At 69.0% G+C, this 56171-nt stretch carries 48 protein-coding genes and 3 pseudogenes (1 of these 51 cut by a window edge); 31 read left to right on the top strand and 20 right to left on the bottom strand.

Features of this window, described 5'->3' with window-relative positions:
* Positions 1-53: 53 nt before the first annotated feature.
* The 4 genes from PV734_RS29475 to PV734_RS29460 form a co-directional block, all read right to left on the bottom strand.
* The gene (locus PV734_RS29475; protein ID WP_319292689.1) at positions 54-1277 is read right to left on the bottom strand and encodes a hypothetical protein; all 1224 of its coding nucleotides are present in this window, start codon (positions 1275-1277) and stop codon (positions 54-56) included.
* Positions 1270-2211, bottom strand: a complete 942-nt coding sequence (locus PV734_RS29470) for a hypothetical protein (protein ID WP_319095266.1) — start codon at positions 2209-2211, stop codon at positions 1270-1272. The genes PV734_RS29475 and PV734_RS29470 overlap by 8 nt, the downstream gene beginning before the upstream one ends.
* 333 nt (positions 2212-2544) lie before the next feature.
* On the bottom strand, positions 2545-3231 hold the full coding sequence (locus PV734_RS29465; RefSeq protein ID WP_319095265.1) for a hypothetical protein: 687 nt from the start codon (positions 3229-3231) through the stop codon (positions 2545-2547).
* Between the two features lie 296 nt (positions 3232-3527).
* Entirely contained in the window at positions 3528-4055 is a 528-nt protein-coding gene (locus tag PV734_RS29460; RefSeq protein ID WP_319095264.1) for a hypothetical protein, read from the bottom strand.
* Between the two features lie 460 nt (positions 4056-4515).
* Here PV734_RS29460 and PV734_RS29455 point away from each other — a divergent pair, with 460 nt between their 5' ends.
* The 6 genes from PV734_RS29455 to PV734_RS29430 all read left to right on the top strand — a co-directional run bounded on the left by PV734_RS29455 (position 4516) and on the right by PV734_RS29430 (position 9409).
* Positions 4516-4854 carry a helix-turn-helix transcriptional regulator gene (locus PV734_RS29455; protein ID WP_319095263.1) on the top strand — a complete coding sequence of 113 codons (339 nt, stop codon included), beginning with the start codon at positions 4516-4518 and terminating at the stop codon, positions 4852-4854.
* Positions 4855-5307: 453 nt separating this feature from the next.
* Positions 5308-5484, top strand: a complete 177-nt coding sequence (locus tag PV734_RS29450; RefSeq protein ID WP_319095262.1) for a hypothetical protein — start codon at positions 5308-5310, stop codon at positions 5482-5484.
* A gap of 397 nt (positions 5485-5881) precedes the next feature.
* Positions 5882-6256, top strand: coding sequence for a hypothetical protein (locus PV734_RS29445; protein ID WP_319095261.1), 375 nt, complete (start codon positions 5882-5884; stop codon positions 6254-6256).
* On the top strand, positions 6253-8268 hold the full coding sequence (locus PV734_RS29440) for a hypothetical protein (RefSeq protein WP_319095260.1): 2016 nt from the start codon (positions 6253-6255) through the stop codon (positions 8266-8268). The genes PV734_RS29445 and PV734_RS29440 overlap by 4 nt, the downstream gene beginning before the upstream one ends.
* Positions 8269-8471: 203 nt before the next feature.
* Complete coding sequence (locus PV734_RS29435; RefSeq protein ID WP_319095259.1) at positions 8472-9050, top strand: hypothetical protein; 579 nt, start codon at positions 8472-8474, stop codon at positions 9048-9050.
* Positions 9047-9409 (top strand): hypothetical protein, encoded by a 363-nt coding sequence (locus PV734_RS29430; RefSeq protein ID WP_319095258.1) that lies wholly within the window; start codon positions 9047-9049, stop codon positions 9407-9409. Before PV734_RS29435 ends, PV734_RS29430 begins: the two co-directional genes overlap by 4 nt.
* A 58-nt stretch (positions 9410-9467) precedes the next feature.
* On the opposite strand, the gene PV734_RS29425 is transcribed toward PV734_RS29430, so the two are convergent.
* Entirely contained in the window at positions 9468-9827 is a 360-nt protein-coding gene (locus PV734_RS29425; protein WP_319095257.1) for a hypothetical protein, read from the bottom strand.
* A 575-nt stretch (positions 9828-10402) separates the two neighbouring features.
* Between PV734_RS29425 and PV734_RS29420 the strand changes: the two genes are divergently transcribed.
* From PV734_RS29420 to PV734_RS29410, 3 genes are all read left to right on the top strand, one after another.
* The gene (locus tag PV734_RS29420; protein WP_319095256.1) at positions 10403-10933 is read left to right on the top strand and encodes a TerD family protein; all 531 of its coding nucleotides are present in this window, start codon (positions 10403-10405) and stop codon (positions 10931-10933) included.
* A gap of 469 nt (positions 10934-11402) precedes the next feature.
* A complete protein-coding gene (locus PV734_RS29415; protein WP_319095255.1) occupies positions 11403-11918 on the top strand; it encodes a hypothetical protein in 516 nt (171 codons plus the stop codon).
* 116 nt (positions 11919-12034) lie between these two features.
* Positions 12035-13468, top strand: coding sequence for a flotillin family protein (locus PV734_RS29410; RefSeq protein WP_319095254.1), 1434 nt, complete (start codon positions 12035-12037; stop codon positions 13466-13468).
* A 301-nt stretch (positions 13469-13769) separates the two neighbouring features.
* Here the strand turns inward: PV734_RS29410 and PV734_RS29405 are convergent, their stop codons facing one another.
* Positions 13770-14123: a hypothetical protein gene (locus PV734_RS29405; protein ID WP_319095253.1), complete on the bottom strand. Its 354-nt coding sequence runs from the start codon at positions 14121-14123 to the stop codon at positions 13770-13772.
* Positions 14124-14179: 56 nt separating this feature from the next.
* On the bottom strand, positions 14180-14374 hold the full coding sequence (locus tag PV734_RS29400) for a hypothetical protein (RefSeq protein ID WP_319095252.1): 195 nt from the start codon (positions 14372-14374) through the stop codon (positions 14180-14182).
* Between the two features lie 359 nt (positions 14375-14733).
* Here PV734_RS29400 and PV734_RS29395 point away from each other — a divergent pair, with 359 nt between their 5' ends.
* From PV734_RS29395 to PV734_RS29370, 6 genes and pseudogenes are all read left to right on the top strand, one after another.
* Entirely contained in the window at positions 14734-20973 is a 6240-nt protein-coding gene (locus PV734_RS29395; protein WP_319095251.1) for a DNRLRE domain-containing protein, read from the top strand.
* 158 nt (positions 20974-21131) lie between these two features.
* Positions 21132-21311, top strand: coding sequence for a hypothetical protein (locus tag PV734_RS29390; protein ID WP_107447401.1), 180 nt, complete (start codon positions 21132-21134; stop codon positions 21309-21311).
* Between the two features lie 412 nt (positions 21312-21723).
* Positions 21724-21960: pseudogene (locus PV734_RS29385) on the top strand (potassium transporter TrkA); the annotation flags it as partial.
* Between the two features lie 234 nt (positions 21961-22194).
* Entirely contained in the window at positions 22195-23826 is a 1632-nt protein-coding gene (locus tag PV734_RS29380; protein ID WP_319095250.1) for a hypothetical protein, read from the top strand.
* On the top strand, positions 23826-24212 hold the full coding sequence (locus tag PV734_RS29375; RefSeq protein WP_319095249.1) for a hypothetical protein: 387 nt from the start codon (positions 23826-23828) through the stop codon (positions 24210-24212). Before PV734_RS29380 ends, PV734_RS29375 begins: the two co-directional genes overlap by 1 nt.
* Positions 24213-24499: 287 nt before the next feature.
* Positions 24500-25561: a PucR family transcriptional regulator gene (locus tag PV734_RS29370; protein WP_319095248.1), complete on the top strand. Its 1062-nt coding sequence runs from the start codon at positions 24500-24502 to the stop codon at positions 25559-25561.
* Between the two features lie 299 nt (positions 25562-25860).
* Here the strand turns inward: PV734_RS29370 and PV734_RS29365 are convergent, their stop codons facing one another.
* The 3 genes and pseudogenes from PV734_RS29365 to PV734_RS29355 all read right to left on the bottom strand — a co-directional run.
* On the bottom strand, positions 25861-26142 hold the full coding sequence (locus PV734_RS29365; RefSeq protein ID WP_319095247.1) for a hypothetical protein: 282 nt from the start codon (positions 26140-26142) through the stop codon (positions 25861-25863).
* A 62-nt stretch (positions 26143-26204) separates the two neighbouring features.
* Positions 26205-26546 (bottom strand): annotated as a pseudogene (locus PV734_RS29360) (SLC13 family permease); the annotation flags it as partial.
* Positions 26546-27043 (bottom strand): annotated as a pseudogene (locus PV734_RS29355) (FAD-dependent oxidoreductase); the annotation flags it as partial. The pseudogenes PV734_RS29355 and PV734_RS29360, both read right to left, overlap by 1 nt.
* A gap of 480 nt (positions 27044-27523) precedes the next feature.
* Here PV734_RS29355 and PV734_RS29350 point away from each other — a divergent pair.
* Positions 27524-28354, top strand: coding sequence for a glycoside hydrolase domain-containing protein (locus tag PV734_RS29350; RefSeq protein WP_319095246.1), 831 nt, complete (start codon positions 27524-27526; stop codon positions 28352-28354).
* A gap of 1336 nt (positions 28355-29690) precedes the next feature.
* Here the strand turns inward: PV734_RS29350 and PV734_RS29345 are convergent.
* On the bottom strand, positions 29691-30155 hold the full coding sequence (locus PV734_RS29345; protein WP_319097790.1) for a hypothetical protein: 465 nt from the start codon (positions 30153-30155) through the stop codon (positions 29691-29693).
* A 607-nt stretch (positions 30156-30762) separates the two neighbouring features.
* On the opposite strand from PV734_RS29345, the gene PV734_RS29340 reads away from it, so the two are divergent.
* The 6 genes from PV734_RS29340 to PV734_RS29315 all read left to right on the top strand — a co-directional run bounded on the left by PV734_RS29340 (position 30763) and on the right by PV734_RS29315 (position 34403).
* On the top strand, positions 30763-30891 hold the full coding sequence (locus PV734_RS29340; RefSeq protein ID WP_319097834.1) for a hypothetical protein: 129 nt from the start codon (positions 30763-30765) through the stop codon (positions 30889-30891).
* 42 nt (positions 30892-30933) lie between these two features.
* Positions 30934-31671: a hypothetical protein gene (locus PV734_RS29335; RefSeq protein WP_319097836.1), complete on the top strand. Its 738-nt coding sequence runs from the start codon at positions 30934-30936 to the stop codon at positions 31669-31671.
* Positions 31672-32056: 385 nt separating this feature from the next.
* Positions 32057-32665 (top strand): DsbA family protein, encoded by a 609-nt coding sequence (locus tag PV734_RS29330; protein WP_319292687.1) that lies wholly within the window; start codon positions 32057-32059, stop codon positions 32663-32665.
* Between the two features lie 96 nt (positions 32666-32761).
* Positions 32762-33568, top strand: coding sequence for an MBL fold metallo-hydrolase (locus tag PV734_RS29325; RefSeq protein ID WP_319292685.1), 807 nt, complete (start codon positions 32762-32764; stop codon positions 33566-33568).
* Positions 33569-33570: 2 nt separating this feature from the next.
* A complete protein-coding gene (locus PV734_RS29320; RefSeq protein WP_319097839.1) occupies positions 33571-33987 on the top strand; it encodes a nuclear transport factor 2 family protein in 417 nt (138 codons plus the stop codon).
* A gap of 35 nt (positions 33988-34022) precedes the next feature.
* A complete protein-coding gene (locus tag PV734_RS29315) occupies positions 34023-34403 on the top strand; it encodes a nuclear transport factor 2 family protein (protein ID WP_319292683.1) in 381 nt (126 codons plus the stop codon).
* A 106-nt stretch (positions 34404-34509) separates the two neighbouring features.
* On the opposite strand, the gene PV734_RS29310 is transcribed toward PV734_RS29315, so the two are convergent.
* The 3 genes from PV734_RS29310 to PV734_RS29300 form a co-directional block, all read right to left on the bottom strand.
* The gene (locus PV734_RS29310; protein WP_319097841.1) at positions 34510-35844 is read right to left on the bottom strand and encodes an enolase C-terminal domain-like protein; all 1335 of its coding nucleotides are present in this window, start codon (positions 35842-35844) and stop codon (positions 34510-34512) included.
* 67 nt (positions 35845-35911) lie between these two features.
* Positions 35912-37249, bottom strand: coding sequence for a gluconate:H+ symporter (locus PV734_RS29305; protein WP_319097842.1), 1338 nt, complete (start codon positions 37247-37249; stop codon positions 35912-35914).
* Between the two features lie 84 nt (positions 37250-37333).
* Complete coding sequence (locus PV734_RS29300; protein ID WP_319097843.1) at positions 37334-38296, bottom strand: 5-dehydro-4-deoxyglucarate dehydratase; 963 nt, start codon at positions 38294-38296, stop codon at positions 37334-37336.
* A gap of 147 nt (positions 38297-38443) precedes the next feature.
* Between PV734_RS29300 and PV734_RS29295 the strand changes: the two genes are divergently transcribed.
* Positions 38444-39232: an IclR family transcriptional regulator gene (locus PV734_RS29295; RefSeq protein ID WP_319097844.1), complete on the top strand. Its 789-nt coding sequence runs from the start codon at positions 38444-38446 to the stop codon at positions 39230-39232.
* A 46-nt stretch (positions 39233-39278) separates the two neighbouring features.
* Here PV734_RS29295 and PV734_RS29290 read toward each other — a convergent pair whose 3' ends face one another.
* Positions 39279-41003, bottom strand: coding sequence for an IclR family transcriptional regulator domain-containing protein (locus PV734_RS29290; protein ID WP_319292681.1), 1725 nt, complete (start codon positions 41001-41003; stop codon positions 39279-39281).
* Between the two features lie 59 nt (positions 41004-41062).
* Entirely contained in the window at positions 41063-42373 is a 1311-nt protein-coding gene (locus PV734_RS29285) for a M6 family metalloprotease domain-containing protein (RefSeq protein WP_415924284.1), read from the bottom strand.
* Positions 42374-42673: 300 nt separating this feature from the next.
* On the opposite strand from PV734_RS29285, the gene PV734_RS29280 reads away from it, so the two are divergent.
* Both PV734_RS29280 and PV734_RS29275 read left to right on the top strand, forming a co-directional pair.
* Complete coding sequence (locus tag PV734_RS29280) at positions 42674-43315, top strand: helix-turn-helix domain-containing protein (protein WP_319097848.1); 642 nt, start codon at positions 42674-42676, stop codon at positions 43313-43315.
* Between the two features lie 120 nt (positions 43316-43435).
* A complete protein-coding gene (locus PV734_RS29275) occupies positions 43436-44968 on the top strand; it encodes an MFS transporter (protein ID WP_319097850.1) in 1533 nt (510 codons plus the stop codon).
* 124 nt (positions 44969-45092) lie between these two features.
* On the opposite strand, the gene PV734_RS29270 is transcribed toward PV734_RS29275, so the two are convergent.
* A complete protein-coding gene (locus PV734_RS29270) occupies positions 45093-45602 on the bottom strand; it encodes a MarR family winged helix-turn-helix transcriptional regulator (protein ID WP_319097851.1) in 510 nt (169 codons plus the stop codon).
* Positions 45603-45735: 133 nt separating this feature from the next.
* Here PV734_RS29270 and PV734_RS29265 point away from each other — a divergent pair, with 133 nt between their 5' ends.
* Positions 45736-46527 (top strand): class III extradiol ring-cleavage dioxygenase, encoded by a 792-nt coding sequence (locus PV734_RS29265; RefSeq protein ID WP_319097853.1) that lies wholly within the window; start codon positions 45736-45738, stop codon positions 46525-46527.
* A 113-nt stretch (positions 46528-46640) separates the two neighbouring features.
* On the opposite strand, the gene PV734_RS29260 is transcribed toward PV734_RS29265, so the two are convergent.
* Positions 46641-47159, bottom strand: a complete 519-nt coding sequence (locus tag PV734_RS29260; RefSeq protein WP_319292679.1) for a GNAT family N-acetyltransferase — start codon at positions 47157-47159, stop codon at positions 46641-46643.
* A 188-nt stretch (positions 47160-47347) separates the two neighbouring features.
* Between PV734_RS29260 and PV734_RS29255 the strand changes: the two genes are divergently transcribed.
* Positions 47348-48349, top strand: a complete 1002-nt coding sequence (locus PV734_RS29255; RefSeq protein WP_319097855.1) for an RNA polymerase sigma factor RpoD/SigA — start codon at positions 47348-47350, stop codon at positions 48347-48349.
* Between the two features lie 754 nt (positions 48350-49103).
* On the opposite strand, the gene PV734_RS29250 is transcribed toward PV734_RS29255, so the two are convergent.
* Positions 49104-50069 carry a YafY family protein gene (locus PV734_RS29250; protein ID WP_319097856.1) on the bottom strand — a complete coding sequence of 322 codons (966 nt, stop codon included), beginning with the start codon at positions 50067-50069 and terminating at the stop codon, positions 49104-49106.
* A 62-nt stretch (positions 50070-50131) separates the two neighbouring features.
* On the opposite strand from PV734_RS29250, the gene PV734_RS29245 reads away from it, so the two are divergent.
* From PV734_RS29245 to PV734_RS29230, 4 genes are all read left to right on the top strand, one after another.
* Entirely contained in the window at positions 50132-51718 is a 1587-nt protein-coding gene (locus PV734_RS29245) for an MFS transporter (protein ID WP_415924283.1), read from the top strand.
* Between the two features lie 227 nt (positions 51719-51945).
* Positions 51946-52707, top strand: coding sequence for a DeoR/GlpR family DNA-binding transcription regulator (locus PV734_RS29240; RefSeq protein WP_319097859.1), 762 nt, complete (start codon positions 51946-51948; stop codon positions 52705-52707).
* A gap of 12 nt (positions 52708-52719) precedes the next feature.
* The gene (pfkB, locus tag PV734_RS29235) at positions 52720-53667 is read left to right on the top strand and encodes a 1-phosphofructokinase (RefSeq protein WP_319097861.1); all 948 of its coding nucleotides are present in this window, start codon (positions 52720-52722) and stop codon (positions 53665-53667) included.
* Between the two features lie 184 nt (positions 53668-53851).
* Positions 53852-55912: a fructose-specific PTS transporter subunit EIIC gene (locus tag PV734_RS29230; RefSeq protein WP_319292677.1), complete on the top strand. Its 2061-nt coding sequence runs from the start codon at positions 53852-53854 to the stop codon at positions 55910-55912.
* An 82-nt stretch (positions 55913-55994) separates the two neighbouring features.
* Here the strand turns inward: PV734_RS29230 and PV734_RS29225 are convergent, their stop codons facing one another.
* On the bottom strand, positions 55995-56171 hold the end of the coding sequence (locus PV734_RS29225; protein ID WP_319292675.1) for a DUF6227 family protein. 570 nt of this gene lie beyond the right edge of the window; only the last 177 of its 747 coding nucleotides appear in the window; its start codon lies beyond the right edge, outside the window; its stop codon occupies positions 55995-55997.

Raw genomic sequence — 56171 nt, 5'->3', positions numbered from 1 at the left:
CTCCATGATCCACAGGTGCCGTGTTCATCTGCTTCCGGGGCCCGCCAGCATGATCAACCGGCCCAGGCCGGGGCGATCCGGGCAAACGCCGGGGCCCTGGGGTCGGTGCCGGTGCGGTCGTCGGGGGTGGTGGTGATGCCGACCTGGACGCGGTAGGGGTGGGCGCCGTGGCGGCAGGGGATGTGCAGCAGGTGGTACCAGCGTGACTTGGTGAGGCCCTGGCGGTGTTCGAGGCGGGTGATGGGGACCGGGAGCAGGGCGCTGGTGCCGTCGTCGAGGGGGACGCGTTCGGTGATGCGGCCCTGGTCGCACCACAGGTCGTGGCGGCACCGCCCGGGGCGCAGGAGTTCGTAGGCGCGGGGTTTGACCGAGCCGTGCTGACGGTTGATGACGAGCAGTCCGAGGCGGGCGAGGGCGTCGCGGTGGACGCCGCGGAAGGCTCCGTCGTAGATGACGCCCATGCAGCCGGGCAGCAGGCGGCTGAACTGGCTGAAGGCGCGTACGGCGACGGCGGCTTCGTCTTCGTAGTCGCCGCCGGCGACGTGGCGGACGGTGAGGATGACGCGCTGCCAGTAGCCGTTGTCGCGGGCCGAGGCGAAGAACCATTTCGTGCCGCGGGCGATGCGCTTTTCCTTCTCGCCGTTCTCGTAGTAGAGGCGGGCGGCGGGGTCGAAGCGGTGACTGCGCCTTTCTCCGGTGACGGGGTCGTCGGTGAAGGGCTGTTCGGCTTTCGAGGGCGCTTTGGGGACAGTGGCGTCGCCGACGAGGAGTCGGCGGCGCTCGGGTTTCGCCCAGTTGCGCGGGGTGTCGTCGGGAAACAGTCCCTGGTGCAGGGCCTGTTGGACGGCGTGCTGCTCGAAGAGGTCCTGGAGAAGTTCGAAGCTGGGGGCCAGAAGCTTCTCTTCGGCGTACAGGTACTGGAAGCGGGACGGTGCGGTGAGCGGCAGTGCGGCGGCTGCGGTGCGCCCGGTGTTCCGTCGTACAGAAGCGCGTACGGCCCTCCACTGTTTGTCGTCAAGGGTGCCGACGGCGGAGCGTTTGGATCCGGTGACGGCCATCAGGGCTGCGAGCATGAGGTAGACGGCGGCCGGGTACTGGCGGGGGCAGCCGCGGCTGGCCGGGGCGGGAAGGTGTTCGGCCATCTCGTAGATAAGGGGTTCGTCGAGGCAGTCCGCGATCCGCTGGGGTTGGGTGCGTTGGTCGGCGTCGCGCAGCTGGAGCTTCCTTTTGGGGCGCAGGTCCTGGGGGAGGGCGTCGCCGAAGATGTCGTCAGGCACTGATGTCCTCCTGCCCGTCCGCGGGGGCGCGCCAGGCGTGGCCGATGATGTTCGCGGTGCTGTCCAGGGAGCGCAGCCCGAGACGGCGGGCGGCGTCCTCGATGCGGCCGGTGCGTTCGAACTCCTCGACCGCGGCCCAGGCGGTGACCGAGGACGGTTTGACGTCCTCCTCGCCGCCCAGGCCGATGCGCTTGAGGAGGTCGCCCAGGGCGACGCAGGCGCGGGACTGGAGGTAGGCGTCGGAGGCGTGCCGGTCCGAGACGGCCAGGCGGGCGTTCGGCGCGGACTCGCGGCGCAGCTGGCGGGCGCTGACGAACTCGGCCCGGTGGGCCAGGACGTTGAGTCCCCAGTCGTCCAGCGGGCACCAGCGCGCGTCCGTTTTGGTGGCGCCATGCATCCACACGCGGCGGCGATCGAGGTCGAGGTCTTGCACCCGGATGTGCCCGATCTCTCCGCTGTGGCCGCCGGCCAGCGCGAGTGCGGCGGCGGCTCCGTGTCGGCTGGGCCTGGTGACGAAGGAGGCGCGGTGGCGCAGGTCGATGACCTCGCCCTCGACCAGCGGCCGGACTTGGCCGGCCGTGCGGGCGGGCAGGACGATGTCCCGGGCGGGATCGGCGTCGCTCAGGCCGAGTTCGCGCAGCGTGCGGAAAGCGATCCGCAGGACGGAGCGCCGTACCAGCATTGTGGCCGCCGCGGAGTCGGTGACGTGGCCGTGGCGGCTGCGGCCCCGGGCGGTCACGAAGTCCTCCGCCAGTTCGGCGCTCACGTCGTCCAGGACGACCGCGCCGCGCAGGTGCATGTAGCGCTCGCAGCGCCTGAGCAGCAGTCCGAATTTGTCCAGGGTCTGTTCGGTGAACTCGCCGCGGGCAGCCATGGTCTGCCAGGCGTCCCAGACATGGTCGAACGCGTGGGTGAGGGACAGGTCGCTTCCCACAATGAGGGCCCTTCGCCGGGGTGGCACCAGCACAACCGGCTCTGATCCCTGTGCGGCAGGAGACACAAACAGGGGGATCAAATAGGTTGAAGTGGTGATGTTCCGTACATGCGACACTTTGGGCATGGGTGATCTCCGCGGCAACAGGAGGAGTGTGAAGGGGTGAAAAATGCCGCGCGGGCAGCCGCGATCACGGCGCGTCGGCGGACCGGCGCACCGCGGTCGGGCGGGCGGCATGAGGTGGTGAACCGCGCGCCTGGAGGGGCAGGCGCGCAGGCGGGGGTACGGGCCGTCGGCAGCAGGCCGCGGCGCCCCTCATTCAGTGAGTGCTGGTCAGCTCCTGGGCCGCGGAATCTTCGGCGTGAGAGACGCGAAGACCGTCGTGTAGGCACTCATCAAGGCGATGAACTCGGCGTCGGGCAACGCGGAGAGCTGTTCGGCGGACGTGTTCATCAGGGGGTCCAGGACCCCCATCGGGCCCGAGGGCCCCGAGCCGGGGGCCGTGGCGGCCTGCTGTTCGGCAGGCAGGGCGAGGCGTCCCTGCTCATCACGCTCGATCAGTAGGGCGTACGTCATCCATTCCGTCAGATACAGGCCACGCTCGGGCGGCCCGGGCTGGTCGACGCTCAGGTGGGCGGCAAGTTCCGCCTCCTCGAGTGGGCCGGATGCCAGCCACCGCTGGGCGTGCTGCTGGAACCAGCTGTCCTGCCAGTGGTCGCGCAGCAGGAGCCGGGCGCGTGCCGAATCGGTGGACCGCAGGCGGGCCAGGGAGTACCCGAGTTCGGTCAGCGCCCATGCGCCCCGACCGGGATGAAGGATCCCGGTGTGGGTGAGGAATCCGGTCGCCCTGCTGATGGTCTTCGGCGTGATGCCGAGTCTGGCGGCAAGGTCCCTGGCGGTCACGGGGCGGCACTCGGGGCCGCCGAGGTCGGCGATGCCGTCGACCACCCCGAGCTGGCGGCGCGGAGTGAGGCGCTCGGTCGGGAGCGTGTTCGGGTGCGGGGATCCGGGGATGGTCACCGGCTGTCTCCCGCCGCAGATACGGATGGCGCGGGAACCGGTATGCCGAGACCGCCGTCAGGAGAAGGTAGGAAAAGAGTCATTTTGGGCCCTCAAATAGTGCGAGAATGCAGGGATTTCCTAGCGAGGGCCTGGCACGGACAACGTGGGCATGACGCTGCAACCATGAGCGGGCATGCCTTAAGGTGGGTCCGATGCGTGGGCCCTCAGCTGACGTGTCGCGGGCGCCGCTGGAAGACCTCCAAGTATTCCGGCGGCGCCTTTGTGCGCGTCACTAGGGTGATGCGTCGTGATCTCTATCCGTCCGCCTGGTAGTCCTCCGGATATTTCAGGAGACGGTAGACGCTCCGGGTGACGATCTCCACGGAGCCGTTCTTGTGCAGCTGCGACAGCGCTGAGCGGATCGCGCTGGTGGTGGTTCCGGGCCGGAGACGCTGCACGTCTCCGTAGATCCCGTGGAGCTGAGTGACCTTCCCCAGCTCCAGGATGTCCACGATCAGATGCATGACTGATCGGGGCTTGGAACCTGCCGACGCTGCCGGTCGCGTCGGGCGGGTGGGGTCGGGCTCGGGTTCGGCGTCGAGGTCGTGCTGCGTGTCGTCAAGCCCGAGTTCGGCCGCGTAGGCTTCGGCCGCTTCGACCGTTGCCAGGACCGCAGCGTGCCGCTCTGCCGCGACACGCTGAGCCGCACGCAATTCCTGCGAGATCCGTTCGGCTTCGACGGCTGCTGCTTCGGCCTGTTGCGACCGGGCTTGCTCGGCATCCGCGATCTGCCACAGCCGGGTGATGAGTGGCTGTGTGGGTCCACCGGCAGCCTTGCTCAACACACCCTCCCCATCCGCATCCGAAGCAACTTGCGGCACACCCTACCTGTCCTCGAAGCGGAGCGCAGCTTGTGCCCGAATCATCAGGAAGCTAGATGCATCTGAGGCACCGTCATGTGTCGGTGAGTGGCAGGTGGGCCCCCGTGCGGGGCTGCCGGATCTGCTCGTAAAGCTTGATTCTGTTTAGTTTTACGGGAGTTGGCATATCACCACAGTGATGCTGCTCCAACTGCCCTGTATGGCAAGGTAGTTGATGTAGTTCTTGGACGCCGGAGCGGAAGTCTGCGCCGGAGCACCTTGAGTCGGTCGCAGCTGACCGCAGAGCAACCGGAAAGCGGAATGGGACGCCGTGCGCCGCACGGGGTGCCCCGTCGAGCCCGGCGGCGCTGAGTGGGCTTGGCAGCCCGGGATGGCCTGCGGGCCCGCCGAAGTCCCCGCTGTCGCGTGGCACGATCGGAGCATGCCGCGCAGTAACAACGACAAGTACCCACTGTTCTATGTGGCGGACGGCACCTGGCCCGAGGTGATCCTCACTTCTGACGCTCCGCTGAGCGCACACTGCGGCCTGCTGCTCGCCCGCGATCTGAACCGGATAATGCGATCCCGGGGTCTGTCCCTGCGGAGCCTCGCCGAGACCGCCTGTGTCGCTCACTCCACCGTCGCCCGCGTTCTCAATGGTGACGTCCTGCCGGACATCGGCACCCTCACCCGCCTTGAGGACGCCCTCGACTTTCAGCTCTGGCCGGGACCGTCCGCTGTCCGAGCCGCCGCGGCTGAAGGAACGCGTCATGAGGGGTGACCGTGGGCGCGCACTCAGCTGTGGTTCCAGTGCCGCAGTGCGCAGACTCTCAGGAGAAGCGCCGCATTCGCGCCGGCTCGACGAGGATGGCCGTGTCGCCGTACGCGGTGTTGAGGTGGCGTCCAGAACGACGTCGGACACACTCTTCGCGCCGGCCGACTTCAGGACCGCGGGCGGGGACTGGGCATTGTTGCCGGTGGTACAGGTGTCGTCGAAGAGCAGGAAGCTTTCGCCCCGCAGCGCCGATGACGTGTAGCGCTCGGACGAGGCGGCGCGGCCGAGAGCGGCTGCGTCCGGCGCCGGGCTGAGCAGGTCGCGATAGCAGCTGCTGGTGATGCCGATCATGCCTGCGGCGATGTCATGCAGGGGATGGTTCGCGCGTGCGCTCGGGCTGGGCACCGTGGCGACCGTGTCGAACCCGGATGCCGCGTAGTGCGCTGCGACGCAGGCTTCGTGCCGGGCGAGACAACGCCGCAGTACGACTGTCAGCCGCAGACGGAGCGGGTGGTCCTGGTCCAGGAGCGTGACGAGCCGCAGGCCTTCGCGTTCCCAGGCAGCGATCTCGACGGCGACGTCGACGGCGTCCAGGTCTACGGCGGACGCGGTGTCGAAGAGGACTCCCCGGCCTGAGGCGTCGAGCGCGTTCTCCAGCACGTTGCGTGCGCTTCCGGCCGCCTTGAGCTGGCAGGTGAGCTCGGGCCAGGGGCGATCCCCGCGCCGCAGGTGTGCGACGAGTGCGGCTCGCTCCAGCTCCTGGTCCATGCGGCAGCTATAGGAGCGGCCGCCCCGGCGGGACGAGGAGCAGAGGGGCGGATTCGGAGTAGTGAAGTGATCGCATAGCGTAACGACTTTTCGGACGCGTAGCGCTGTAAATGCGCCTAGTTGTTCTCTCTGCTCATGAATACGGGATTGGGGAGGGAATGCTTCGGTCTCGTCACTGTCGTGAGTACGGGGAGGGACGGTCTTGGACGTGTCCGGGGAACTGGCGTCTGCTGGGACAGTCAGCGCGTTGGCGCTGGTCACAGCTATGACGACCGACACATGGCGTGGCGTCCGAACGTGGTTCGGGGGGTTGCTCGGACGAGGGCGGCCCGAAGCGGAGACGCATCACCTCACCCGTCTGGACCGGGATCGGGACGCGCTGCTGGCAGCGGCACCCGAGGGCGAGGATCAGCTTGCGCGCGACCTGGCCGCCGCGTGGGCGGTCCGGCTCCAGGACGTCGCTGACATGGACCAGGACGCGGGCCGAGAGCTGCTGGAGTGGGTGGCCCGATGGCGGGCGGAGAATCCGGAGGTCGAGCGGCCAGCGGCAGTGGTCAGGCAGAACGCCAAGGGGAGCGGGCGGTCGCGCATCACTCAGGTCGGTGGCAACCAGACCGTCATCCGCCCGGAGCGCTCATGACTACCAGGGACGACGCCGCTTCGGAGCGGCCGCAGATGGAGGCGGAGGCATCTGACCACGCCGTTGTCACACAGGTGGCCGGGGATTACGAGGAGCACCACCACACCTATGTGCGTGGCTGGGAGTACCTGAGTGACGTCGGCGTCAGCGAAGAAGAAATCACTCTCGTGGAAGAAATGTATGTCCATGAGACCAGGAACGGCGGGGTGGGGCAGCCGACTGTGCGCGCCGTCAACGCGTTCAAACGTCCTGCCGGGCAGCGCAACATCGTGATCCTCGTCGGGCCTGCGGGGACAGGTCGCCGCACCACGGCGCTGCGCGTACTGCGGGATGTGGGAGTGGCGGGCAAGGACATCCGCAGTCTCGTCTTGGACTGGGACCGGCCGCGTGCCGCCCAGATCCCTCGCACGCCCGGGCACGGCTTCATCCTGGACCTGTCCGTCTACAGGAGCCTGCCGAAGGACTTCTACCAAGGCCTGGCCGACTATCAGCGGGAGGCCGCCGACGGTGGTGTCTACCTGGTTGTCCTCGCAGCCCCGAAAGCTTGGAGTCCGGGCAGCCTGGTCACGGTACCGAGCATCGAATGCGCGGGTCCGCCGGCGGACAAGGTTTTGGAAGCACATGTCCACCGCATGGCATCGGACCGTGAGAAGTGGCTCGGCGACCTCAAGGGTCTGCTCGGTGAAGCGACTTCACCAGAAGACGCTGTTCGGCTCGCCAGGATCGTCGCCAATCCCGACATCGAGAACACGAGTGCGGCCAAGGACGAGTTCCTGAACTGGAACACCTACCTTCTCAACTGGTTCGAGACGCACAACAGCAGCGAACAGCTGCGTGACAGGGCACTGCTGATCGCGGCGGCACTGTTGGAGGGACTTCCCGCCGCTGTCGTCATGAACGCAGCCGACCGGCTGTTCCAGCGGGTGAAGGGGTCGCTGCCTGTCGGCGGTGCGTTGGCGGGCCTCGATCTCGACAAGAGACTGGAGGCCATCGGCGCGAGCCGTGTGGGCGACGACCGGATCTCGCTGAGCGACGAGCGGCACGCTCTGCACGGGGCGGTCCTCGCGCATGTGTGGCAGCAGCGTCCGCAGTTGCGACGCGTGTTGCTGGACTGGGCATCGGACCTCAGCTCTCCGGGTGGCATCGCTGTGAAGTACCTGGAACACATCGCCGAGAGCGTCACGCGGCTGGCCGCCGGCCCAAGCGGTGGCACCGTCCTCCAGATCGTCACCAAGTGGACGGCGACCGACAGCAAAACGCACCGGCAGTTCGCCGTTGGAGTCCTGGAGAGCATGGCGGTCCACCCCGTCATTGGTGCGGCTGTCCGCAAGTGCCTCTATGACTGGGCCGGGCAGAAAAAGATCAGCGAGGCACTTGCGCAGGCCATCGCCAAGGTCTGTGCCGGGGCGCTCGGCCGCGAGTACCCGCGGGTCGCACTCACCAGGCTCAGGCTCCTGGCCTCCAGGGACGACCGGCTGGGCGTCGGCGCGGTTGCTGAAGCTGTCCGCGTACTGGCTGGTGACCCCCGCCGCCGTGTCCTCGTCCTGGGTGAGATCGTGGAGTGGGCGCAGAGCGAGGACCCGGCCATGCGCCAGGCCGGAGCAACGGCATTCCTCGCCCTCACCGACCTGACCGGCGAGGACGCCATCGCGCTGTCACTGGCAGCCGAGCTGAGCGTCGGCACCAGCGCCGCGCTGGAAGACCAGCTCTTCGTACGAGGCTGGCGCGCGGCCTGGCGCCACGAGGCCACCGCCGTACAGGCCCAGGCGTCCCTGGCCGCCTGGCTGGACTCGGTCGACGTGCCTGATGAACAGGTCACCGACATCGCCGGGGCGGTGCTCACCGGGCACCTCGGAGACAAGGGTGTTGCCGACCTGCTGGTGGGCTCGGATGCCATCACCGCTGTGGGGCGCCGACGTCGCAAGGCGCTGTTCGACCGGCTCCTGAGCGCAGTTGCCGCACCTGCCGACGAACCCGAGGAGACGGAGGAACAGGCCGCAACCGCAGCGTGATGGGATTCGCCCGCCGGCATAGAGCGCCAGGTCCGCCGAGTGGCGACACCGCATCGGTTCCGAGGTCCGACAGCAGCGACCGCACCATCCAAGTACGAGGGGATCGGCTGCCCAGCCGCGTCCCCAGCGTCTTCTTCACGGTCCGCATCGACGGCACATGGCGCCCATGCACAAGCGAGCCGTCCGAGGAGGAAGACCTCGCCGTGCTCGCGCGCCACCAACTGCGCGAACGGGTGCGGCGAACGCTCGCGTTCTACTCGGTGCTCGACGCGGACGCGGCCCAGGACGCCGCCAACGCCGACATCACCAGGTGGCACAACACCGACCTCGGACTCGAGATCCGAGGTTCCGCACGGCTGGCCGTGGGGGCGCCGGAGAAGACGCAGGCCGAGGAACATCTCCGCAGGGAGCGGACCGGATCTTTCGAGCGGCAAGAGGCCCTGAGCCATCTCGCCTTCCTTCAGCACGTCATGTCCGACGCCGACCTGCGACTCGTGTGGTGGATCGACCGTCACCCCGACCGCATCGGCGATCTGGACGCCGTGAGAACGGCGTTGCAGGACCTCAAGCCGCCGCGTGACCCGTCTCATGACGTCCTGCGCGAGGAGGTCGTCCGATTCGTCGACCAACTGCTCGCCGATATCCACACGCCGCAGCAGCGGGAGGTCTTTCTCCGCGCGCTCGCCCAGACCCTGCAGGTCCTGGGCAGAACCGAACTTCAGGCCGCAGCCGCCCAATGGCTCGATGCCGCCGCAACGGACCCCGGGAGCGCTTCCGCATGAGTGTGCAGCAAAGGCGCTGGCTCCTTGCCCCCATACGCCAATGGCGGACCCGCCGCCTGATGGCTCAGCACGGCCCCTCCCTCACTTACGCGACTGCATTCGCATTGATCACGCTGGCCACCAGCCCGCGAGAAGTCTCCTTCGTACAGCAGTCGATACGGGAATCCGATGAACCCGTCGAAGCAGGCCTCTGCTTCGACGACTGGAGGGAACTGACTGGCCAGGAACGCGAACGCCGCGACCGCTGGCTGTTACGCCATGACCGTTCGCCCATACAGATGCTGGGGATAAACGGCGGACTCCTCAAGACGGCAGGCCTCCGTGTCGTCGACTGGGGCAAGCCCGATCATCGGACGTGAGCCCGTCGCCCCTGGGTGTATCCAGCGCCGGCATGGACCGGCGGAGCGTGGAACGGCATCAGACAGCGATCACGCCGCCACCGTTGCCGTGCACGACCGCCTGCCACTCCAGGACCGGGCAGTCGACGACCAGCAGAGTGTCCAGCCCGTCCGCACCGCCCGCCGCAGCGACGCACGCGAAGGCCTCCTCCTGCACAGGGAAGTTGCCCTGGAGGGCATCGCAATGCACGCATCCGTTGGTCAACTGCCACTCGCGCATCGTCCTGCTGAACCGGCGCTCCACCATTGCCGTCAGATCCGCCCGGCCATGACGTTCCAGGAGCCGCACGGCAAGAGACATCGTCCTGTCGTTCTCCGTGGTGAAGAGTCCGCAGTAGCCGCGGCTCGGGTGGGCCGGGTACAGGCCGACAAGGCACATGGTGTCCTTGCCGCATCTCCAGCACGCTCGGGTCATCGCGAGGATCCGGACCGGGACGGTCGGCGCACTCCCGGGAGGTGGCGCCGTGGGCAGTTCGATCTCATCCGGGGCGAATCCCTCGGACTGGGCGAACTCATCAATGTGCCGACACGTCGCGCACTGTACTTCCCAGGTGCCGCTCTCGTTCCGCTGAAGAAAGCCACCACGTGCCGTCACCCATACAGAACACGATGCGCACCCTCCTGCGAACCGGTTCTCCACAGCTCTCCCCTTTCACCGACGACTGTCCTACAGCCATCAGGTACAGGTCCGTGTGACCCAGCAGTCCGGCGAGAGCGTCATCATCGCCTACCTGACGTAGCCTCTCGTGGGCGTAGAACTCCGAAAGCGGCAGTTCCATGGGCCACGCGGGGTGACCGACTGTGGACACAGCTCTTGTCATCCACAGCATGTGGGCAAGTCCTGTCGAGAACCGAATCGGAGTTCTGCGAGGCTTCAACGGGGTGACCGCAAGCCATACTTGACATGCGGGGATTGTCCCGTGATGGCTTGAAAGCGGGAGGGGCAGCAATCCTGTGAGCAGCGGCAGCAAGGGTCTGGGGAAGGTCGAGGTGCGGCTCAAGTGGGACCCGAGTCCCTTGAATCGGCCGCCTCATCATCTCGACATCATCGCCGCGACCTATTCGGCCGACGCCCTCTACGGGCGGCCGGTATATATCGTCCACTTCGACAGCCGCTCGCCGGACGGCACCATCAACATGAGCCGACACAGCCAGACCGGCCAGGGTTTCGGCTACGTCGAAGCGATGACCCTGGAACTCGACCGCCTCGCCCCCTCCTTCGCACGCGTGGTCGTGGGGGTGGCGATCCAACAGAACACCGGCCCCAAGACCTTCGGCGACATCTCGAACGCCGGAGTACTGGTCGTCGAGGGGTACACGGAGCTGTTGAAGGACGACTTCGCGCAGATCGAGGGATCTACCGCCGGGACCGTCGCGGAGTTCATCCGGGACGCCGCCGGAACGTGGGATTTCCACGAGATGGTTCGGGGGTTCGACAGCGAACCGGTGGCCTTCAGTGCGGAGATGGGCGCCCCGCAGGCCTGACCGGGCAGCCGTGCGCAGAGCCTTGGCCGGTCGCCGCGCCGGTCGGATCATGCTGCGCCCTGCCATCCGGTGAAAGGGTGGCGGGGGCGGGGGACGGCTCCGCCCCGCGAGGGACTCGCGGGCATGAATGAAGCCGGATCGGCCTCGTCGACGGGGGACGAGGCCACGCGGAGCGCAGCGCACAACCCGATTTTTGTGCGGCTCTCGTGAAACTTACTTGCTTTGAAGGATGTGGCCCGCGTGACACTGTGGGGCTGTGGCGGGTTGCGTAGTCCTCCGGCAATCTCCCACGGCACCCCGTCGGCAAGCTTGAGGCTGATCGCCCGGATCGGGAGCGGGTCGGGCGGTGCAGAGTTCGGCATCAAAAACGCGTAAAGATTGCCGGGGTCAGGCAATGCCGGTGCCACCTCGAACATGTGAGCATGGCACCCAGCGGCATGGTGACGCGGACGAGAGGCGGTGGGGGCGGATGGCCTGGTTTCTGGGTCTCGGCATCGCGGGAATCGTGCTCCTCGCCCTGTCCCTCGTCTTCGACGGCGTACTCGAAGGGCTCTTCGACGGCGTCGGCGTGCTGGACGGTCTCTTCGACGGGCTGCTGTCGCTTCCGGTCATCGCCGGATTCGTGTCCATGCTCGGCTTCTCCGGTGCGATCGCCATGGGCACCGTGGGCGTGGGCGCGGTCGGTGCGGCCGCGATCGGCACGCCGGCCGGGCTGGCCACAGGCTGGCTCGCGTATCGCCTCAGCCGGGTGCTGCTGGGAGACCGGTCCGGTGCGGCTGTGCGCGACGACGATCTGCTCGGCGCATCCGGATCCGTGGTCACGGCGATTCCGGCCGACGGCTACGGCGAGGTGCTGGTCCAGTTGGCCGGGCAGCGCGTGAAGCTCGCCGCGAAGAGTCCGGCCCCGGTGGCCCGGGGGGCCGAGGTCTGGGTCGAGGGGACCCTGTCTCACACAGCGGTGTCAGTACGCCCCGTGGAGCGCTGACCGAACCGCACCGCTGCCGCTCTCGTCGCACCGCCCGCCGGTGCCTGTTCCACCTGTTCCTTTACCCGTACCCGTATCGATCCGCCGTCCCCTGGGAGGGCTGAGGGGAATTCGCCATGAGTTCAGTCGTTGTCGCCGTCGTAGGAGTCCTCGTACTCCTCGTCCTTCTGGCGCTGGTCGTCGTCACGCGCTACAAGGTCGCCGGCCCCAGCCAGGCGTTCATCGTCACCGGGCGGCGCGGCAAGACGGCCACCGACCCGGAGACCGGCCGTGTCTTCACCGACAACAGCGGGCAGAAGGTGGTGGTCGGTGGCGGCGTGTTCGTCGTGCCGTTCGTACAGCAGAAGTTCACCCTCGACCTGTCCTCGCGGCACATCCCGGTCGCGGTGCGTGGTGCCGTCACGCTGCGCGGTGTCAAGGCGCACCTCGAAGGCGTCGCCATCGTCAAGGTCGGTGGCAGTGAGGACTCCATCCGAGCCGCCGCCCAGCGGTTCCTGATGCAGCAGGACGGCATCGTTGGCTTCACTCAGGAAGTGCTCTCCGGCGCGCTGCGTGCCATCGTCGGCCGGATGTCGGTGGAGGACATCATCCGCGACCGTGCCGTGTTCGCGGGCCAGGTCGCCGAGGAGGCGGAGGCCAGCCTGTCCGGGCAGGGCCTGGTGCTGGACGCCTTCCAGATCCAGGACATCACCACCGAGGGCTCCTACCTGGAGGACCTCGGCCGTCCGGAGGCCGCTCGCGCCAAGCAGGAGGCGGACATCGCCGAGGCCGTGGCGCGGCGTGCTGCCGAGCAGGCGCGGCTGAAGGCCGAGGAGGAAATCGCGATCGCGCAGCGGACGTTCGCGCTGAAGCAGGCCGAGATCAAGGCCGAGACCGACGAGGCCTCCGCACGCGCCGCGGCTGCGGGCCCGCTGGCTGAGGCGGCCCGGTCGCAGGAGGTGCTGGCCGAGCAGGAGAAGGTCGCCGAGCGGCAGGCCGCGCTGACCGACCGTGAGCTGGACACCAAGGTCCGCAAGCCCGCCGACGCCGCCCGCTACCAGGCCGAGCAGGAAGCCGAGGCCCGCCGTATCGCACAGGTCAAGGAGGCCGAGGCGGACGCCCAGCGGTCCCGCCTGACCGGTGAGGGCGAGAAGGCGCACCGCGCCGCGCTCGCCGACGCCGTACGCATCGAGGGGGAGGCCGAGGCCGCCGCGATCGGCGCGAAGGGCGCCGCCGAGGCCGAGGCCATGCGGAAGAAGGCGGACGCGTTCGCCCAGTACGGCGACGCGGCCGTGCTGCAGATGCTCGTCGAGGTCCTGCCGCAGGTCGTCGCCAAGGCGTCCGAGCCGCTCAGCGCCATCGACAAGATGACGGTCATCTCCACCGACGGCGCCTCGCAGCTCTCCCGTACGGTCGCCGACAACGTCGCCCAGGGCGTCGAACTCCTCAGCTCCACCACCGGAGTCGACCTCGCCGAGCTGCTGAAGAACCTCACCCAGCGGGCCGGCGGTTCGCAGCCCGAAGCGGCGGCGTCCGCCGAGGCGAACGGCAAGATCGAGATCGCCGGCTGACGTCGCCACAGGCCGTGGCGTGAGCCCGGGCGGCCGTGAACCGCCCGGGCTCCAAGGACAGATGCCGGCATGTGCGGGACTCCGGCGAGCGGCCCACCTTTCCAGCAGATGAGGATGCCGCTATGCGCGCTCGTGACCTGGCGGTCGAGTACGAAACCGTGAACGTCGACAGCGACGCCATGGAGGCGGCCCGGCTGATGGCCGAGCACAACCTGCCGGGCCTGCTCGTGGTGGACAGGCGGGGCGAGCCGAGATTCGCTGTCCGGCCCACCGCGCGGAGGTTCCGTGTGTCTCTGGCGAGTCAGAGAGCTGTGCCGAGAGGGACCCGCGTCACCGTTTCCCAGGTGATCGTCTTGGCCTGCGGGTCCGCAGCGACGTCGACGAGGTGCACCGCGTTGATGTGCAGCGGGGCATGGCTCGGTCGGACTCGTCGGAGGAGGCGTTGCGCGGCGTCGGAGTCCGCCTCGGCATAGGCGTAGGCCGTGGTCAGATGCTGAATCCCGACGTACTGGCAGGCGTCATCGCCGAGCGTGGCGCGGGTGCCGTTCCGGGCCGCAGTGTGCAGGTCCGCGATCCGGTGATCGGGGTGGGTGTCTGCGATGGCGCTGCTGGCGTAGCTGAGTACGGATCTGATCATGACGGTGAACGGCGCCATGGTGGCAACGCGGCGGGTGACCTCGGCGGCGAGTTTGTCTCGCTCGGCTTGGTCGATCAGGTGGGCGGGTCTGCTGATCTGATGACGAGCCGGGAGGCGATGTCACGCAGGCTCATCTTCTGCTCCCGTAGGTGGAGGGCCATGGAGAGCATGTGGTCGTCGGTGACGCCCACGCCGCCGATGGTCTTGCCGCGCTTGCGGGCGGACTCGTGGCCTTCGAGGGTGCGGTCGCAGATGTACTCGCGTTCCATGCCGGAGAGGGGAGGTCAGCCAACCCTCCAGCACCCCGCAGATGAACCACCCCCGATGAGCGTCAGCGTTTCATGAAGATTTCTTTGCGGTGCTTTAGGCAAACCGTGTCGTTTATCACAAACTGATAGGGCGTCAGGATGTCCAATTCGCCCGCCAGGGTCCTGTTATTGATCTTACTTGGGAAGATAAGTTCCCTGAGGCGCATGTAATGCGTCACAGATCACGCTGCCGTCTCGCGGCAGTAAGGGGGAAATACGTGAATACCCGCAGACCCATGCCTGCTTGGGGTAGAAGCAGGCGCACATGGCCCAGAGGGGGCAGAGGGGTGCGCCGAATATCGGCCAGTCTCGCTCTCATCATGTCGGTGTCGGTCCTGGGCGCCGAGGGCGCGCTCGCCGCACCGGCGGCAGTCCCGAAGGCAGACCAGAAGCCGGCCAAGGCCGCACCCGAATCGGCGGCGGACATTGTTTCCGCTCGCGTGGCCGCCCGGCTGAACGGCAAGCGCGTAGAGGCGTTGTCCGAGCGCACCGATACCTCGACGACCTGGGTCAATCCCAACGGCAGCCTCACCACTGAACTGTCCGCTGGGCCTGTGCGCTTCCGGGACGGGGAAACCGACGACTGGCGCGATGTCGACCTTGCTTTGGTCAGTAACGCGGACGGGTCCGTCGAGCCCAAGGCCCACCCGCACGGGCTCGAACTCGCCAAGCCCGGCGGCCAGAAACTCACCGCCGTGGCGCAGAACGAAAAGGCCGCGCCCCGCGACCTCGTCAGTCTCGGTGAGGGCGATCAGAAGATCACGCTTCAGTGGAAGGGCGGCCTCCCGAAGCCGAAGCTCAACGGCACACGTGCCACGTACGAGAACGCCGTTCCGCAGGGGGACGTCGTCGTCGAGGCGACCCGCACTGGCTTCGAGCAGTATGTCGAGATCAAGCAGCGCCCGACCGTCGAGGGCTACGCTTACACGCTGCCGCTCAAGGCCAAGGGCTTGAAGGTCAAGCAGCAGAAGGACGGCAGCCTGCTCTTCATCGACAAGCGGAACAAGTCGCGGGCGGTCATGCCCGCCCCGGTAATGTGGGACGCTGCCGTGGATCCGGTTTCGGGCGAGCACACCCACCGTGTCAAGGCGGGGATGAAGGTTGTCCAGCACAAGGACACGGTCGATCTGGTGATCACGCCGGACGCGAAGTTTCTCGCGGATCCGGCCACCAAGTACCCCGTGACGGTCGACCCGTCGACGTCCTCGCTGAGCAACGTCTTCGACACCTACGTCCAGCAGGGTGAGACGGTCGACTGGTCCAACGATGTCGAGCTCGACCTCGGCAACCCGGGTACGACCAACGCTGACGGCACTCCGCGGACTGCCCGTTCCTTCGTCAGCTGGAACACCGCGCCGATCTCCGATGCGCTGGTCTCCAGCGCGAAGCTGAGCCTGTGGAACTTCCACTCCGGCAACACCACGTGTGCCGCCCAGTCCTGGGAGGTTTGGTCGGCCGGCGCCGCCTCGACGTCGTCGCGCTGGACCGCGCAGCCCGCGTGGACGGCGAAGAAGGCCACCTCCACCGAGACCAACGGCAACCCGTCGTGCACCTCGGCGCCGGACGGCTGGGTCAATGCCGATGTCACCACACTGGTCCAGGAGTGGGCCTCGGCGAAGGCCACCCGCGGCCACATGGGCTTGCGAGCCACCAGCGAGACGGTGACCGCGCAGTGGAAGCGGGTCAACTCCGCCAACGCCGCGTCGAACCCGCCGAAGATGGTCGTCACTTACAACTACCGTCCGCGCACCGGTACCAAGCAAGAGGCCGGCCCGCCGTACTTCTCCTACGGTGGCGCGTACACGGTCGACACGGTGAGGCCGATTCTTCGCGACACCTTCGTCGACGCCAACGGCGACAAGGTCAATGGCACCTTCCAGATCTTCGATTCCGCGACGGACACCCAGGTGGGCAACGTCCTCGTGTCGCCGTATGTGCCCTCAGGCCAAATCGCATCAGTGACCGTGCCCGCAGGCGTACTGACGAACGGCAAGACGTACAAGTTCCGGACGAACCCGTACGACGGCACGCACTACAACACCGGCTGGTCGGCGTGGAAGACCTTCACGGTCGACACCACTGCTCCGGCCGCTCCGGTGAAGATCGTCTCCACCGACTACCCCGTTGACAAGTGGGTCAAGGGCGCGGGGCAGGCGGGCACCTTCACGGTGACGCCACCCGCCGCGGATCACAACTCACTCGAGTGGTCCCTTGACGGCCTGACCTGGACCAATGTCACCACCAACGGTTCCACTGCTGACAAGGGCATCTCCATCGCCCCGCCGCGGGACGGCAACCACACGCTCCAAGTCCGCGCTGTGGACAAGGCTGACAACAAGTCCGCCGTCACGGAGTACGCGTTCCACGCGGGTCCGGGCGGCTTCGTCCAGCCCCGCGAGGGTGAGCGCACCGCCCGCCGTCTGCCGCTGGTCGCTGAGGCCGACGCCGCCAAATACAACTCCGTGTCGTTCTCCTGGCGCCGCTCCGAGGCCGACACATGGGTGAAGATCCCGGTCGCCGATGTCACCAAGGACGACCAGGCGCTCACCGCATGGCCTGTGCCCCTGGCCGCCGGAAAGAACGACGCCCTGGTCTGGAACGCCACGAGCACCGTGGACCCGGACGGAAGCGTCCAGATCAAGGCCGACTTCACCGGGCCGAACAGCGCCGCCGGCAGCACCGAGGCGCTGTCCGTCGTCGTCAACCGCAACGGGGATGACGCGGCCGGCACCGACATCGGACCCGGCTCGCTGAATCTACTCACCGGCGATTTCACCGTCTCCGCGAGCGACGCCTCCTACTTCGGCCTGGCCGCCGCACGTACCGCGTCCTCGCGGGACCCGCAGGCCGCAGCGAAGCTGGCGGGAGCTGAGGGCGGCCAGTCGGCGATCTTCGGCAAGGAGTGGCTCTATGGCGCCGCCTCCAGCCAGGTGAGTTCCCCGTACGGCGGTCTGGTCAAGACCTCCGCAACCTCGCTCAGCGTCACGTCCATCGCGGACGACACGCAGTACCACTTCACCGCAGACAAGGATAAAACTGGCTGGGTCCCCGAGGCGTGGCTCTCCGACTACACGCTGACGGGCAGCTTCACCGGGAACTTCACGCTCAGGGACAAGGAGGGCAAGGTCACGACGTTCGTTCCGGTCGAGACGACCTCGCCGAGCCATTGGCGTGCGTCGACGACCTACTTGGACGGACTCGGGGACTCGACCACGACGACCGTGACCGAGACGGTGACGGTCGGCGAGAGCAGTTTCATCCGGCCGAAGAAGATCATCGCGCCGACCCCGGCCGCAACGGCCGCGGCCTGTGCGGCGGACTCCGCCACGCGGGGCTGCCGGGTCCTGGAGTTCGTGTACGCCACGGCCACCACGGCAACCGGCACCGCGTCGAGCGCCGACTTCGGCGACTACGCGGGACAGGTCCGTGAGATCAAACTCTGGTCCACGGCCCCTGGTGCCGCCGCGGCCACGGCTATCGCTGTGTCCACTTACCGTTACGACTCCCAAGGCCGGCTGCGCCAGCAGTGGGACCCGCGGCTGTCCCAGCAGTCCCAGACCGCATACACGTACGACAGCGTCGGCCGCGTCGTGACCTACCAGTCCAAGGGCGAGAAGCCCTGGTCGCTCGCCTACGGCACGGCGGGGGGATCGGGGGCAGGTGACGGCATGCTCCTCAACGCCCGCCGTACCGGCCTCGCGGCCGGCACCATCGACACGGAGCAGGGTGAGTCGGTCACCACGGTGGTCTACGATGTGCCGCTCACCGGTGCGTCCGCTCCATACAAGATGGGCGCGAGCGATGTGAAGGCGTGGGGGCAAACCAACCTCCCGAGTGACGCGACCGCGGTCTTCCCTGCCGACTCCCGGCCCGCTTCCAACTCCGGCGCGTCTCTGGCCGCCGACGCCTACAAGCGCGCGACGGTCCACTACATCGGCGTCTCCGGACAGCCGGTAAACTCGGCCGCGCCCAGCGGCAGCATCACCACCACCGAGTACGACCGCTTCGGCAACACGGTGCGGGAGATCTCTGCCGCGAACCGCGCCGTGGCCCTCGGTATCTCGGCTTCCGACAAGGCCATGCTGGCCAACCTCGGCATCGACGGCCTGTCGACGGCCGAGCGTGCCGAGTTGCTCTCCATCCGGTCGGTGTACAGCGCCGACGGATCCGTGGAGCTGGAGGAGCTCAGTCCGCTCCAGCGGGTGGAACTCACGTCGGATCTCAAGTCGGGTTCCACCACGCTGGTGGCCGCGGGGACCTCGGTCACCGCTCGTCCGTGGGTGATCAACACCTACGACGAGGGCCGCCCGACCGACGGCTCCGCCCAGGTGGAAGGACAGGTCACCACGGTCACCTCGGGTGCCCAGGTGCGCGAGTACCCGGCCATCCAGGGCGAGACGCGCTCGACCAGGACGACGCTCGACTGGACCAAGGGCCTGCCCCTGACGTCCGTCGTGGACCCCTCGGGTCTCGCGCTCACCACGACCACGCAGTACGACACCCAGGGTCGGGTCAGCAAGCAGATCCTGCCCGGAGCCACCGCCTCTGAGGCCACCACCCGTGTTTCCGCCTACTGGTCGGCCACCGGCACCGGAACCTGCCAGGGGCGCCCTGAATGGGCGGATCTGCTCTGCTCCACCGGTCCCGGCGGTGCGATCACCGGCGGCGGCTCGAACCCCTCGCAGCTGCCCGTCAGCACGTTCGAGTACGACAGGTATGGGAACGTGGCGAAGACCACGGAGACCGCTGGCGGCGTGACCCGCACGACCACCACGACGTACGACGCCGCGGGCCGACCGGACAACGTCAAGACGACGGGCGGCTTGGGCCAGGCGGTTCCCGAGGTCACCACCGAGTACGACCCCGAGTCCGGCAAGATCGTCAAGAGCGTGTCGCCGACCGGCGGCACGATCATCCGGGCGTTCGACAAACTCGGCCGTCAAATCTCCTACACGGACGCCGATGGTGGCAAGACCACCTCGGAATACGACCTGCTCGACCGGCCGCTCAAGGTCAGCGACAGTGTGCCGTCCTCGGTGACGTACACATACGACCACACCGCCGACCCGCGCGGCTTCGCGACCAGCATCACGGACTCTGTCGCCGGCACCTTCCGCGCCACGTACGACGTCGACGGCGCTCTGGACACCGAGAAGCTGCCGGGTGGCTACACCCTGCGGCAGACCCGTGATGCCAGCGGCACGGTGACCGACCGCACGTACACCCGGGACAGCGACGGCGTGACCCTCGTATCCGACACGGTCACCCAGACCGTGAACGGCCAGGTAGCCCGCCACTCCGGCTGGTCGGACCAGGGCTACCAATACGACGCGGCGGGCCGACTCACCTCGGTCGTGGACACCGCGAACACCGTCTGCACCGTCCGCAACTACACCTTCGACAAACGGGCCAACCGGACCGGGCTGACCACCACGACTGGCCAGCCCGGTCTCGACTGCCCCACCACGGGAGGCACGACCACCACCCAGACGTACGACAGCGCCGACCGGCTGACCGACACGGGTTACGTCTACGACGCCTTCGGCCGGACCACCGCCCTCCCGGGCAGCGTGGCCGTCGGCTACTACGCCAACGACCTCGTCCGTCAGCAGACTGCGAACGGCACTCGCCAGACCTGGGAGCTCGACGCCCTCCACCGGCTCCGTTCCTCCACGGTCGAGACGGGCAGTGGCTCGACGTGGACGCAGACCCAGGCCAAACTCAACCACTACGACAGCGACGGCGACAGCCCACGCTGGATCACCGAAGACGGTTCGGGCTCCGTGAGCCGCATCGTCGAATCTCTCGGCGGTTCCATCGGTGCGATCACCAGCAAGACCGGCGACACCGTCCTGCAACTGTCCAACATCCATGGAGACATCGCTCTCCAGTTGCCCCTGGACACCTCCAAGGCGCCCGTCGCACTCGACAACGACGAGTACGGCAACGCCCGGGCCGGCCAGGCTCAGACGCGCTACAACTGGCTTGGGGACAAGCAGCGTTCCAGTGAGACTCCGACCGGCACCGTCCTCATGGGTGCCCGGCTTTACAACCCTGCCACGGGACGCTTCCTGTCGCTCGACCCCGTCTACGGCGGTAGCTCCAACGCGTACGAGTACTGCGCCGGCGATCCGGTGAACTGCACCGACCTGGACGGCCGCTGGAGCCGGACGAAAAATCGCTCATATTCGTGGGGACGGCTCTCGGTCAAGTACTGGGCGCCTGGAGGCTGGGGTACCGGCGTCGGTGGCGTATCGGTCAAGGTCGTCGCCAATAAGCGGTGGACTTACCGGATCGGCAACTACGGCTGGTACACGTACACCATCGTCGGAGCTGTCACCGGTCTCCTCGCGCTGATCTTCATCCCCGCGGCGCCGATCATCATCGCGGTAGGGTTGTTGCTGACCATCGTCCTGGCAACCATCCAGGTCATCGCCAACTGGGCGGCCAATACTGGCCGGTGTTTGCATATCAACGCCGGCGCCAGCGTCTACACCAAGTGGTGGACCCCGCGCTATATCTTCGGACGCTACGTCTACCCTTGGCGCGGCAGCTGCTGACAAGAGCTGATCGTTAGCAGGATCCGCACATCACCATGGCGGGGGTACCGAGGCATTACGCTCCGGTGCCCCCGTTCACATCTGGCGACTGATCCTCCGGGGATGGCCGCCGCCCGCAGTACTCAACCGTCATTCCATCGAACAGAGATGTGAGCTGCATGAACCAGCACAAGCGTGCCGCGGTCGCCTTCTTGGTGATGGGCGTGGTCTACGTCCTCATCGGGATACCGCTCTCCGTGGCCTTCGGGCGCGGATTCGGAGCCCCGCTCTTCTGGCTGGCGTCGGGCAGTCTCGCTGCAGCGTGGTTCCTCGAGCGCAAGGCGTCCAGCCTTCGCTAGACGAGCGGGTTCGGGCCGTCGCCACTTCGAAGGGGCGGGGGCCCAGCTGCATAGTGACGCGGATCCGCCGCTTGTACCGGTTGTCGGGCCGTCTACCTGTTGAGGGTCTCCCTCGTGTGGAGATATCGCCCCATGGGCGATGAGGGGATCAGGCGAGATCGCGCAGACTACGGATTGCGGCTGCCCGCATAGCGGCGGGGGTCACCGGCACGCCGGTTGTTCCGGGGGATGACCGGCGCCGCCTCCCGCGACAGCAAGCCTCCGCAGGCTGGGCCGATCGATACGCATCTTGCGGATGCCGTGCTCGGTCAGGTAGTGAGCCACTGCTTCCGAGATGACAGACGACGGCCTCGGAAAGGTCGGCACCCGCGTCCTGGCCCGGCTGTGCGAACTCGGCATCGCGGTGGTGTGGTGGCGCGTCCTGGCTGTCGACTCCGCCGCCCCGACGAACGCCTGCCCGACCTCGCGGCCTCACCGCCGTACGACGGCACCGAGCACCCCAGCGGCCTCCTCTGGGACTTGCACCCCGGCTACGTCCTGCGCCCGCAGGACCGCGTGGTGCTGGCACGCCACTCGCCAGCGCCTGGCCGAACTCCTGGGTGCCGGCTCGCGGACCCGCCCACCCGCCACGGGCGCGTCTTCCCCTTAACTCCTCCCGCACGCCGCCTGTTTGGGGCTGATTGCGGTGCTTAGGCGTGGTAGGCAGCGCAGGGTCGCGTGGGGCACGATCGTTCGTCGGGCTGATGGACGGGGGCGCATGGAGACGGAGTCGGCAAGATCCGCGAACGGGCGGCTGGACGGCGCCGCGTCACTGCTGAAGGTGCCAGCAGTGCCGCTGCGCGGGATGAACGGAACCGCTTGGGTCGGCGAAGGTCCGGGCGGGATGACCGAACCCACGCGATTACTCTGCGCGGCCGCGCATCTGCGGCCGGACAGAGCCGAGGAGTTCGCTGAGAAACTCCGGAAGTGGCGGCGGAAGAAGGCCAAGGAGTTCGGCGGCAGGCTCACCCCGAAGAAGGTTCGCGAGCGGCGCCTGGAGCGGGCGGCCAAGCGGGCCATCGCGGGTGAGAAGGCCGCGCTGGAGAAGTCGTTGGACGACGAGGAGCCGACCGCTCCCAAGCAGCCGCGGGTGCTCGTCGGCCACGAGTACGTGCGCTGGGTGCGCCGCCGGATCGCGGCTGGCGGGCGGCCGGTGCCGTCGTACGGCTACGACCTGGAAGCCGTACTGACCGCATGCGCCCAGGCGGAACGGCTGTTGCGGCTGCGTCGCGCCATCACAGCCCTGGCGTGCCTGGCCGGTGGGCTGTGGGTGCTGACGCCGCTCGCCTACCTTGCCCCGTTGGTCGCCTTGATCGGGCTGTGGGTGGCCTTCTACACGGACCGGTTGCTCGCCCAGCGGCGGCTGCGCGCGGTGATCGGCGCTGACGAGAGCGGGACGTGGGGTGCCGAGGTGCCGCGCCGGTTTCGGAGCGCGGTCGAGCGGGTCCGAGACGGGGCGTACGGCGAGGTGGTGCCGTATCAGAACCAGATCCGATCCTCCGGGGCGAAGTATCACTTCGTGGGGGCGGGCAAGGTCTGGTTCGAGACCCAGATCGGTATCGACGTGACGCCCGCCAAGGCGAAGGACGGAGACGACAGCCAAGGTTCCGAAGACGGAAACAGCCCTCTGCGGTCCTTGCCCAGTGTGGAAGAACTGCTGGCCGGTTCCCGTCCCGGCGAGGGGGTGGTCCGGTTCACCCCGGACGACCTGCACGCACATGTGGCCCGTGAGCTGCAACGTCCCATCAAGCCGCTGCCCGACTACCACCCCGACAGCGAACAGGAAGTGTTCGGCGTCGCGGCGATCGCCTCCGACCGCTGGGAGACGCTGACGCCCGAGCGATGGGAGGGGCTGGTCACGCTGGCTCGCGACGGTGTGCGGGCGGCGGACGCGCAGCGCGCGCCGAAGATCGCCCGGCGCTTCCTGTGCGCGCGGATGACGTCGTGGGACGGCGAGCTGGTGGCCTCGCTCTTCGTGGGCTTCGCCTACGAGAACCACTACCTGCGGGTCGTTGTCCGCCCGCATGTGGTCAACCCGGTCCACCCCGTTGTGCGCGAGGCCGAGACGAAGGCGGCGGCCGCGGGCTGGGCGTGGAGACGGCACACCGCATACCTCGCCGCTGTGGACACGGGCTGGTTCGTGGTCCGGCTGTTCAAGCGGGCCAAGAAGGGCGAGGAGCGTCCCGGGCAGGATCCCGGCAAGGGGCCGGTGAGTCTGCGGGAGGTCTACTCGACCCGGTACATGGACGACATGCTCCAGTACGACGACGCCCGCCGGTACATCGAGATGATGCAGGGCCGGGTCCTCGCCGCGGTCGAAGGCTTTCTGGTCGAGCACAACGTGGACACCGGCGTGTACCGGGAGCGGATCACGGTCGTCCTCAACAACGGTGTCATCAACACCGGCGAGATGAGCAACGTTCAGAACCAGCCGGGAGCGGTGGGCTCCCAGCAGTCGGCAGGAGGGGCGAAGTGATGTTCGGTCGCAAGGCAGAGCAGCCCGGTGGCACCAACTCGGGCATCCAAAACAGCGGATCCATGCAGAACGTGCAGAACCAGCCCGGCGCCTACCGCTCGAGCCAGACTCAGGACAACTCCGTCATCGGCCACGATGAGCTACAGGGCATCGCCGAACTGCTGGTCCGTATCCGGCAGGGCATGGAAGGCGAACAGGCCCGCGTCAGGGACTACGAGCTGTGCGTCGGCTTCCTGGACACGGTGGCCGAGCAACCGCTGGACAGCCCCGACGGGCGGGCCGTGGCCAAGGGGCTCCTGGAGAAGATCAAGGAGAAGTGCGGAGGCGTCCCCGGCCTGGTGTCCTTGATCGCGTCCACCCTGTCGGCGGTCTCGGCACTCGCCTGACGCATACCCGGGACAAGAGGCCGGGGGCCGCCCATGCCCCGGCCTCGTTGCCGGACAGGCGGGCAGTCGGCGTATCGAACTGCACCCTGCACGGCGTAACCCCGGCTGTCCGTAAGAGCGAGCCGGGAAGACCTTCTGACCGCCGTCGCCATGGGCGTCGGCGTGCTCACTGTCCCGCCCTCCCCTGCGGCATCCGCTCCCGACACGAACTCCGTCCCGGATCTGCCACTCTTGTCTGGCGTGCGTCAGTAATGCGTCGGCAAGGCGTCAAGAACACAGGAGGACGTGTGACAGGGCGGGAGGTCCCCGACGAGTATCTGGAGGGGTATGTCCAGATACTGGCCGAGGTGTGTGCGACGGGCCGTCGCCTCACTCGGGACGAGTTGGAGTCCCTGCGGGCCCGGGGGGAGCGCGCCGCCGAAGCCGGCTTCGGGATACGGGCCGTCGTTCGCCGGCACCTGGCCGTGGCCCGTGAGCATTGGCCCGTCCTCGCCGCCGCGGCGGATGATCGCGCACTCGCCGCCGTCGAGCAGGCGATCGACGCCTTCGCCGAAGGACACGAACGGGCGCAGCAGCTCGCCGTGCGGCAGGAGGAGGCGGTGCGCCGGGAGTTCATCGACGACCTGCTCTACGGCCGCAGCGACCTGGGCCGCTTGTCCGAACGGGCTGAGCGCTTCGGCCTGCTCCTCTCCCGCGCCCACGCCGTCGCCGTCGCGCAGGGCGGCAAGCCGGTCGAGGAGACCGACCCGGCCACCCGGCAGGTGGAGAGTGCCGTGGTCGGCCGGTTCGGCGAGCGGCGCATTCTGCTCACCACCAAGGACGGCCGACTCGTCTGTATCGCACCCGGGGACCAGGACGACGTGCTGGTGTTCTTCGCCAAGCAGGCGTATGCGGCCAACGAAGGCAGCCAGGTCGCCATCGGACGCCCGCACCCGGGTGCGCGAGGAGTCGTCCACTCCTACGAAGAGGCCCTCAACGCCCTCGACCTGGCAGACCGGTTGCAGATTCATGAGCCGGTACTGCGCGCGGCCGACCTCCTCGTCTACCCGGTCCTGACCCGCGACCGGCAGGCCATGGCCGACCTCGTCGGCAACACCCTCGGCCCGCTGCTGAGCGCACGTGGCGGCGCCCGTCCCCTCGTCGAGACACTGACGGCGTACTTCGACTCCGGCTGCGTCGCCGCCGAGGCGGCGAGGCGCCTGAACCTGAGTGTGCGGGCCTTCACCTACCGGCTGGAGCGCATCCACAAGCTCACCGGCGCCGACCCGGGCGATCCCGTCCACCGCTACACCTTGCAGACCGCGGTGATCGGGGCCCGGCTTCTCGGGTGGCCCGACGACGAGGTGTGACGGCCGGCGTCCCATTGCGATCACCTCTTCCGTGCGGGCTTCGTCCCAACAGACAAGGCTGCTCGGCCGTTTACCGCGAGCACGACGCGCTCCGTCCGGGTCTCAGCCCTCGGCGGGGACCACCGGCCGACGGCCCCGCCAAGTCGACGGCAGCCGCCGTTCCCAACGACAGGACGAACGCTCATGTCGGCGAAGACTCGGCAGGCGGACCTGACCCCCAGCCGAAGAAGAACAGGAAGGACGCGAAGGGTAGAAAGGGCTGACACGCCCCCGCCGGAGGCGGCCGGCCGCAACGAGGGTCATGGACTCCGGTCGGTACTGTCCGCCCGGAACGTCAGATCGACGACGTAGGCGACGAGCGATCCGACGAGCACGGCCCACGCCACACCGGCAAAACCTGCGGTCTGCCAGCCAACAGCACTCACGAGCACGGCCGCTGCCACTCCTGCCGTGGTTGCCCGCCACCTGGGCAGGAAGGACCACTGTCGGCCCGCGCTGCCCGGACGGCGGATCTCCACGAGCGCGGTTCTGATCACCAGCATGGCGATGACGGCCACTGGGGCCGGTACAGAGGAATCCATTCTTGCTGCTCCTTCCGATCCTGGGGGATGGACAGGGGGGGTCCGGCCTGCTTCGGGCGGCGTCAGCCGAGCGCGAAGTAGCGCAGCCACACGTAGCCGAGCGCGATAGCCACGGTCACGCCGGTGACGATCAGGCCGTACTTGGTGAACTGCCAGAAGGAGATGGGCTGGCGGTTGCGTTCGGCGATGCCCAGGACGACGACGTTCGCGGAGGCGCCGATCGCGGTGGCGTTGCCTCCCAGGTCGGCGCCGAGAGCGAGAGCCCACCACATGACGTGGTCGCCGGCGCCGCCCATGTTCTGGACGAGGTCGCTGGTGATGGGGGCCATGGTGGCGACGTAGGGGATGTTGTCGACGATGCCGGACAGGACCGCGGAGGCGCCAAGCACGGTCATGGAGCCGCCCGCGACTCGGCGAGCTCGGTGGCGGTCTCGATGCCGGTCAGGCCCTCGCCGACGACCAGCACGGTGCCAGCTCCGCCCAGCCTGTCGAGGTGTGCGCGCAGCCGCAGCGCCGACGGCCGTCCCGCGACGTCGAAGGCGTGCTCGGCCACACCGGGGACACTGTGGTCGGCGACCCGGCTGCCGAGTGTGTACAGCAGCGTGTCGTACCCGAGCTCGCCGTCACCGTCCTCGCCGGTCACGGCGACGGTCCTGGTCTCCGGGTCCACCGCGGTGACGCGCGCTACGCGCAGCCGTGCCCCGGTATCCGCGAACATGTCGGCGAGCCGCCGGGTCGCGAGTTCCCGGCCCGCCGCGAGCATGCGCATCCGCTCGACGAAGACCGGCTCGGCGTTGACGACGGTGATCTCGGTGTCGGCGGGTGAGAGACGGCGGGCCAGGTTCCCGGCGGCGAAGGCCCCGGCGTAACCGGAGCCGAGGACGAGGATGCGGTGCTTCATGGTGAGCCTCCTGTCTGAATCGCGTGCCCCTTGAGCGGGACAGCGCGGCGATTCCTGACAGGAGCCGGGTGTGAGGTGGGTCACCGGACCGGTGGGGGTGGCTCTCCGCAGGCATGCCGGAGCCGCCCGGAAACAGGAGGCGGCATCAGCCACACGTTGCAGCGGAACAGTGATGCGGTACCGGCCGTTCAGCGAGTCTCGACCCTGTGGCCCCTTAGGCGTCCAGGACGGCCGTATCTCCGCAACCTCGGTGCCCCGGCCGCCCAGCCAGTGGTCGAGTCCTGACCGGTCAGACACCCTCCACCCACCCACGTGCAGAGCTTGGATAGGGTGTGGAGCGCTTCGAACACTGGAGCCATAGGCGCTGCTGCAGGCGGCTCTGAGCGCTGCGACCGCACCTCACGGTGTGCGTGTTGCATGCGCCGGCCCCTGTGGGCATACCAGCTGCGGCCATGGGCCGCGATCAGGATGGGGTGGGGAATGTCCAGTCACCGGCTGTCTAAGAGAGGCCGCTACATCGCATGGGTAACGGCTGGTGTCGTTGTCGTCGCCGGCGCCGGAATCGCGGCGCAGACCTCGATGGCAGCCACCGCCTGGCCCGCCCAGAAGACGTTGACGGGCCGTGCCTTCGACGCCTGCACAGCGCCTTCCCTCGCGGCAATGAAGGCGTGGAAGACCAACGGCTTCTACGGCGGCGCCGCTGTCTACATCGGAGGGAAGAACCGCGGCTGTGCCCAGCCCAACCTCACCGCGTCCTGGGCGAAGTCGGTCAACTCCCTCGGCTGGAAGCTCATCCCGATCTACGTCGGCGCCCAGCCGCCCTGCCAGACCGGCTCCAACCCGGAGAAGTTCACCGCCTCCACGGCGGCCACCCTCGGCATGAGCAACGCCAACGACGCAGTTGCCAAGGCCACCGCGCTTGGGATGAAGGCCGGCAGCGCCATCTACCTGGACATGGAGCCCTACGACATCACCAACAAGGCGTGCAACGACGCCGTGCTGACGTACGTGCGCTCTTTTACCAAGACGCTGCGCGCCAAGACGTACCGCGCGGGCTTGTACGGCTTCAGCAGCTCCAGTGCCAAGGCGATCGCCACCGCCACCAACAAGACGGACCTGCCGGGCAACCTCTGGTACGCGCTGTGGGACAACAAGAGCACCACCACGACGGACTGGCCCTGGGACCCCAAGCTGTTCACCAACCACAGCCGCGGCCACCAGTACATGGTCAACAGCAAGGAAACACGCGGCGGTTACACCATCACCGTCGACCGCAACGCCTGGGACGCCCCTGTCGCCATCGTCGGATAAGGACACTTCTACGTGGCCTTGAGCGTCCCCGCCACCGACTCGGTGGCGGGGACGCTCAAGGGCCCGCGCGGTTCGGCGGTGGGACCGTATAAGGCTCGCCTGCCTGCCAACACGTACGGAGCAGTGTGCACGGCCGGGCACTGTGCCACGCACGTGGGAGCCGAGAACCGGCGTCCGAGTGCGCCACACCGACCGGTGGCGGGCGTGCTGCCCGGCCGATGCGCCCGGCGGATTGCCGCGGTGACGGTGTCCATCGCCTCCATCGAGCCGACGACAGCCGTCGTAGAACCGAGCGACGATCCCATGGCAAGCCTCACACCCCTACGACGCCCCACCGGGTCCGGTCCATCCGGTCCGAGGACGCCTCGCCGTACTTGATCTTTGGTAACTCGCTCAAGCCCGCACTGTCCTGCCTGTGAGCCCGGGCACGACGTGCCCGAGCGTTACCAGTGGGTCAGGTCGAATACTTCCGAGCAGTACGGGTCTACGGCGTCCGAAGGGTTGCACCGCAGTTGGTCGCCGGCGATGAGCGAGGGCAGGGCAGCGGCCAGGCCCTGCCACCGGTATTTGCCGCGTTCGCGAAGATGGCCCTGACCCGGCCCAGGAGGTGCCCGGTCAATCCCGGCGCCCCACCACCACGACCACGAAGAACCGCCGGACCCGTTCCGCCCCCGAAGTCGATCTCGACCCAGACCGGGCTCGCGCTGACGTCGGCGGGGGACACCGACGCGGGCAGCGGTTCCGTTCGGTGAGGTGAGGGCCAGGGTCACCTTGTCGCCGTCACGACAGGTCGGGTCCATCCGGTCTTTCCTCAGCGTCATGGAGGTCTGCGAGGATCCGCCTGATGTCCGCAACCAACGTCGTGGGTGTGGAAATCCGACCGGCTCGAACGGTCAGGGCACCCGGAGCACCAGTTGGATCAGCCTCGACCAGGTAACCCACTTCCGACAGGATGCCGAACAAGGCGGCGTGCAAGTGACGTCGAGCGGCCTCGTGTGTGCGGTCCGCGGTGGCCATGGGCCAGCCTCGTAGTTGCTCGTCGGCGGCGGCGCGCCGCAGACTGCGAGAGGTGAACCACTCCACGCCAACCGATTCACCGGAGTCGGTCACTACGACACCGTGTGCGCGGTAGCGGTCGTCGTTGTCCGCTTCGGGTAGTCCCGCAGCCGCCAGAAGTGTCCGAATCTCCAATCCCAAGGGACCACGAGTTGGAGATCGGCGTCGGTGCTGAGCACTTGGCATGGGGGCACGCTCCTTGGTGTGGGAAGGCCAGGCATCAAGAAGGGCAGTGGTGTTTTACCTTCGAATTTCCGGTACCGATCTGTGCAATGCGTCGTCACTCGACGAGGGTGATGAAACCATCGGGGATCCAACCCTCCAGGTATCCACGTAGAAATGGTCCGAGCTCACGTGGATGAACATCCAATTTGTCGTCCTCTGCATCGGACAGCGGATGCCAGACGTAGTCAGCATCCAGAAAGGGATGAGCGCAAGCGCGAAGGCTGATCCGTCTCATCCTGTCCTGACGGACAACGAATATATGGGTCAAGCCAGCCAGGCCACCTCGTTCCGACAACGGATCGAACCTGCCGACTACCGGAGTAGCGGCAATGAACCAATGAGAGAAGAGCGGGTCCAGAACGTGAATGACAGAGAACCTTGACGGCCGGACACGGATCACCCTTGCCTTGACCGGCCGCCAAGAAGATTCACCGTGAATTCGGCTCAGCAGCACGCGTTCCTGGCGGTCGATCACGGCCAACAAGGTAGACGACGCTTTCCTTCGAATAATGCTGCTCATGCGCTGAGTGTCCGTCAGAACAGAGGCTCGTGCCTTCGCTGAGTCGCAAGTGAATGAAGCCGACAACAATCAGACGATTCGCTGAAGTGAGGTGACTGCGAGAGGCGCGCGGAGCACCGCCCAAAGCGATGCATCACATCTGTCGGCTCGGGAGAGCAGCTGCGGTGTCGGAAAGGCGGAGCCGCGCTTCAGGAGGAGGCGATGCCTCCAACTGTCCCCGTCGTATCGCTGACGATGCACCAGCCATCGGCCTGATCCGAGAACATGCCCTGACCTGCAGCGATCGGCTGAGCGTTTCCGAATCGACGGGTCTGCGTTCCGGAGCCATTTCCTGGCCACCCGCTGACCTGCGGCGACGGAGTTTTCTACAAGCCCCACGAAGGCGGGGCTTGTGGAAAACCTTGTCGAAAAGTCCAGGATGCAGATCCTCGGCAAGGGCGCAAAGCCACTGGTCAGTGGTGGTGCCACATCCCCTGCGTTGCTGATCGAGCAGACAACATGGCGTACCAGTCACTGGCCAAGGAACAGGGTAGCGGATGTGGGCGAGCGAGGGTTGCGAGGATCCGGCCTGATGGGGCCAGGCACGTAGGCAGATGCTCCTGACCTGTTGACCAACCGTCTCGGCGCGACCCTCGCCCGGATCAAGGTGGTCGCCCAGTACAGCTGCAAGACCGTGGACGGTGACTACGAGCTCGCCGACCACAGCCACAAGATCGGAACGATCTGCGTACTGTGAGCGGGTTGCTCGCAACAAGTGCCGCGATGCGGTGAACGAGGCATGACGTCTCCACTCGCCGGCGGCAGTCAGGAGTCCGGGCCGATGCAGCGGTGGGAGAACGAAGGGCCGGCCCGGCTGCAAGCCGCTCTCGTCCGGGGCATGCTCCGGTTCACGGCGGCGCCCCTGGGTGGCGGCCCTGTCGTCCGGGGTGTCCTTCCCGTTCTGGACGGACGAGGCGTGGGGAGAGTGGCCGTATGGGACGGTCATGATGTCGGGTCCTCGGTGGCCTTCGACCTGCAGCTGGTGGACCGTCACGGGGACAACATCCCCGTCTCCGCACTGGCTGCTGCTCTGCGGCAGTCCGTGCGGCAGTCGTACGACGGCAAATGGAAGGCGGCGGGTCACGACGTTGACGGGCACGGCATCCCCGTCGTGGCCGCGGATGAGGTGGGGCGGATTCTGGAGGACGGTCCGGAGTTCGATCTCACGGACGCTCTCCACGCGGCAGCCGCAGGAATCACCTCGTCCGGAGGATGCGAACCCGCCGGGAAGCTGTGTCTGCTCGGCTTCTTCCTTCTCGACCAGCACAGCGCGCGTCTCTACGTGACCGGCGAGGGGCTGTCCGGCGTGGTCGGCCTCGACGTGTCACTTCGCGACGAAGAAGGAGCCGTGGCTGTGGGGATCACGGGCCTGGCCGCTGCCCTGCCTTCGCTCATTGCCGGAGACCAGTTGCGGTACAACCCGTCGGACGCTGTGGACCCGTACTGCTCGGCGGTTTTCGACCTGACCCACTGGTAGTAGCCGTCGTCTTCCGGGACAAGGGTGCCGACCGCCACCATGAGGTCGACCAGTACCTCGACGTGACGGCCTCGTGTCTCACCGAGGTCCCAGCCGTACCGACGGCCCTCACGGTCACGGGTGCCTGGGCGCTGACGGCCGACACCCTGTCACCGGCGGGGCACCGCGAGAGGCAGGGGGCGAGGGCGGTTGGACGACGCGGCCCAGGATCTGCCGCCTGTCCGCCCTGACCTGCGAAGTGGCGACAGTGTTGGTGTAATGACGTTGCCAGTCCCTCCTGTGTGCCCCACCTCACACGAACCTTGAAATATCTGATGAGTCAGTTACTGTTCTGTCAGGTGAATCGCCCGCAATCGGTGGGCGCGTATCCCTGCCGAGGTCTTCGATGAAGCTCGTCTACGTCTTCGACGCCTACTGCGGCTGGTCGCACGGGTTCTCCGGAACGCTCAGCGAGGTCGCCTCCCGACACCCCGAACTGCCTGTCGAGGTCGTCTCCGGCGGCCTGTTCACCGGTTCGCGCCGGGTGCCGATCCGCGAGTTCGGCTATGTCCAGGGCGCGAACGCCAAGATCGCCGAGCTGACCGGCGCCGAGTTCGGCGAGGCCTACGAGCGGTTGATCGCCGACGGCTCGTTCGTGATGGACTCCGAGGTCGCCGCCCGCGGTGTCGCCGCGCTGCGCCAGGTGGCACCCGGCCGTGCGGCAGAACTGGCCATCGCCCTCCAGCACGCCTTCTACGTGGACGGACTGAGCCTGTCCGAGACCGCCACCTACCGGAAGGTCGCGGAGGAGGCCGGGCTGGACGCCGACGCGGTGGTCGCCGCCTTCGCGGGGGCCGAAGCACCGGATGCGGCAGCGGACGACTTCCGTCGCTCGGCCGAGCTCGGAGTCACCGGCTTTCCCACTCTGCTGGCCGTCGACGGCCACCGTGTCACCCCGCTGGCCCACGGCCACGCCACCGCCGACGAGGTCGATCGGCGACTGGCATCCCGCTGAACCGCTGAACCGCTGAACCGCTGAACCGCTGAACCGCTGAAGAACTGAACCGCTGAACCTTTCCCGCCCCACCCCCCTGCGTGAAGGAGCCCCCGAATGAGCGCCCTGTCCTTCAAGGTCCTGGACCTGGATTTCCCGGCCGGCAGCAAGAACAAGACAGCCACCCTCGTCACCGGTGAGAACGAGGCCCTGCTGGTCGACGCCGCTTTCACCCGCGCCGACGGCCACCGCCTCGCCGCCGAGATCCTCGACTCCGGCAAGACCCTGACCACCGTCTTCGTCAGCCACGCGGACCCCGACTTCTACTTCGGCGCCGAGGTGATCGCCGACGCCTTCCCCGACGCGACGTTCGTCGCCACCCCGATCGTCATCGAGCACATCCAGCACTCCTACGAGGGCAAGCTCAAGGCGTGGGCCGCCCTCGGCCCGAACCTCCCCACCCGCCTGGTCGACCTCACCCCGCTCACCGGCGACCTCACCCTGGAGGGCCACCTCTTCGAGCTGAAGGGCGGCTCGGCCACGCTGCCCGACCGCCACTACCTGTGGCAGGCCGAGTCCCGCGCCCTCCTCGGCGGCGTCCTGCTCTTCCAGCAGGAGCACGTCTGGGTCGCCGACACCGCCACCCCCGAGTCCCGTGCCGCCTGGATCGACCTCCTCGACGAAATGGCCGCACTGGCCCCGGAGTTGGTCGTCCCCGGGCACCGCCTGCCCGACACCGCGGCCGACGTGACCGCCATCTCCGCCACCCGCGAGTACCTCCTGGCCTTCGAGGAGGAGCTCGGCAAGGCCGCCGACGGCGCCGCGCTCACCGAGGCACTCGTGGCCCGCTACCCGGACAACGGCATGCTGATCGCCGCCCAGATCGGCGCGAAGGTCGCCAAGGGCGAAATGAAGTGGGGCTGACCATGACCGTCCCCGAGTTCGCGGCCTCCACCGCCCCGGCCGACGTCGTACGCCGCCAGTACCTGGCCTCCGCCGCCGGTGACCTGGAGGCCCTGCGCGCCACTCTCGCCCCCGACGTGGAGTGGACGGAGATGGCCGGCTTCCCCCTCGCCGGCACCTACCGCACGCCCGACGGCGTCACCGCCAACGTCATGGAGAAGCTCGGCAAGGACTGGGACGGCTGGGCCGCCCACGACGACACCTACGTCGTCGACGGTGAGAACGTCGTCGTCCTGGCCCGCTACACCGCCGCCAACAAGGCGACCGGCAAGTCGATCGACGTACGTGTGGCCCACCACTTCGTCGTACGCGGTGGACTCATCGTGCGCTTCGAACAGTTCGTCGACACCGCCCTTGTCCGCGACGCCATGACCGTTTAGAGGTACCACCCGGTACTCGAAGACAGGAGAGGACCGTGTCCGCTGCCGACAACAAGGCGCTCGTCGTGGCGTTCTACGAGCAGGCGTTCAACGACTACCAGCCGGCGGAGGCCGCCGCCGCGCACCTCGGCGAGACCTACACCCAGCACAACCCGGAGGCGCAGGACAGTCCGGAAGCCTTCGTCGGCTACGTCCACTGGCTGCGCGGACAGTTCCCCGACCTGCGCCTGGACATCAAGAGGGTCGTCGCCGAAGGGGACCTGGTGGTCACCCACAGCAACCTGCACCTCAAGCCCGGCGACCGGGGAACGGCCGTCGCGGACTTCTGGCGCCTGGCCGACGGAAAGATCGTCGAGCACTGGGACGTGATCCAGGAAGTGCCCGAGAAGAGCGCCAACGACAACACCATGTTCTGAGTTCGTCGGCGCGAAGATCGCCCCGAAGGGGAGGGGGAGAGGGCAGGGTGAAGGGCGACGCCCCCGTCTCGTCGCCATTTCCCGCCCGTCGGTGCCGAGCGGCCCCCTACCGCACCAGGCAGGGCCGCTTGCCGTCGAACTCCCACCCCGGAACCAGGTACCGCATCCCGATCGCGTCGTCCCGCGCCCCCAACGCCCGCTCCTGGTACAGCTCGTGAGCCGCGAGCACCCGCTCCATGTCCACCTGGACGCCGAGTCCCGGCGCGTCCGGCACCGCGATCTCACCGTCGACGATCCGGGGCGGCGCGACCGTGAGGCGTTCCAGGCCCTCCTGCCAGATCCAGTGGGTGTCGAGGGCGTTGTACTCGCCCGGGGCCGCCGCCCCGCAGTGCGTGACCATGGCCAGGGAGATGTCGAAGTGGTTGTTGGAGTGACATCCCCAGGTCAGGCCCATCGCGTTGCACAGCTGGGCCACGCGTACCGAGCCGCGCATGGTCCAGAAGTGGGGGTCGGCGAGGGGGATGGACACCGACTGGAGGGCCAGGGCGTGGGTCAGCTGCCGCCAGTCCGTGGCGATCATGTTGGTCGCCGTGGGCAGACCCGTCGCCCGGCGGAACTCGGCCAGGATCTCGCGCCCCGAGTAACCGCCCTCCGCGCCGCAGGGATCCTCCGCGTAGGCGAGCGTGTCGGTCAGGGGGCGGCACAGCTCGATCGCCTCGGCCAGTGACCACGCGCCGTTCGGGTCGAGGGTGACCCGAGCCTCGGGGAAACGGTCCTTCAGCGCCCGTACGGCCTTGACCTCCTCCGCGCCTGCCAGGACCCCGCCCTTGAGCTTGAAGTCGCGGAAGCCGTAGCGGGCGTGGGTGGCCTCGGCCTGGCGGACGATCGCCTCCGGGGTCAGGGCCTCCTCGTGCCGGACGCGGTACCAGTCCACCTCCGAATCCCGCTCACGGACGTAGTCCAGGTCGGTGCGGTCCGGGTCGCCGACGTAGAAGAGGTAGCCCAACACCCGTACGGAATCGCGCTGTTGGCCGTCACCGAGCAGGGCCGCGACCGGTACGTCCAAGTGCTGGCCGAGCAGGTCCAGGAGGGCCGACTCGACCGCCGTCACCGCGTGCACGGTGGTGCGCAGGTCGAAGGTCTGGGCGCCGCGTCCGCCCGAGTCGCGGTCGGCGAAACGGGCGCCGATCTCCCGCAGGACGCGCTGGTAGTCACCCACCTTGGCGCCGACCACCAGGGACTCCGCGTCGCGCAGCGTCCGCGTGATCTTCTCGCCGCCCGGCACCTCGCCGAGCCCCGTACGGCCCTCGGAGTCGGTGAGGATCACGATGTTGCGGGTGAAGTAGGGGCCGTGCGCGCCGGAGAGGTTCAGCTCCATGCTGTCCCGGCCGGCGACCGGATAGACGGCGAGGGCGGTGACGGTCGGCTGACTCGTACTCATGGTCATCAGGGTCCTTGTGCGCGGGGAGGGGGAGAGTGAGCGAGGGATGCGGGGTCGGACGCGGGGGTCAGACGTTGAGGATGTCCAGGGCCCATTCCGCCGCCAGCACTCCGCCCAGGCCCAGTACCGCCAGTACGGTCGTGTAGCTCGTACGGACCTTGATGGCCTCGACGACGGACAGGTTGAAGTACTCCTTGAACAGCCAGAAGCCCGGGTCGTTGACGTGCGAGCAGGCGATCGAGCCGCAGGCGACGGCGAGCACCATGATCTCCGGGTGGACGCCGCTGCCCGCGAGGAGCGGCAGCACCACACCGGAGGCGGTGACGACGGCGACCGTCGCCGAGCCGAGCGCCACGCGCAGGATCACGGCGATGAGCCAGGCGAGGACGATGGGGGAGACGGACCAGGTGTCGGTCGTGTCCTTGATGTAGTCGGAGATACCGCCCTCCACCAGGACGTTCTTGAAGGCGCCGCCCGCGCCGATCACCAGCAGGATCATCGCCATCGCCTGGGCCGCCGAGGTGCAGGACGCGCCGACCTCCTCCAGGCTCCGGCCGATCCGCGGACCGAACGCCCACACGGCCAGACACAGGGTGAGCAGCAGTGCGATCGGGGCCGAGCCGACGAACGCGACGGTGTTCAGGAACGGGCTCTCGGCGGAGGTGGCCAGGTCGGTCACCGCCGCCCCCGCTATCAGGACCACCGGGAACAGGGCCACCGACAGCGACCAGCCGAGGCCGGGCATCTCCTCGTCGGTGAACTCGCGCTCACTGACCAGCCCCTTGGGGATGGACGGGTTCATCGCCCTGATGAACGGCAGGCGCGGCCACACCAGGGCGATCAGCGCGCCCACCGGGACGGCGATGAACAGGCCGTAGAACAGGGTCAGGCCGACGGAGGCGTGGAAGGTGGCCGCGACGGCGGTCGGGCCGGGGTGCGGGGGCAGGAAGCTGTGCATCGTGGAGAGGGTGATCGACATCGGCAGCCCGACCCACAGCAGCTTCGCGCCGGTGACCCTGACCAGGGTGAACGCGATCGGCACGATGATGATGAAGGCGACCTCGTAGAACATGGTCACGCCGATCAGCATCGACGTGACCACCATCGCCACCTGGACCCCGCGCGGTCCGCCCGCGTCGAGCAGCTTTCCGGCGATCCGCTGGGCGGCCCCCGAGTCGCCCATGACCCGGCCGACCATGGCACCGAGCCCGATGGTGAGCATCGTGTCGCCGATCTGACCCCCGATGCCGTCGGAGAGCACGTCCGGGATGGTGGCCACCGGGATGCCCCGGACCAGCGCGACGCCGACCGCCACGAGGAGCAGGGCGGCGAAGCCGTTGAGTCTGAACCTGGTCATGAGGAGAAGCAGGATGACGACGCTGATGGCGACCACAAGAAGAGGCAAGACAGTTCCCCTTTGAACTGTGAGCTGCTTTGAACTGTGAGCTGCTGCGTCGGGCCCGAAGTGGCTGGTCGGCCCGTGGAGAGGTCAGAGGGCCGGCTGTCGTACCGCCCCCACCAGCCCCAGGCCGTGGTCCAGCACCTTTGCCAGGGCCGCGAGGTCGTCCGGACCCGGGTCGGTGAGCGGGGCGCGGACCGGGCCGACCGGGAGACCGCGCAGCCTGGCCGCCGCCTTCACCAGGGACACGGCGTAGCCCGGCACCCGGTCGCGGAGTTCGACCAGCGGGACGTAGAACTCGCGCAGCAGCAGCGTCACGAGGGTGTCGTCCCCGTCCCGCAGCGCGCCGAAGAAGGCGTTCGCGATCTCGGGGGCGAAGGCGTGGACGGCGGAGGAGTAGGCGGGGACACCGACCGTGGCGTAGGCGCGGGCCTGGATCTCGGCCGTCGAGGCACCGTTGAAGAAGAGGAAGCCGTCGGGGGCGGCGAGGGTGAGGCGCTGGAGGCGGTCGAGGTCACTGTGACCGTCCTTGAGGCCGACGACGCCCTCGATCGCCGCGATCCGCCGCACACCCTCCGCCGTGAACGTGACCTGGCCGCGCTGGTACGCGATCAGCGGCAGCCGGGTCCCGGCGGCGATGTGGCGCAGCTGCTCCACCAGGCCGTCCTGCGGCGCCCCGACCAGATAGTGCGGCAGGACCAGCAGGGCGTCGGCGCCCGCCTCCTCCGCGATACGGGCGAACCGCAGCGCCTGCGCCCAGCCGTAGCCGATGCCCGCGACCACCGGCAGCCGGCCGTCGGCGATCTCGACCGTGGCGGTGACGACCGCGCGGTACTCGTCCTCGTCGAGCGAGAAGAACTCGCCCGTTCCGCAGGCGGGGAACACCGCGCCGGGGGCGGCGGCCAGTCGGCCGGTCAGATAGGCCCGGTACCCGTCAAGATCGAGACCGCCGTCGTCCCGAAAGCTGGTGAGGGGGAAGGACAACACCCCGCCGGTCATCCCGTCACGGAGCCGCTGGACGACTCCCGCGACCTCCGAGTTGATCACTGCCATGAACTCTGTCTCCCTATGCAGATACCGTCTGCGTATGAAGATGAAGATTAGGTGGGTGAACAGACGAGGTCAATGGTGGCGGCAGCGGCAACGGCCGAGTCGGCGGCAGCGGGGGAGCGGTTTCACGGCCGACCTACGATGAGGTCCATGCCGGAGAAGAGAGGTGTCCGCAGCGTGAAGTCGGCGGCCCGGACCGTCGCGCTGCTGGAACTTCTCGCCGCGCGGGGCGAGGAGCCCTCGCGCCTGGACGAACTCGCCGAGCAACTGGAAGTGCCGCGCAGCAGCATGTACCAGCTGCTCCAGACCCTCGTCGACTGCGGCTGGGTCCGCTCCGACGCCACCGGCTCCCTCTACGGCATCGGCATCCGCGCCCTGCTCACCGGTACCGGCTATCTCGACGGCGACCGGCGCATCCGCGCGGCCCGCCCCCATCTCGACGAGGCCTCGGACGCGCTCGGCGAGACGATCCACCTGGCACGGCTCGACGGGCCGGACGTCGTCTACCTGGCCACCCGGGAGTCCCACGAGTACGCGCGCACCATAAGCCGGGTCGGTCGCCGCGTCCCGGCCCACGCCGGGGCCCTCGGCAAGGCGCTGCTCGCGGAACGCCCGGACGACGAACTCCCGCTTCCTGAAGGTGAGTTGGCCGCCCTCACCGACAACACTCACACCACCCGGGCCGCTCTGCACGCCGATCTGGCCCGGGTGCGCGAGCGCGGCTGGTCCGTCGACCGCGAGGAGACGGTGCCCGGTATCGCGGGCTTCGGCTTCGCCCTGCGCTACGACACCCCGGCCACCGACGCCATCAGCTGCTCGGTGCCGGTGGCCCGGCTCACCCCGGAGCACGAGCTGAGGATCGTCGCCGTCATGCGCGAGATCCGCGCGAAGATCGAGACCCAGCTCCACCTGGCCTCGGGCGCCCCCGACTGGCGCTGAGCCCCTACGGGACGAGCCCCTGAGCCGCCCGCACCCCCTGGACCGTTCAGGCCAGCGGTACCCGGGTGAACCGTCCCGCCGTCCGCAGCTCGCCCTCGATCCGTGACGCCGTCCCGTACAGCTCGGGCAGGATCTCCGTCACGCAGCTCTCCGCCGTACGCCGGGTCGTGTGCATCGCCACGTTCACCGCGGCGACCACCCGGCCCGTACGGTCCCGCACCGGGACCGCGATCGACCGCAGCCCCTCTTCCAACTCCTCGCTGACCAGGGCGTATCCCTGCTCCCGCACCTCCGTCAGCACCCGGGCGAAGGCCGCCGGGTCCGTCACGGTGTGCGGCGTCAGCGGGGCCAGTGGAGCCAGTGGAGCCAGGTCCCGCGCCTGCCGCTGCGCCTCCGGTATGCCGGCCAGCAGTACCCGGCCCATCGAGGTCGGGTACGCGGGAACCCGCGTCCCCACGGTGATGTGCGCGCTCACGATGCGCCTCGCCGCCGCCCGCGCCGTGTACTGGATCTCCGCCCCCGAACCCGCCCCCGAACCCGGCCCCGAGTCCGTCGACAGGATCGCCAGTGACGCCGACTCCTGTACCCGGCCCGCGAGTTCGGCCAGGTGCGGGCCGGCGATCTCGGGCAGTGACGTACGGGAGAGGGGTGGGAAGCCGAGGGACAGGACCCGGGGGGTGAGGACGAAGGTGCGGCCGCGTGTCTCGACGTAGCCCAGGTGCTCGTAGGTGATCAGGGCCCGGCGGGCGGTCGCCCGCGCCAGGCCCGTCGCCCGCGCGACCTCTGTCAGGGTCAGCTCGGCGCGGGACTCGCCGAAGGCGGTCAGGACGGTGAGGCCTCTGGCCAGGGACTCGACGAACTCGCGGCCCAGTTCCTGCTTCGAGGCCCCGGTCCAGGCCGCGAGGCCCGACGGGGACGCGGGCGCCCCGTCCGCCGGGCGCACCCGCAGCTCGGCCTCCATCGCGGTCACCGTCGAGCGCAGTCGCGGCAGCAGGTCGTCGCGCAGGCCGGTGACCGTACGGCGGCTCGTGTGGCTGACGACGCTCGCTACACAGGCCACCCGGCCCGTGCGGGGGTCCCTTACGGGTACGGAGACGGCGACCAGCCCCGGTTCGATCAGCTGGTCGTCCAGTGCCCAGCCGTCGGCGCGGGCCCGCTCGACGTATGCCTCGAAGTCGGCGCCCGAGTCGCCCGAGTCGGCGGGCCGGGGCGGAATGGCGGGGAAACCGAGGTCGGCCGGGTCCGCCGCCCGGCGTTCGTGCCAACGGCGCCAGTCTGCGGCCGTCCACTCGGTGGCGAACAGCGGGCCGGGAGCGGTGCGTTCGGCGGGGAGGAGGTCGCCGATGCGGAAGCTGAGGGACATCGCGCGGCGGCGAGTCGCCTGGTGGATGAACCGGATGCCGTCCCGGTCGCCGACCGCGAGGGACACCGACTCGTCCAGCTCGTCGGCAAGGGCGTCCGCGTGGGCGTCGAGCAGGGCGGGCAGCCGGAGGGCGGCCAGATAGGCGTTGCCGAGTTCCATCAGCCGAGGGGTGAGAACGGCGTCCCGTCCGTCGAGACGGACGTACCCCATGCGGGCGAGCGTCGCCGTGATCCGGTCGACCGTGGAACGCGCCAGACCGGTCGCGCGCTCCAGCCCGCTCAGGCTCAACGTCCCGCCCGCCTCGGTCAGTTGCCGCAGTACGGCGATCCCGCGCATCAGCGGGGCGACGGCCTCGGCGGGTACGGGACCGTCCAGGACCGGCGGGACATTCGTGGCGGGGGCAACCATGGGCACACCGTAATGCCCGTACGGAACCGCTGGTCATATGCCCGGCGGCAACCGTCGGCTCATCGCCGGGTGATCGCCACCCGGTAGTTCCCGTCGAGGTCCGCGCCCGCCACGGTGATCCGGACGCGCCGACCCGGGTCGGTGAAGGACTCGCCTGGCGTGAAGGGCGCGTCGGAGAGTTCCGCGTGCACGTTCGGGCTGCGGGTGCAGCCGCCGCTGCCCCGGCGGGAGTCGTACACCGTGACCGGACCACGGCCGGTGTCGACGTTCGCGTCGACCCGGTAGATCAGCACGCCCGGCCGGCACACCGTCTCGTCGTTGCCCTCGCGGGTACGCAGTTCGACGGCGTATCCCGTACGGGAGGTCAGGGGTACGAACACGAGTTTCGCGCCGCCGGGACGGGCCAGCGGGGTGAGCGTGTACTCGGTCGTCCCGCTGGTCACCGCGCAGCCGACCTGCGAGGGGTCAAGCCAGCCGAGCTTCCACTTGTGCCAGCCGAGCAGGTCGTTGTTGGCCCCCCAGTCCTCGCTCATGATGTCCCAGTGGCCGACCGCGCCCCCGCCGGACTGTGTGTACAGGTCGGGCAGCCCGAAGACGTGGCCGTTCTCGTGCGGGAGGACGCGGTAGCCCGTGGTGTCGTACGAACCGGAACCGTCGTCCTGGCGGGAGTAGACGAAGGACGCGTTGGCGACGGGTACGCCGTCCGCGACCGGTGCCTCGCGGTTGCCGGCGAAGGTGACGGACAGGACGGTGTCCAGGGCGGAGGGGCCCGCGTTCGGGGTGACCAGCACGTTCAGCAGGTCGTACGAGCGGAAGTCGACCGCCGGGTCGGCGGCGGCCACGATGTCGTGGACCAGCCGGCGGTAGCCGGGGTCGAAGGGGGCGCCGCGCTGTATGCCGTACGAGCGGAAGGACCGGGGCATCCGCAGCCAGTCGGCGATGGGTGCCTCGGGGCGGTAGTCGAGGCGGCCGTAGGAGCTGGTGGTGAACCAGTCCCGGGTCTGCGGGAAGAACTCCGAGAGCCGGTCGAGTGCGCTGCCCTGGCCCGGGGCGTCGGAGAAGTCGACCATGAGGTTCAGCGCCCGGACGGTGCCGGTGGAACGGGAGTAGCCGATGGGCGTGGGCATGCCCTCGGACATCTGGACGCCGAGGCCGCCCCGGATCAGACAGGGACCGAGCGGTGAGGAGCGGGCCAGCGGGACGGAGCCCGCCGCCGTCGTGGCGTCCCGGTCGGCCTGTCCGGTGCCGGCCGAGGTGCTGACCGCGAGGGTCAGCGCGGCCACGGACACGAGGGCGGCCATCCGGCGAGGGCGCGGGGGGCCTGGCGGGCGTATCCGACGTATCCGACGACGGCTGGTCGGCTGCTGCATGCACGGACCCTTCGCGCCACGGCAGCCGGCGGTGTCGGACTGCACCCTTTCGATCACCCTGTGTCGAGGTCGGCGCGGGCGCGCGCTGGAGGAGACCGATCGTGGGTAGCCCGCCAGGGGACTGCCCGAGGACTGCCCGGGGACCAGCGAAGGGCTACCGAAGGTAATGTGACCCAGGTCACATCAAATCTCTTCGTCTGCGGGAAATAACCGGGGATCGATTCCCCGTTTAGCCATGTGTCCGAGCGAAACGGGGACTGCTTCCCCGGATCGCATCTCAAACCCCTTCAAGGAGACACCGTGCAGACCGCGATCCCCGTGCAGAAGGCGACCCGGCCCCGCGCCGACGCCCTGCGCAACCGGGAGCGGATCGTCACCGCCGCCCGCGAGATGTTCGTCGAGTTCGGCTCCGAGGTGCCGATCGACGAGATCGCCCGCCGGGCCGGCGTCGGCAATGCCACGGTGTACCGGAACTTCCCGGACCGGGAGGCCCTCGTACGGGAAGTCGTCTGCTCGGTCATGGACCGAACGGCCGAGGCGGCGGAACGGGCGCTGGCGGAGACCGGCGACGCCTTCGAGGCGCTGTCACGCTTCGTGCACGCCACCGCCGACGAGCGGATCAGCGCGCTCTGCCCGATGATGTCCAACACCTTCGACCAGAGCCATCCGGACCTGGAGGCCGCGCGGGAGCGGGTCGAGGAGCTCACCGCGGAGATCATGGCGCGCGCCATGGCGGCCGGTCAGCTGCGCACCGATGTGGGCGTGGGGGACGTCATGGTCGTCGTGTCCCAGCTCAGCCGACCTCCGGCGGGTACGGGGTGCATGAGTATCGACCGCTTCGTCCACCGGCACCTGCAGCTGTTCCTGGACGGACTGCGGGCCCCGGCCCGCTCCGAACTGCCCGGCAAGGCCGCGACGATGGAGGACCTGCGCCGATCCTGACCGATTAGTTCATCGCGGTATCCGAGTCATCACTCGCAACAGACTTTCGGCCGTCAGCGTTGACGAGCCGGTCCCCTTTCACACACTTTTCCGTCACGAAGTCCCGAAGTGGGTATCTCCATGTCCGAAACAGCCCAGGCTGCCGCCGCCAAGGCGCCGGCTCCCGACTCCAACCGCTGGAAGGCGCTCACGTTCATCGCGCTCGCCCAGCTGATGGTCGTGCTCGACGCGACCATCGTGAACATCGCCCTTCCCTCGGCCCAGCAGGACCTGGGGATATCCGACGGCAACCGTCAGTGGGTCATCACGGCCTACGCCCTGGCCTTCGGTGGACTGCTCCTCTTCGGCGGCCGGATCGCCGACATCTGGGGCCGCAGGAACACCTTCGTCACCGGTCTGATCGGCTTCGCCGCCGCCTCCGCCCTGGGCGGCGCGGCGACCAACGAGGCGATGCTCCTCGGCTCCCGCGCTCTGCAGGGTGCCTTCGGCGCACTGCTGGCGCCCGCCGCGCTCTCCCTGCTCGCGGTGATGTTCACCGACGCCAAGGAGCGCGCCAAGGCGTTCGGCATCTACGGTGCGATCGCCGGTGGCGGTGGCGCCGTGGGTCTCATCCTCGGCGGCTTCCTCACCGAGTACCTGGACTGGCGCTGGACCTTCTTCGTGAACATCCCGTTCGCGATCGTCGCCGCCCTCGGCGCGTACTTCGTCATCCGTGAGCCGTCCGGCAGCCGCAACCGCTCGCCGCTCGACATCCCGGGCGTCGTCCTGTCCACCCTCGGTCTGGTCTCCCTGGTCTACGGCTTCACCCGCGCCGAGTCCGAGGGCTGGAGCGACTCGGTGACGATCGGTCTGTTCGTCGCCTCGGCGCTGCTCCTGGCGACCTTCGTGTTCGTCGAGTCCAAGGTCAAGGCCCCGCTGCTGCCCCTGCGCGTCATCACCGAGCGCAACCGCGGCGGTGTCTACCTCTCGCTCGGCCTCGCGATCATCGCGATGTTCGGCCTGTTCCTCTTCCTGACCTACTACCTGCAGATCGTGAAGGGCTACTCGCCGGTCAAGACCGGCTTCGCCTTCCTGCCGATGATCGCGGGCATGATCACGGGCTCCACGCAGATCGGCGCCCGACTGATGACCCGCGTCCCGGCGCGGCTGCTGATGGGCCCGGGCTTCCTGCTCGCCGCGCTCGGCATGCTGCTGCTGACCCAGATGGAGATCGGCTCCTCGTACGCGGCGCTGCTCCTGCCGGCCATGCTCCTGCTCGGCCTCGGTATGGGTACGGCGTTCATGCCGGCCATGTCCCTGGCCACGCTGGGCGTCGAGCCGCGTGACTCCGGTGTCGCCTCCGCGATGGTCAACACCTCGCAGCAGGTGGGCGGTGCCATCGGTACGGCTCTGCTCAACACGATCGCCGCCTCGGCCACCACGTCGTACATCTCCGACCACATCGGCGGCGCGTCCTCCCGCTCCCAGCAGCAGCTGGTCCAGCTGAAGGGCATGGTCGAGGGTTACACCAGCGCCATCTGGTTCGCCGTCGGCATCCTGGTCGTCGCCGCGGGTATCGCCTTCACCTTCATCAACGCCGGTCGCCCGGACATGAGTTCGGTCAGCGGGGACGGTGCGGAGGAGGAGCTGAAGGTTCCGGTGGTCGCCCACTGACCCCGGCCCCCGCTCCGCGGGGACCCCTCGGACCCCTTCGGGCCAACCCCTTCGGGCCACTCCGTACGTCACGGGGGTGGGGACGCCTCGTGACGTACGACTCCAGGATCTGCCCTGGTTCCGCTCAGCGGAGCCAGGGCAGATCCGCGCCCGCGTCCTTCGGCTGCAGGCCCTCGGCGACGATCTCCATGACGTCGTGGAGCGTCTGGCGCTGCTCGTCGCTGATCCGGTCGAACAGCACCTGGCGTACGGCGGCGACATGGCCCGGTGCGGTGCGCCGGAGCACCTCCTGGCCCTGGTCGGTCAGGACCGCGAACTGGCCGCGCTTGTCCGAGGGGCAGTCCTCGCGCCGAACCCAGCCGTTCTTCTCCAGCCGGGCGATGGCGTGCGAGAGGCGCGAGCGCGTGATCTTCGCCTTCATGGCCAGCTCGGTCATCCGCAGTCGTCGGTCGGGAGAGTCGGCGAGGCCGACGAGCAGGCCGTAGTAGACGTGCGGCATGCCGGCGTCGCGCTGGAGCTGGCGGTCGAGATGGTCCTCAAGAAGGGTGACGGCGTGCACGTAGGCCCGCCAGGTGCGCTGTTCCTCTTCGGTGAGCCAGCGGGGCTCCTCGTCGGATGTGGATGGTGTGTTCATGTACTCCACTCTACGTTCCCCGTCCTTGAATTTTAAACCAAAACGATGTATGTTCAGTATGCGAGAAGCTTGAGACTTCAAGATGCAGACTTGAAGCAGGAGCGGTAAAGGTCCCGGGAAGGGAGCAGTCGTCATGTCGGCCGGCATCCAGGAGCGCATGCCCGCGCTCTACCTCAGTCACGGCGCGCCTCCTCTGGCGGACGACCCGATCTGGCCCGGCGAACTCGCCGCCTGGTCGGCGGACCTGCCCCGCCCCAAGGCGATCCTCATGGTCTCCGCCCACTGGGAAGAGGCCCCCCTCGCCATCGGCGCCATCGAAACGATCCCCCTCGTCTACGACTTCTGGGGCTTCCCGGAGCACTACTACCAGGTCGAGTACGCCGCCCCCGGCGCCCCGCAACTCGCCGAGTCCGTACGGAAGCTGCTGCGGGCCCCCGGTATGCCCGTCCAGGACGTGCCGGACCGTGGCCTCGACCACGGCGCGTACGTCCCGCTGGTGGAGATGTTCCCCGAGGCGGACATCCCTGTCCTGCAGATCTCGATGCCGACCCTCGACCCGGTGAAACTGATGGACATCGGGCGCAGGCTCGCCCCGCTCCGTGACGAGGGTGTCCTGATCGTCGGTTCCGGCTTCTTCACCCACAACCTGGCCGCCCTGCGGCACACGGGCTCCGGAGTGCCGACCTGGTCGAGCGAGTTCGACGACTGGGGTCACCGGGCGTTGGAAACACGCGACGTGGACGGCCTGTTGGACTTCCTGAACAAGGCTCCCGCGGGCCGGTACGCCCACCCGCGCACCGAGCACTTCGCACCGCTCTTCGTGACGATGGGCGCGGCCGAGGTGGCCGGCGAACTGGACTCGCAGAGGTCGGTCATCGACGGCTTCTGGCTGGGAATGGCCAAGCGTTCGGTGCAGTTCGGCTGACCCCGCGGCCCCCGGTTCGGCCCCTTGGGGCAGCCGCCCGGGGCCGAAGGGCGGTAACGGCAGGACCGCGGGCCACGGAAAGGGCGCGCAGGGAGTGGGGGCGGGGAGGGGGCTCAGAGCTCCTTCTCGTACCAGGCCACGTCCCAGTAGCGGCCGAACTTGCGGCCCACCTCGCGGTACGTACCGACGTACCGGAACCCGAAGCGTTCGTGCAGCCGCACGGACGCTTCGTTCGGTGGCACGATCCCCGCGAGGGCGCGATGCACGTCCTCGCCCTCCAGTGCCTCGAAGAGGGCCGTGTAGAGCAGGGTGCCGACACCGCGCCCGCCCGCGTCCGGCGCCAGATAGACAGTGACCTCCACCGTGGTGCCGTACGCCGGCTTCGCACGGAAGGAGCCGGACGTCGCGTACCCCAGAATCCGCTGTGAGTCCACATCTGTGGCAACCATCAGGCGGTGTGGGCCGTCTTGGGGGTAGGAGAGCAGCCAGGGGCGGCGCTCCTCCGGTGTGAAGATTTTGGTGTCGAAAGTCGTGGGCGTGTTGCGTACGTAGTGGTTGTAGAGCTCGGTCAGACCTTCGAGGTCATCCTCGACCCCTGGCCTGACCTGCACCTTCGTGAATTCGGACGACATCACGCCTCCTCTGCGGCGCACAGGGTACTGCAAGATCAGAAAAATAGGGGGATGGGTTGGGAATTCTGTCCTGATTCCAGTCGTTGTTTCCTTCGGAAGCTGGGCACGCGAGGAGTGTGCTGAGCGTTCAGTGACCAACAGGAACAACCAGGACCCATCCGCTGGCCCACCATCGCAAGGGAGCAAGCATGGCAACCCGTGCCGTCGCCCGTCGTACGTCGTCCGCCACCGGCGGGACCGTCGGCGGCGCACGCAGTGTTCGCGCCCATGGCGGCGAGATCGCCGACCGCGACCTGGTCGGCATGTACTTGGACGAGATAGCCCGCACCCCGCTGCTCGACGCCGCGAAGGAGGTCGAGCTGTCGCAGACCATCGAAGCCGGTGTCTTCGCCCGCCAGATCCTCGACGGCGAGGCGGAGGCCGAGGCGGACGCCACCGTCGAGGAGCTGGAGGCGCTCTTCGCCGAGAGCGAGCGCGCGAAGGACATCTTCATCCGCTCCAACCTCCGGCTGGTTGTCGCCGTGGCGCGCCGTTACCCCCGAAGCGGCCTGCCCCTTCTCGACCTGATCCAGGAGGGCAACGCCGGCCTGGTGCGCGCGGTCGAGAAGTTCGACTACCGCAAGGGCTTCAAGTTCTCGACCTACGCCACCTGGTGGATCCGTCAGGCCATCACCCGTTCCATCGCCGACCAGTCACGCACGATCCGCCTTCCCGTCCACCTGGTCGAGGAACTGGGCCGGATCCGGCGCGTGCAGCGCGAGTTCAACCGCAAGAACGGACGGGACCCGGAGCCCGCGGAGATCGCCGCCGAGCTGGACACCAACGCGGCGCGCGTGGTCGACGTCCTGGACTGGGCGCGCGACCCGGTGTCGCTGAACATGGCGGTGGACGACGACGGCGACACCCAGTTCGGCGACCTCCTGGAGGACACGTCGGCGATATCGCCGGAGCAGTCCGTCCTGACGCTGCTGCGCAGCGAGGAACTGGACGACCTGATCGGCCGCCTCGACCAGCGCACGGCCTCCATCATCAAGATGAGGTACGGCATCGTCGACGGCCGGGAGCGCACGCTGACGGAGGTCGGCAAGGAACACGGACTGACCCGTGAGCGGATCCGGCAGATCGAGAAGCACGCGCTGCTGGAGCTGAAGAAGCTGGCCCACGACACGGGCTTCGACGCGGTGGCGTAGTCGCCGTGGAGCGGGCCGCCGCCTCCGAGAGGCCTGATGGGCGTACCGGTTCCGGCAGGTGGGGGCGCACGAGGGCGCTTCGCACGCCGGGCGGCGTACGACTGTTGGGGGTCGCGTGCGCGGGGTGGCGGAAGGCCGCGCAAAGACAGTGATGCAAGGCTGCTTCAAACCACCGGGTCCGGGGCACAAGAACTCAGGGCCCGGGACTTCGGGTCCGGACGGCAACGCCACGGACCCCCTGAGCCGAGTCCCGACGCAACCCCCCCCAGCGTCGGGGCTCATCCCGAGCCGGGCTTCGGCACCTACCCCCCCCAGGTGCCGGGGCCCGGTTCTTTTGCGCCCGGGCGGAACAAGGGCGGGGCACCCCGTACCTGAACCCCGGGGTGGCCCGCCGAATGGCAGATTGTGCCACAGCGGCATCACGTGGCGTCCGTGTCCGGACGCGCACGCCCGGGCCGGCGGGACGGGGGCGGCTGTTCGTGAGCCACGGCTCGCGGGTCACCCTGCGCCCGCGCCCGCGCCCACGGCATCGCCCGGCAGGCCGGCCGGCATCGCGCCGCGCACATCGGAACACGCGTCGGCCGCCCAGGGCGTGTTCCCGCGGGGAACACCCCGGCCGACGGCCCGACCGACGCGGCGGCACCCGCGGTGCGCGAGCTGGGCCCAGCCCCCTGCGGGACTTTCCGTGGAGCGGCACGAGTTTCCTGAGGGCAGCCGGTGGGCCGGTCACCGCGGCCGGCGCTGTGGCGGTCGGTCAGTTGCTCGCCGCGCGGGTCATACGGGCGCCCAACTCCCTGAGCCGCTCGACCAGTTCGGGGGGCTCCCGGACCGTGAACTCGCAGTCGACCGACGCGAGCCGCACCGCCAGCCACTCCACCGGATCACCGACCGAGGCACGGACGCGGCAGCTGTGCTCGTCGAGGGGCTCGGGGACGCCGAGCCACGCGGGGAGCCGCGCGGCGACGGACGAGGCCGGAGCGGCGAACGTCGCCTCGAACACGTATGCCTCCTGCCGTGCGTGCATCGACTGGCGCAGGTACTCCGCCGCGTCGCCGGTCGGCAGCTCACGCGGGGCGAAACGGGCGCCCGTCGCGAGGGGGTCGCTGACCCGGTCGACGCGGAAGGTGCGCCAGTCGGCGCGGTCGAGGTCGTAGGCGACGAGGTACCAGCGGCGGCCGGTCGACACGAGCCGGTGCGGTTCGGTCAGCCGTTTGGTGGGGGTGCCGTCCTTGGCGCGGTAGGCGAACCGCAGCCGTTCCTGGCCGGCCACCGCCGAGGCCATCACGGTCAGTGTCTCGGGGGCGATGACCGCGCCGTCTCCGCTGGTCAGCGGAGTGGTCGCGGCCTGGAGTGTGGAGACGCGCCGGCGCAGCCGGGACGGCAGGACCTGCTCCAGCTTGGCCAGCGCCCGTACGGAGGCCTCGTCCAGCCCCTCGACCGCGTGCCCGGCGCCGGCCCGCAGCCCGACCGCGATCGCCACCGCCTCCTCGTCGTCGAGCACCAGCGGCGGCATCGCCTTGCCCGCGACGAGCCGGTACCCGCCGTCGGAACCCTTGCTCGCCTGCACGGGATAACCGAGTTCCCGCAGCCGGTCGATGTCCCGCCGGACGGTACGCCGGGACACCCGCAGCCGGTCGGCGAGCTCACCGCCGGGCCACTCACGGGGTGTCTGGAGGAGGGAGAGGAGCTGAAGGAGCCGGGCCGGGGTGTCCGTCGTCATGGATACGAGGATGCCGTACCACTAGGACACGATCTGACCTAATGGGGTCATAGGTTGAGGACATGAACTCCACCGAGACCCCCTTGGGCACGTCGGACGTCGTATCGGATGCCGTGCCGGACGCAGTGCCGGATGCCGTGCCGGACCGGCGACGCTGGTTCGCCCTCGCCATCGTGATGACCGCGGCCTTCATGGACCTCGTCGACGTCACGATCGTCAACGTCGCGATCCCGTCGATCCAGCGCGAGGCCGGCGCCTCCTTCGGCCAGATCCAGTGGATCACCGCCGGATACGCGCTGGCCTTCGCCGCCGGCCTCGTCACCGGCGGGCGGCTCGGCGACATCCACGGCCGCAAGCGGCTCTTCCTCGTCGGCATCGGCGGATTCACCCTCGCCTCCGCCCTCTGCGGTTTCGCCGCGAACCCGGAGATGCTGGTCGCCTCCCGCATCCTCCAGGGCGGTATGGCCGCGATGATGGTGCCGCAGGTCCTGTCGATCGTCCACGCGACCTTCCCGGCGCACGAGCGCGGCAAGGTGTTCGGCCTCTTCGGCGCGATCGTCGGCCTGGGCGCGGTTACCGGTCCGCTGCTGGGCGCGCTGCTGACGGAGTGGGACCTCTTCGGCCTCGGCTGGCGGCCGATCTTCCTGATCAACCTGCCGGTGGGCATCGCGGGACTGATCCTGGGGCACCGCTTCATCACCGAGTCGAAGGCCCCCCGGGCCCTGAAGCTGGACCTCGTCGGCGTCGCCCTGGTGACCCTGGGCCTGCTGATGCTGCTCTACCCGCTGATCCGTGGGCGCGAGCTGGGCTGGCCGCTGTGGGGATACCTGTCGATGGCGGGCGCGCTCGGCGTGTTCGGCGCGCTGGTCGGCTACGAGAAGCGCAAGACGCGCATCGACGGTTCGCCACTGGTCGAGCTGTCGCTGTTCAACGTGAAGAGCTTCGCGGCGGGCATCGCCGTCCAGACCGTCTTCGGGGTCGCCCTGGGCATCTTCTTCCTGGTCTGGACCCTGTACATGCAGCTCGGGCTCGGCTGGAGCGCCCTGCGGGCCGGGCTGACCGGGGTGCCCTTCTCGATCGCGGTGTCGGTGGCGGCCGGGATGTCCGTCCAGAAACTGGTCCCGCGCTTCGGCCGCAAGGTGCTCCAGACGGGCGCCCTGGTGATGGGCCTCGGCGTGCTGATCTACATCTGGGAGGCCGGCCGCTACGGCCTGGCCATCGCGTCCTGGCAGATGGCGCTCCCGCTGGTGGTCATGGGCGCCGGCATGGGCCTGATCGTCGCTCCGCTGACGGACGCGGTCCTCTCGGAGGTCCCGAAGGAGCACGCCGGGTCGGCGTCCGGCCTGATCAACACCGTGCAGCAGATGGGCAACGCGCTGGGCCTGGGCCTGGTGTCGGTGGTCTTCTTCGGCACGATGAGCGACCGACTGACACAGATCGAGGCGGGCCCGGCGTTCGTGGACGCGTTCCAGAACGCGCTGGGGTGGGTGGCCGGGCTGATGGCGGCGATCTTCCTGCTGATGTTCGCGCTGCCGGGGCGGGCCGCCGCCGCCGCCGCCGCCGCCGCAGCAGCGGCTGCGGCTGCGGACGGGCGGGAGACGACGGCGACGGAGGAAGAGGAGGAGCGGGACGAGATCCTCGTCGGCTGAGCGCGGACGGGAGACAGAACGGTGGAGCAGGGCCCCGGCACCTCGTGTGCCGGGGCCCTTTCCGGCTGTACGTGTCCGCCGGTACGCCACCGTGGTGCACCAGCGCACGGTCCAGCCGGATGCCTGATTGTGTCCGTATCACGCCCGAACCTGTTTACTTTCTGGAAATGCGGGCGTAGCCTCCGAGTGAAACCACAGATTCGGGCATCGGGCGGAGGTAAACGGACATGTACGCACCGGAGCGGCAGCAGGAGATCCTGCGGCTCGCCCGTGAGGGCGGGCGAGTGGACGTGCTGTCTCTCGCCGAGCAGTTCCAGGTGACCGCGGAGACCGTCCGGCGGGATCTGAAGGCGCTGGACCGCGCGGGGCTCCTGCGGCGTGTGCACGGCGGGGCCATACCGGCCGGTCGCCTCGACTTCGAGCCCGACCTCACCGAGCGCGAGTCGACCTACGCCGACGAGAAGGACCGGATCGCCAAGGCCGCCCTCGCCGAGCTGCCCACCGAGGGCACCCTGATCCTCGACGCCGGGTCGACGGTCGCACGCCTCGCCGCCGCCATCCCCCTGGAGGCGACGCTCACCGTCGTCACGCACAGCCTTCCGATCGCGGCCCGGCTCGCCGACCACCCCGGCCTCCAGCTGCACCTCGTCGGGGGGCGCGTCCGGCACCGTACACGCGCCGCCGTGGACGCCTGGGCGCTGCGGGCGTACGGCGAGATCCGCGCCGACGTCCTGTTCGTGGCCGCCAACGGGTTCTCCGTCGAGCACGGGCTGACCACGCCCGACCTCGCCGAGGCCGCCGTGAAGCGCGCCGCGGTGGACGCCGCCCGACGCGTGGTGCTCCTCGCCGACTCGACGAAGCACGGGCAGGAGCACTTCGCCCGCTTCGGAGCCCTGGGGGACGTGGACCTGCTGATCACCGACAGCGGTCTGAGCCCCGAGGACGCCACCGACATCGAGCGCGGCGGCACGGAAGTGCTGTATGTCTAGAAACGAGTGCGCATGATCCTCACCGTCACTCCCAACCCGTCCCTCGACCGTACGTACGAGGTCCCGTCCCTCGACCGCGGCGAGGTCATCCGGGCCACCGGCGAGCGGATGGACCCGGGCGGCAAGGGCGTCAACGTCTCACGGGCCGTCGCCGCCGCCGGACAGCGCACCGTGGCCGTGCTGCCGCTGGGCGGCGCGCCCGGGGCGCTCGTCGCCGACCTGCTCCACGCCCAGGGCATCGAGGTGGCGCCGGTACCGGTCGCGGGCGGTACCCGGTCCAACATCGCCCTCGCCGAAGCCGACGGCGTCCTGACGAAGATCAACGCACCCGGCCCCGAACTCTCCGCCGCCGAGCAGGAGTTGCTCCTGGAGACCGTGCGCCGGCAGTCGGCCGACGCCGACTGGATCGCCTGCTGCGGCAGCCTCCCCAGGGGACTCGGCCCCTCCTGGTACGCCGACCTCGTCGCCCGTACGCACGCCGCGGGTGCCCGGATCGCCCTCGACACCTCCGGCCCGGCCCTCCTCGCCGCCCTGCGCGAGCGGCCCGACGTCGTCAAGCCGAACGCCGAGGAACTCGCGGAGGCCGTCGGCCGCCCCCTCGCCACGATCGGCGACGCCCTGAAGGCCGCCGAGGAACTGCGCGAACTCGGCGCGGGCGCGGTCCTCGCCAGCCTCGGCGCCGACGGCCAGCTGCTCGTCAACGGCACCGGCACCTGGTTCGGCAGCGCACGCGTCGACACCGTACGCAGCAACGTGGGCGCCGGTGACTCCTCGCTCGCCGGTTTCCTGATCGCCGGTGGCAGCGGCCCCGGGGCACTCGCCTCCGCCGTCGCACACGGCGCCGCCGCCGTCCAGCTGCCCGGCAGCGTGATGCCCACCCCCGCCGACCTCGACCCGTCCGCCGTGACGGTGACGAGCGAGGTGCCCGTGGACCGCGTACTGAGGGAGCCCGTGTCATGACAGTCATGACGACGGCCCGCTCCCCGTACGGCTGTCCCCCAGAACAGGCCCTGACGCGGCGGGGTTCCCCCGGCCCCGCCGCAGCCACCCTCCCCATGCACCCCCACCGCATCACCCGCACCACCCCCGTCCCCAGCCCCGCCCACCCCATTTCCCGGGCGATACGCGTGCGAAGGAGCCCGCGATGAGCGAGATGATCACCGCGGACCTGGTCGACCTCGACCTGTCCGCCCAGACCAAGGACGCGGCGGCCCGTGCCCTCGCCGAGCGCATGGTGGCGAAGGGCCGGGTCACCGACCTCGACGGTTTCCTCGCCGACGTGGCCGCCCGTGAGGCGCAGATGCCGACCGGCCTCGACGGCGGCATCGGCATCCCGCACTGCCGAAGCGCACACGTGACCGAGCCGACGCTCGCCTTCGGGCGCAGCGCCGCCGGGATCGACTTCGGCGCGGCCGACGGACCCGCCGACCTGATCTTCCTGATCGCGGCCCCGGCCGGCGCCGACGACGCCCATCTGACGATCCTCTCGGCGCTGGCCCGCCAGCTGATGAACGACGAGTTCACGGCCGCGCTGCGCTCGGTGGACGACGCGGCGAGCGCCGCCGTGCTGATCCGCGGCGACGCGGCTCCGGCCGCGGACACCGAAGACTCCGCGGCGGTTTCGGCGGCGGCCTCCGCCGAAGCCGCCGCGGGCACCGGCACGGGTACGGACGAGGGCGCCGGTGAGAGCGGGGGCGGGCGGCCGTTCCGTATCGTCGCCGTCACCTCCTGCCCCACCGGTATCGCGCACACGTACATGGCGGCCGAGTCGCTGGAGAACGCCGGCCGTGAGGCGGGCGTCGAGCTCGTCGTCGAGACGCAGGGCTCGGCCGGGTTCACCCGGCTCGACCCGGCGGCCATCGCCGACGCGGACGGCGTGATCTTCGCTCACGACGTGCCCGTACGGGAGAAGGAACGCTTCGCCGGGAAGCCGACCGTCGACGTGGGCGTGAAAGCCGGCATCAACAAGCCCGCCCAGCTCATCGCCGACGTACGCGGCAAGGCCGAGCGCGGCGAGGTCACCGCGAGCGCCCAGGGCGGCGGCACGCCCGTCGAACGGGCCGGCGACTCCGGCGACAGCTACGGCACCAAGCTGCGCAAGTGGCTGATGACCGGCGTGAGTTACATGGTCCCGTTCGTCGCCGCCGGCGGTCTGCTGCTCGCCCTCGGCTTCGCGATCGGCGGCTGGGAGATCAACAAGGCGCCCTCGGTCATGGAGCACTTCTCCTGGACCCAGGTCGACAGCTGGGGCGCGCTGCTGTTCCAGATCGGCGGGGTCGCCTTCGGCTTCCTCATCCCGGTCCTCGCCGGCTACATCGCCTACGGCATGGCGGACCGGCCCGGTCTCGTCCCCGGCTTCGTCGGCGGCATGATCGCCTCGAACATCGCGGCCGGCTTCCTCGGCGGCCTGGTCGCCGGTCTGCTGGCCGGTGGCATCGTCCTGGCGATCCAGAAGATCCGGATCCCGCCGGTACTGCGCGGCATCATGCCCGTCGTCGTGATCCCGCTGATCTCCTCGCTGATCGTCGGCTTCCTGATGTTCGTCGTGGTCGGTAAGCCCATCGCCGAGGCCCAGAAGGGCATGACGGACTGGCTCTCCGGCCTCTCCGGCACCAACGCCGTGCTGCTGGGCATCCTGCTCGGCCTGATGATGTGCTTCGACCTCGGCGGTCCCGTCAACAAGGTCGCGTACGCCTTCGCCACCGCCGGAATCGCCGTCCAGGACCCGAGCGACGCCGCGATGAAGGTCATGGCCGCCGTGATGGCCGCCGGTATGGTCCCGCCGCTGGGTATGGCGCTGGCCACCGTCGTCCGCCGGAAGCTCTTCACCCCGGCCGAGCGCGAGAACGGCAAGGCCGCCTGGGTACTGGGCGCCTCCTTCATCTCCGAGGGCGCGATCCCGTTCGCGGCGGCGGACCCGCTGCGCGTCATCCCGGCCTCGATGGCGGGCGGCGCGGTCACCGGCGCACTGTCGATGGCCTTCGGCGCGACGCTGCGCGCCCCGCACGGCGGCATCTTCGTGGTCCCGCTGATCGGCAGCCCGTTCCTCTACCTGATCGCCGTCGCGGCCGGCACCTGCGTCACGACGGCCCTGGTGATCCTCCTCAAGAGCATGCGCAAGCCGGCACCGGGGGCAACGGCCACCGGGTCGCCGGAGGGCGCCGCACGGTCCGCGGCCGAGAAGAAGGAGCCGGTGGCGGCGTAGGCGGCGCGACGAGCACGTCAACGCCCTGGTGGGCCGGTCGTCGAGACGACCGGCCCACCAGGGCGTTGACGTGCTCGTCGGGCTACGACGTCCGTGCCGCGCGGCGCTCCATCGCGTCCCGTGCCCGGTCCTCCGTCGGATACACCTCGCACATGTGCCGGCCGTCGGGCGTGACCGTGTGCTCGATCTCCCAGAGGGAGACCTCCTCACCGCCGGGTAGCAGGAAGGCGTGCTCGTAGAGCGAGAAGCCGATACCGGC

Origin of the sequence: Streptomyces sp. AK08-02 (assembly GCF_033795085.1) — a bacterium.
Lineage (GTDB): Bacteria > Actinomycetota > Actinomycetes > Streptomycetales > Streptomycetaceae > Streptomyces > Streptomyces echiniscabiei.
This window is presented reverse-complemented; position numbering and strand designations above follow the sequence as displayed.

What these genes read in the sequence shown, in the direction of transcription:
- PV734_RS29455 (WP_319095263.1), top strand. Translation starts at nt 4,516, where the DNA reads ATGCCGCGCAGTAACAACGACAAGTACCCACTGTTCTATGTGGCGGAC.
- PV734_RS29445 (WP_319095261.1), top strand. Translation starts at nt 5,882, where the DNA reads ATGACGACCGACACATGGCGTGGCGTCCGAACGTGGTTCGGGGGGTTG.
- PV734_RS29440 (WP_319095260.1), top strand. Translation starts at nt 6,253, where the DNA reads ATGACTACCAGGGACGACGCCGCTTCGGAGCGGCCGCAGATGGAGGCG.
- PV734_RS29430 (WP_319095258.1), top strand. Translation starts at nt 9,047, where the DNA reads ATGAGTGTGCAGCAAAGGCGCTGGCTCCTTGCCCCCATACGCCAATGG.
- PV734_RS29425 (WP_319095257.1), bottom strand. Translation starts at nt 9,827, where the DNA reads ATGTGCCTTGTCGGCCTGTACCCGGCCCACCCGAGCCGCGGCTACTGC.
- PV734_RS29415 (WP_319095255.1), top strand. Translation starts at nt 11,403, where the DNA reads ATGGCCTGGTTTCTGGGTCTCGGCATCGCGGGAATCGTGCTCCTCGCC.
- PV734_RS29410 (WP_319095254.1), top strand. Translation starts at nt 12,035, where the DNA reads ATGAGTTCAGTCGTTGTCGCCGTCGTAGGAGTCCTCGTACTCCTCGTC.
- PV734_RS29405 (WP_319095253.1), bottom strand. Translation starts at nt 14,123, where the DNA reads ATGGCGCCGTTCACCGTCATGATCAGATCCGTACTCAGCTACGCCAGC.
- PV734_RS29400 (WP_319095252.1), bottom strand. Translation starts at nt 14,374, where the DNA reads ATGGAACGCGAGTACATCTGCGACCGCACCCTCGAAGGCCACGAGTCC.
- PV734_RS29395 (WP_319095251.1), top strand. Translation starts at nt 14,734, where the DNA reads ATGTCGGTGTCGGTCCTGGGCGCCGAGGGCGCGCTCGCCGCACCGGCG.
- PV734_RS29390 (WP_107447401.1), top strand. Translation starts at nt 21,132, where the DNA reads ATGAACCAGCACAAGCGTGCCGCGGTCGCCTTCTTGGTGATGGGCGTG.
- PV734_RS29380 (WP_319095250.1), top strand. Translation starts at nt 22,195, where the DNA reads ATGACCGAACCCACGCGATTACTCTGCGCGGCCGCGCATCTGCGGCCG.
- PV734_RS29375 (WP_319095249.1), top strand. Translation starts at nt 23,826, where the DNA reads ATGTTCGGTCGCAAGGCAGAGCAGCCCGGTGGCACCAACTCGGGCATC.
- PV734_RS29365 (WP_319095247.1), bottom strand. Translation starts at nt 26,142, where the DNA reads ATGGATTCCTCTGTACCGGCCCCAGTGGCCGTCATCGCCATGCTGGTG.
- PV734_RS29350 (WP_319095246.1), top strand. Translation starts at nt 27,524, where the DNA reads ATGTCCAGTCACCGGCTGTCTAAGAGAGGCCGCTACATCGCATGGGTA.
- PV734_RS29345 (WP_319097790.1), bottom strand. Translation starts at nt 30,155, where the DNA reads ATGAGCAGCATTATTCGAAGGAAAGCGTCGTCTACCTTGTTGGCCGTG.
- PV734_RS29335 (WP_319097836.1), top strand. Translation starts at nt 30,934, where the DNA reads ATGACGTCTCCACTCGCCGGCGGCAGTCAGGAGTCCGGGCCGATGCAG.
- PV734_RS29330 (WP_319292687.1), top strand. Translation starts at nt 32,057, where the DNA reads ATGAAGCTCGTCTACGTCTTCGACGCCTACTGCGGCTGGTCGCACGGG.
- PV734_RS29325 (WP_319292685.1), top strand. Translation starts at nt 32,762, where the DNA reads ATGAGCGCCCTGTCCTTCAAGGTCCTGGACCTGGATTTCCCGGCCGGC.
- PV734_RS29320 (WP_319097839.1), top strand. Translation starts at nt 33,571, where the DNA reads ATGACCGTCCCCGAGTTCGCGGCCTCCACCGCCCCGGCCGACGTCGTA.
- PV734_RS29310 (WP_319097841.1), bottom strand. Translation starts at nt 35,844, where the DNA reads ATGAGTACGAGTCAGCCGACCGTCACCGCCCTCGCCGTCTATCCGGTC.
- PV734_RS29300 (WP_319097843.1), bottom strand. Translation starts at nt 38,296, where the DNA reads ATGGCAGTGATCAACTCGGAGGTCGCGGGAGTCGTCCAGCGGCTCCGT.
- PV734_RS29295 (WP_319097844.1), top strand. Translation starts at nt 38,444, where the DNA reads ATGCCGGAGAAGAGAGGTGTCCGCAGCGTGAAGTCGGCGGCCCGGACC.
- PV734_RS29290 (WP_319292681.1), bottom strand. Translation starts at nt 41,003, where the DNA reads ATGGTTGCCCCCGCCACGAATGTCCCGCCGGTCCTGGACGGTCCCGTA.
- PV734_RS29285 (WP_415924284.1), bottom strand. Translation starts at nt 42,373, where the DNA reads ATGCAGCAGCCGACCAGCCGTCGTCGGATACGTCGGATACGCCCGCCA.
- PV734_RS29275 (WP_319097850.1), top strand. Translation starts at nt 43,436, where the DNA reads ATGTCCGAAACAGCCCAGGCTGCCGCCGCCAAGGCGCCGGCTCCCGAC.
- PV734_RS29270 (WP_319097851.1), bottom strand. Translation starts at nt 45,602, where the DNA reads ATGAACACACCATCCACATCCGACGAGGAGCCCCGCTGGCTCACCGAA.
- PV734_RS29265 (WP_319097853.1), top strand. Translation starts at nt 45,736, where the DNA reads ATGTCGGCCGGCATCCAGGAGCGCATGCCCGCGCTCTACCTCAGTCAC.
- PV734_RS29260 (WP_319292679.1), bottom strand. Translation starts at nt 47,159, where the DNA reads ATGTCGTCCGAATTCACGAAGGTGCAGGTCAGGCCAGGGGTCGAGGAT.
- PV734_RS29255 (WP_319097855.1), top strand. Translation starts at nt 47,348, where the DNA reads ATGGCAACCCGTGCCGTCGCCCGTCGTACGTCGTCCGCCACCGGCGGG.
- PV734_RS29250 (WP_319097856.1), bottom strand. Translation starts at nt 50,069, where the DNA reads ATGACGACGGACACCCCGGCCCGGCTCCTTCAGCTCCTCTCCCTCCTC.
- PV734_RS29245 (WP_415924283.1), top strand. Translation starts at nt 50,132, where the DNA reads ATGAACTCCACCGAGACCCCCTTGGGCACGTCGGACGTCGTATCGGAT.
- PV734_RS29240 (WP_319097859.1), top strand. Translation starts at nt 51,946, where the DNA reads ATGTACGCACCGGAGCGGCAGCAGGAGATCCTGCGGCTCGCCCGTGAG.
- pfkB (WP_319097861.1), top strand. Translation starts at nt 52,720, where the DNA reads ATGATCCTCACCGTCACTCCCAACCCGTCCCTCGACCGTACGTACGAG.
- PV734_RS29230 (WP_319292677.1), top strand. Translation starts at nt 53,852, where the DNA reads ATGAGCGAGATGATCACCGCGGACCTGGTCGACCTCGACCTGTCCGCC.